39 protein-coding genes are annotated in these 50,464 nt (G+C 53.4%); 11 read left to right on the top strand and 28 right to left on the bottom strand.

Annotated features, from left to right (window positions below):
* Positions 1-134: 134 nt before the first annotated feature.
* From MK110_07780 to MK110_07770, 3 genes are all read right to left on the bottom strand, one after another.
* Positions 135-1,595: a polysaccharide biosynthesis/export family protein gene (locus tag MK110_07780; GenBank protein ID MCH2211187.1), complete on the bottom strand. Its 1,461-nt coding sequence runs from the start codon at positions 1,593-1,595 to the stop codon at positions 135-137.
* Positions 1,596-1,606: 11 nt separating this feature from the next.
* A complete protein-coding gene (locus MK110_07775) occupies positions 1,607-2,239 on the bottom strand; it encodes a hypothetical protein (GenBank protein MCH2211186.1) in 633 nt (210 codons plus the stop codon).
* A gap of 89 nt (positions 2,240-2,328) precedes the next feature.
* Positions 2,329-2,595: a hypothetical protein gene (locus MK110_07770; GenBank protein ID MCH2211185.1), complete on the bottom strand. Its 267-nt coding sequence runs from the start codon at positions 2,593-2,595 to the stop codon at positions 2,329-2,331.
* A 333-nt stretch (positions 2,596-2,928) separates the two neighbouring features.
* Here MK110_07770 and MK110_07765 point away from each other — a divergent pair, with 333 nt between their 5' ends.
* The gene (locus MK110_07765; protein MCH2211184.1) at positions 2,929-3,801 is read left to right on the top strand and encodes a hypothetical protein; all 873 of its coding nucleotides are present in this window, start codon (positions 2,929-2,931) and stop codon (positions 3,799-3,801) included.
* 19 nt (positions 3,802-3,820) lie between these two features.
* On the opposite strand, the gene MK110_07760 is transcribed toward MK110_07765, so the two are convergent.
* The 8 genes from MK110_07760 to MK110_07725 form a co-directional block, all read right to left on the bottom strand.
* The gene (locus MK110_07760; GenBank protein ID MCH2211183.1) at positions 3,821-5,206 is read right to left on the bottom strand and encodes an ABC transporter permease; all 1,386 of its coding nucleotides are present in this window, start codon (positions 5,204-5,206) and stop codon (positions 3,821-3,823) included.
* Positions 5,203-5,892: an ABC transporter ATP-binding protein gene (locus MK110_07755; protein MCH2211182.1), complete on the bottom strand. Its 690-nt coding sequence runs from the start codon at positions 5,890-5,892 to the stop codon at positions 5,203-5,205. The genes MK110_07760 and MK110_07755 overlap by 4 nt, the downstream gene beginning before the upstream one ends.
* Positions 5,893-6,061: 169 nt before the next feature.
* Positions 6,062-7,264, bottom strand: a complete 1,203-nt coding sequence (locus MK110_07750; protein ID MCH2211181.1) for a PQQ-dependent sugar dehydrogenase — start codon at positions 7,262-7,264, stop codon at positions 6,062-6,064.
* Between the two features lie 810 nt (positions 7,265-8,074).
* Positions 8,075-9,151, bottom strand: coding sequence for a PA0069 family radical SAM protein (locus tag MK110_07745; protein MCH2211180.1), 1,077 nt, complete (start codon positions 9,149-9,151; stop codon positions 8,075-8,077).
* Positions 9,152-9,613: 462 nt separating this feature from the next.
* Complete coding sequence (locus MK110_07740; GenBank protein ID MCH2211179.1) at positions 9,614-9,913, bottom strand: hypothetical protein; 300 nt, start codon at positions 9,911-9,913, stop codon at positions 9,614-9,616.
* 197 nt (positions 9,914-10,110) lie between these two features.
* Entirely contained in the window at positions 10,111-10,902 is a 792-nt protein-coding gene (locus tag MK110_07735; GenBank protein MCH2211178.1) for an SDR family oxidoreductase, read from the bottom strand.
* 176 nt (positions 10,903-11,078) lie between these two features.
* Positions 11,079-12,479, bottom strand: a complete 1,401-nt coding sequence (locus MK110_07730) for a hemolysin family protein (protein MCH2211177.1) — start codon at positions 12,477-12,479, stop codon at positions 11,079-11,081.
* A gap of 72 nt (positions 12,480-12,551) precedes the next feature.
* Positions 12,552-12,782 (bottom strand): hypothetical protein, encoded by a 231-nt coding sequence (locus tag MK110_07725; protein MCH2211176.1) that lies wholly within the window; start codon positions 12,780-12,782, stop codon positions 12,552-12,554.
* Positions 12,783-13,098: 316 nt separating this feature from the next.
* Between MK110_07725 and MK110_07720 the strand changes: the two genes are divergently transcribed.
* The gene (locus MK110_07720) at positions 13,099-14,658 is read left to right on the top strand and encodes a hypothetical protein (protein ID MCH2211175.1); all 1,560 of its coding nucleotides are present in this window, start codon (positions 13,099-13,101) and stop codon (positions 14,656-14,658) included.
* On the opposite strand, the gene MK110_07715 is transcribed toward MK110_07720, so the two are convergent.
* Both MK110_07715 and MK110_07710 read right to left on the bottom strand, forming a co-directional pair.
* On the bottom strand, positions 14,585-15,337 hold the full coding sequence (locus MK110_07715) for an aldolase/citrate lyase family protein (protein MCH2211174.1): 753 nt from the start codon (positions 15,335-15,337) through the stop codon (positions 14,585-14,587). The two genes, MK110_07720 and MK110_07715, sit on opposite strands and share 74 nt — an antisense overlap.
* A gap of 514 nt (positions 15,338-15,851) precedes the next feature.
* Entirely contained in the window at positions 15,852-16,019 is a 168-nt protein-coding gene (locus MK110_07710; protein MCH2211173.1) for a hypothetical protein, read from the bottom strand.
* A gap of 435 nt (positions 16,020-16,454) precedes the next feature.
* Here MK110_07710 and MK110_07705 point away from each other — a divergent pair, with 435 nt between their 5' ends.
* Positions 16,455-17,846 (top strand): hypothetical protein, encoded by a 1,392-nt coding sequence (locus MK110_07705; GenBank protein MCH2211172.1) that lies wholly within the window; start codon positions 16,455-16,457, stop codon positions 17,844-17,846.
* Positions 17,847-18,043: 197 nt separating this feature from the next.
* Here the strand turns inward: MK110_07705 and MK110_07700 are convergent, their stop codons facing one another.
* Entirely contained in the window at positions 18,044-19,315 is a 1,272-nt protein-coding gene (locus tag MK110_07700) for a hypothetical protein (protein MCH2211171.1), read from the bottom strand.
* Between the two features lie 464 nt (positions 19,316-19,779).
* Between MK110_07700 and MK110_07695 the strand changes: the two genes are divergently transcribed.
* The 3 genes from MK110_07695 (at position 19,780) to MK110_07685 (ending at position 23,633) form a co-directional block, all read left to right on the top strand.
* Positions 19,780-21,015, top strand: a complete 1,236-nt coding sequence (locus MK110_07695) for a hypothetical protein (GenBank protein MCH2211170.1) — start codon at positions 19,780-19,782, stop codon at positions 21,013-21,015.
* Between the two features lie 319 nt (positions 21,016-21,334).
* Positions 21,335-22,531, top strand: a complete 1,197-nt coding sequence (locus MK110_07690; GenBank protein ID MCH2211169.1) for an acetylxylan esterase — start codon at positions 21,335-21,337, stop codon at positions 22,529-22,531.
* Positions 22,532-22,796: 265 nt separating this feature from the next.
* On the top strand, positions 22,797-23,633 hold the full coding sequence (locus MK110_07685) for an enoyl-CoA hydratase (protein ID MCH2211168.1): 837 nt from the start codon (positions 22,797-22,799) through the stop codon (positions 23,631-23,633).
* 74 nt (positions 23,634-23,707) lie between these two features.
* On the opposite strand, the gene mnmA is transcribed toward MK110_07685, so the two are convergent.
* Together mnmA and MK110_07675 are read right to left on the bottom strand one after the other, a co-directional pair.
* Positions 23,708-24,826 carry a tRNA 2-thiouridine(34) synthase MnmA gene (gene mnmA, locus MK110_07680; protein ID MCH2211167.1) on the bottom strand — a complete coding sequence of 373 codons (1,119 nt, stop codon included), beginning with the start codon at positions 24,824-24,826 and terminating at the stop codon, positions 23,708-23,710.
* Positions 24,823-28,134, bottom strand: coding sequence for an SNF2 family helicase (locus tag MK110_07675; protein ID MCH2211166.1), 3,312 nt, complete (start codon positions 28,132-28,134; stop codon positions 24,823-24,825). Before MK110_07675 ends, mnmA begins: the two co-directional genes overlap by 4 nt.
* A 376-nt stretch (positions 28,135-28,510) precedes the next feature.
* Here MK110_07675 and MK110_07670 point away from each other — a divergent pair, with 376 nt between their 5' ends.
* From MK110_07670 to MK110_07660, 3 genes are read left to right on the top strand one after another with little or no spacing between them, the layout of a single operon-like run.
* The gene (locus MK110_07670; protein ID MCH2211165.1) at positions 28,511-28,687 is read left to right on the top strand and encodes a hypothetical protein; all 177 of its coding nucleotides are present in this window, start codon (positions 28,511-28,513) and stop codon (positions 28,685-28,687) included.
* A gap of 47 nt (positions 28,688-28,734) precedes the next feature.
* A complete protein-coding gene (locus MK110_07665; protein ID MCH2211164.1) occupies positions 28,735-31,026 on the top strand; it encodes an MMPL family transporter in 2,292 nt (763 codons plus the stop codon).
* Positions 31,010-32,887: a sulfurtransferase gene (locus MK110_07660; GenBank protein MCH2211163.1), complete on the top strand. Its 1,878-nt coding sequence runs from the start codon at positions 31,010-31,012 to the stop codon at positions 32,885-32,887. Before MK110_07665 ends, MK110_07660 begins: the two co-directional genes overlap by 17 nt.
* A gap of 234 nt (positions 32,888-33,121) precedes the next feature.
* On the opposite strand, the gene MK110_07655 is transcribed toward MK110_07660, so the two are convergent.
* The 12 genes from MK110_07655 to MK110_07600 form a co-directional block, all read right to left on the bottom strand.
* Positions 33,122-33,301, bottom strand: a complete 180-nt coding sequence (locus MK110_07655; protein ID MCH2211162.1) for a hypothetical protein — start codon at positions 33,299-33,301, stop codon at positions 33,122-33,124.
* Between the two features lie 9 nt (positions 33,302-33,310).
* Positions 33,311-33,526, bottom strand: coding sequence for a hypothetical protein (locus MK110_07650; GenBank protein MCH2211161.1), 216 nt, complete (start codon positions 33,524-33,526; stop codon positions 33,311-33,313).
* Positions 33,507-35,036, bottom strand: coding sequence for a sodium:solute symporter family protein (locus tag MK110_07645; protein ID MCH2211160.1), 1,530 nt, complete (start codon positions 35,034-35,036; stop codon positions 33,507-33,509). The genes MK110_07650 and MK110_07645 overlap by 20 nt, the downstream gene beginning before the upstream one ends.
* A 46-nt stretch (positions 35,037-35,082) precedes the next feature.
* The gene (locus MK110_07640) at positions 35,083-35,238 is read right to left on the bottom strand and encodes a hypothetical protein (protein MCH2211159.1); all 156 of its coding nucleotides are present in this window, start codon (positions 35,236-35,238) and stop codon (positions 35,083-35,085) included.
* A 319-nt stretch (positions 35,239-35,557) separates the two neighbouring features.
* A complete protein-coding gene (locus MK110_07635; protein MCH2211158.1) occupies positions 35,558-37,948 on the bottom strand; it encodes a PPC domain-containing protein in 2,391 nt (796 codons plus the stop codon).
* 12 nt (positions 37,949-37,960) lie between these two features.
* Positions 37,961-39,280, bottom strand: coding sequence for a DUF1501 domain-containing protein (locus MK110_07630; GenBank protein MCH2211157.1), 1,320 nt, complete (start codon positions 39,278-39,280; stop codon positions 37,961-37,963).
* A 49-nt stretch (positions 39,281-39,329) separates the two neighbouring features.
* The gene (locus MK110_07625; protein ID MCH2211156.1) at positions 39,330-41,765 is read right to left on the bottom strand and encodes a DUF1549 domain-containing protein; all 2,436 of its coding nucleotides are present in this window, start codon (positions 41,763-41,765) and stop codon (positions 39,330-39,332) included.
* Between the two features lie 938 nt (positions 41,766-42,703).
* A complete protein-coding gene (locus MK110_07620) occupies positions 42,704-43,522 on the bottom strand; it encodes an aldolase/citrate lyase family protein (protein MCH2211155.1) in 819 nt (272 codons plus the stop codon).
* A 292-nt stretch (positions 43,523-43,814) separates the two neighbouring features.
* Positions 43,815-44,927: a mandelate racemase/muconate lactonizing enzyme family protein gene (locus tag MK110_07615; GenBank protein ID MCH2211154.1), complete on the bottom strand. Its 1,113-nt coding sequence runs from the start codon at positions 44,925-44,927 to the stop codon at positions 43,815-43,817.
* 12 nt (positions 44,928-44,939) lie between these two features.
* A complete protein-coding gene (locus MK110_07610; protein ID MCH2211153.1) occupies positions 44,940-46,406 on the bottom strand; it encodes a M81 family metallopeptidase in 1,467 nt (488 codons plus the stop codon).
* Complete coding sequence (locus tag MK110_07605; protein MCH2211152.1) at positions 46,403-47,191, bottom strand: sulfite exporter TauE/SafE family protein; 789 nt, start codon at positions 47,189-47,191, stop codon at positions 46,403-46,405. The genes MK110_07610 and MK110_07605 overlap by 4 nt, the downstream gene beginning before the upstream one ends.
* Before the next feature lie 77 nt (positions 47,192-47,268).
* Positions 47,269-48,447: an amidohydrolase/deacetylase family metallohydrolase gene (locus tag MK110_07600; protein ID MCH2211151.1), complete on the bottom strand. Its 1,179-nt coding sequence runs from the start codon at positions 48,445-48,447 to the stop codon at positions 47,269-47,271.
* A 206-nt stretch (positions 48,448-48,653) separates the two neighbouring features.
* Between MK110_07600 and MK110_07595 the strand changes: the two genes are divergently transcribed.
* Complete coding sequence (locus tag MK110_07595; protein ID MCH2211150.1) at positions 48,654-49,739, top strand: aminotransferase class V-fold PLP-dependent enzyme; 1,086 nt, start codon at positions 48,654-48,656, stop codon at positions 49,737-49,739.
* On the top strand, positions 49,729-50,464 hold a 736-nt coding region (locus MK110_07590; protein MCH2211149.1), incomplete at its 3' end, for an MFS transporter. The genes MK110_07595 and MK110_07590, both read left to right, overlap by 11 nt.

Raw genomic sequence — 50,464 nt, 5'->3', positions numbered from 1 at the left:
CGGCGTATGCTGGTGTTTTATTTTCGGTAAATTGTTTACCGCTTTTTCTTTATTTCGTTTGTTTTTAATAAAACTGAGATGGCCTACTCCCCCGGTTGGGGGCCTTCTCTGTTGTTTTGCCGGTGCGCCGCAGATCAGAATCCTCCACCACGATTTCCCATAATGTAATTAATCTGAAATACATTCATCAGCATGTTGCCGAATTCCTCAGTGAGCGTGTATCGCAACAGAATAATATCACCAGGCTTGATCATGATCCGTTCTGACCTGTCTGCTATTGCACGATTCAGGTCGACTTTAATTGCCATCTGGTTTCCACACGGCAGGTCTCGAATGACGATGACTTCCGAGGGCTGGCAATAGCCCCCCCCGCCAAGACCTCGTCCCGATCCACCTTGGCCCATCCCAAGTCCCTGGTTCCCTCCAATCCCACCGATTCCCGTACCGAAGTTTCCGATAGGCCCACGTGCAACTGCAATCGCACCAAGCACGTCCAAATCTCTGTCGCGAGGCAGGAGATACTCACCACCGCCCAGCAGACCCGCAGTATAAAAACTCTCCTGATCACGGCTGCGAATAATCAAAATATCACCATCGTCCAGCAGAATATCGTCAGCAGCGAACGTCGGTGGTACGGATGGATGATATCTCAGCGGGATTTTTGTGACATTAGGCGAATCCGGCAGAGGTGACTCGTTGCAAAAGCACGGATGCTCACAGTTTTTAAGACACAGATTTCCGACTATGGTGTCGTAGCTGATCCCGTCCTGCATCATTCCCCGATAAATATAAACCTGATTTTCTGCATCCATTCCCGGCATACCGCCGGTTTCACTGAGTGCGTGCAGAACGTCATTTTCGTATGCCGGCAGATCGACAATATGACCTGTACCACGTTTGGATACTCCGTCAACACCGCCACTTTCTTCACGAATAACAAGTACCCGAACCGTACGACGACGAATCATCGTCAGGATCACCTGAGCATCATCCCGGGCAATCTGTTTTTCAGACTGTGTATACGCATTCTGGACGGCATCGGTAGCTTCGACGAGTGACATGCCTTCGACATACACCGGGTGGATGTAAGGAAGAGTCACCGTTCCATCTTCACGGACAACGACTGGTGACCCTACTGCCGGAGGAAGATCTCCGTCCTCCGGAAAGTGGACCGACGGCAGGACGGCGTCGTTACCGTCGATACTGAAGACATCCGGGATATGCAGACCCAAAACATCACCGGGCCCCAAGGCATAAAATGAAGGAGAATCCTGGCGCAAACGCAGCATATTGATGTCAACAAAGTCATCCTTCAACGGCCCGTCGAGTAACTGCCGAGGCAGACGTGAAACAGGTACTCCGGTCACTGACCGGCATCCTGTGCTGCCAAGCAGCACAATGATACAACAGATAATCAATACGGCATGATGACATCCGGGTAGCCCAAGATTGCGAACCCGACGGAACCGGCCTGTTATTGACATCAGTATGGCCATGTTGACATCCCTTACCATCAATTCCGGCAGTGCCTTCTTCAATGTTTTTCCGGTGTAGTCTACCTGCATCACAGATACCTGGTGATTATGAACCGTCATCACAAAAGAGCCTACTCGTAGGGCTGCACGGACTCGGCAGGACTTTCACTGCGGCTGCCTGGGCTGGTTCTGCTGTTGTTGATGCGAAGCTGGAGTTCCTCGTCTTCAGGACCGACTGACAATCGAGCAGAATCCACCGCACCTGCATCAGCCATCACTTCAGGTGGTACAACCACGGGTGAACGCATCTTGCGATCCGCTGCACCAGATGTGTCGGGTTCCGCCGTCGCAACCTGCAGATTCATCCGTGCAGTGGGTGACAGTGGAATTTCATGCCATGAACCGGCACCATCCTGCTGAGCTGCAAGAGCACCATGCGAATACCCGTCAAACCAGGCGTTGATTTTGCTGCGTCCCTTGGCCGACTGAAATCTCGGCATCCAGTAGCGCCGTGGCGGTAACGTCGGCTGGCAACCGTTTCCACCTTCGATTACGGAACCATAACCCGCCTTAAACCCTCTGGAAAAATGGAACGGATGGTCCAGTTCATCGTAGCACCACGAACATTCATTCCAGGCCTTTTGGGCGTGATACGTGTTGCGCACGCGGGATTCAATGTCAGCAACTTTCATGGTCAGGGAGGCACAACCTGTCAGCGACATCACAGCCGGCATCAGCAAGCTTACATAATTTATGAATTTCATCTGTTCAACCTCCGCTGCTCTGACATTCTCACTGCTTCGCCTGTTCTGGTCTGTGTCCGGACCGTTTGCTCAGCTGTCTGCTGATGTAACTACAGGTTCAATAACGCAATGCGATCGCGAGCTGCCGTACGGGCGGAATCACTCATCAATGCCGTTCGATACATTGAATGGATCTGTTTCAGATGCCCCTGAATCCCGAAAACACGCCCAATGGCGAGCAGTCGCCCGGAAGCAACTTCCTGCGGACTTCGTGAGTTGATATCCCGGACAACCGAATGATTCCCGGCGCAGGCCGAGTTGACGGAAGTGACAAGAACTGCAAACAGGAGTTCAATCATATGATGCCGAAACTGCATCGTATTCCCCCCACGACAGCCCGATTCTCACTTGCAAACATGACCGATGCTCCAATCGCCGATCATGATCTGTCTGACGCCACGGCACTGACGGACGCAGTACCTGAGATCAACCTGAATCACAAAGCCAATAACATGACCATGAGAATCCGGGACGGCTTACCGCCATCTCCGTTACATTGATCGGTATCACTATGCTCCGGGGATACGATGAAATGAAAAAAAATCCCTCCAATCTGCAAAACCGGCATTGATATGATCCAATTTGTTCAAATTCGAATGTTCGGCTAAAGTCTTCATCCTTTTCTGACTCTCTTCTATGCTGTTCTCAGGATGTCTTTTACGAGTCTGTTCATTTTGAGTTGTGTTCTGCGAGTGATCATTCGAATCAGAAGCTCGCTCACAGGACTCACTGCACGCAGCGCGGCCGGATGGGCAGCGGTTGCCTGCGGTCTCGTAATGGTTTCGACAGTGATGAAGCTTCTGCCGGCGGTTCCGCCGGCAGTGACGTCGGCAATCCACTCCCTGGCATCAGCATTTCTGCTGGCTCCTCTGATCGATATTCTCGGTGCTCGTAACCCTGGCCACCGTGCCTGGCCATGGTTCGTCGTAATCCCGATGATCCTCGTGCTGCAGTGGCCTGCTGCATCTCAGTTGTTCTCACAGAGTCCGCGTACTCCGATCGCGGTTCCTCTGCCTACCGCAGGCTGCTTTATCCTGCTGCTAACCATGGGAGCAGGCAACCACTTCGGTACTGCCAACACGACTGCCTGTTTTACTGGTGTGATCGGAATTCTGCTGTTTGGCGTACCGGTCACGGAATGGTCACCCTGGCCAGGAAACGGATATTGTCTTGCTTCCAGCATTTGTCTGGCCGTCACAGCACTTCTCGTCGAGGGACGACTCAGCACCGTGGGTCGAAACACGAGTCACGAACAGTTGTGGATCGATTTCCGTGACATCTACGGTCTCGTCTGGGCGCATCGTGTGATGGATCGAATCAACCAGTTTTCTGGTCGTGAACAATGGAATGTTGTCATGACCCTGGAGGGATTCCAATTACGCAACGGTAACACTAAGGACGGGGATGGCCTCGACAGACCCAACGAAGTACTGCGATGGGTGCTGCGTCGATTCGCAGACACTGAGTTTCTCGACAGGTATCTTCCGGACGAAGATATCACAATCAACCAGGGAGCATCCTAGACCGCACCTGCAACAGCATCTATGAGGACAGGGCATCAGCGACATCGGTGCGGTAGGCCGTCATTGCAGGCAGAAATCCGACCAACGTTGCCAGTGCCAGCAGCATCGGAAACAGGACAGATTCAACGGGCAGTTCAACCTCAAAATTGAATACAGCAAACTTCATCCAGTAAACAACCCACGGGTCCAGCAACAGCCCTGTTTCAGCCGTCACAAACGGACTGGCGACAACCGCGATTCCATGACCTGACAACCAGCCCAAAAGGCCTCCCCCCACGCACAAAACAACCGATTCGGCCAGCACGATCCCAAATACGCTGCCACGTCGAGCGCCCAGAGCGCGCATGATGCCGATCTCGCGACGTCGATCTGTCATACTGGTGTAAATGCTCACAAAGATACTGATCCCGGACACCAGGATGATCATTACGGTCAAAACCAGCAACCCCTGCTGGACATTGCCCAGCACATCGGTCATCAATTTTCGAATGGGAACAATTGGATTCACAGCCATCGCCTGATAACCCTGCTGCAGATCAGAACTAAGATTGATGGCATCAAACGGTGACTTCGGGCGAGTGCGAATCAGTACAGCAGTGACTTCCTTTGCAGCGTCAGGAGTTGCGTGATGGTGGTGACCTCCATGTCCCGAAGCTGACTCAGCTTCTTCCAGCGTTCGAGCCTCAGCGATCTGATCCAGCGCAATCTTCAGACGATCCGGAGAACTGGCATAGAATTTCTTCAACCGCTCCTCGACTTCGTTCAGCGGAGTTTCGTGGCCTTCAATTGCATAAAAGCCCTCGATGTTTACGAACACTGTGCGGTCATTCGGAGTTCCTGTCTGTTGAATTACGGAAACCACAGTGAACTGTTCATCGTGAATATGTGTCCCCTCGGCCCCTCCATGCACAATTTTAAACTGGCTGCCAATGTCCCACCCATTGCTCCGAGCTACTTCTGAACCAATAATCGCGTCGAAGTTGGCGTTAATTCGCTTGCCGCGAATACGGAATGTCCTGCCAGGCGCGTATTCGTTTTCGAAATACTCCGGAGTCGTACCAACCAGAGGAAACGAACCCTGTTCAGTAACATCACCGAAGGCCATTGGGACTGCTGATACGACTCTTCGATCTTCTTTAAGCTCCAGATAGTACAGATATGGCAAATTCTCTATGGCTGGCTGCACTCTGTAGACCGCGCTCAAAACCAATTGCAGTCCGCTGCCTTTGGGACCAACAATCAGGTCGTAGGCGATGGTATTCTGGCTAAAAACAGCCCTGAGCGCACCTGAGATTACCAGCACGACCACCATCAGCATCACTCCAAGTGCGACGCTGAGCGCTGTCAGAGAACTTGCCAGACCTCGCTGGCGAATACTTTTCCAGGCAATCGTAAAAAGGTTCATAAGACGACCTCCCGCGATGCAGACTCTGGGCGATTAAAGTCCTGCAGCCGATCGACCCGATCGAATTTCTCAGCCACTTCCGCGGCGTGTGTCACCATCAGCAGTGTCACTTTATTCTCACTGCAGGTCTCACGAATCAGACTGAGAATCATATCCTGATTGGCAGGGTCTACGTTGGCAGTCGGCTCATCCGCCAACAGAAGCGCTGGCCGGTTGGCCAGAGAACGAGCAACTGACACACGCTGCTGTTCACCGACCGACAATCTTCCCGGCTGGTGATTCTGACGATCTTTCAGTCCGACCCTTTCCAGCAGAGACCTGGCAAAGGATCGATCGCTGCGATTCCGTGAAAATGTCATCCCAAGGAGCACATTCTCCAGCGCGGTAAACCCCGGCAGCAAATTAAAGGTTTGAAATACGAATCCAATCCTTTCGGCTCGAAATCGGTCTCGAACAACCTCCGGCAACTGAGTGATGTCCGTGTCACTCACCACCACTCGTCCGGAGTCCGGAGTCAAAATACCCGAAATCACATTCAGCAGCGTCGTTTTACCGCAGCCACTTGAACCGATCAAAGCAGCCTGTTCGCCTCGAACCAGTTTGTATTCGTCAATAGCCAGCACGGGAAGAGGCGTACCGTCCGGTTCCCGGTAATTCTTCCGAACACTCTCCAGGTGCAGTGACATATAATCTTCTCTTCTTGGATCAGAATCCCGGGACTTTGTCAGTCAGCAGATGAATTTTAACTGAACACGGTCATAACGCGTGAACCGGGTCTGGTGGCTAATACCCCGACCTGATCACATCGGCCTCTGGACTCCATCTACGACAGCTTTGGCGATTGCGACTGACAATTCACAGTCCGGACCTGAATCGAAATAACTGACCAAATGGAGTCGAAAAATACAGATCACCGGCTTCATCTTCACCAAATGACATTACTGGCTGATTCTTTCCGGTCAGTGAATAGTTTCCAGTCACACGTTGCTCGTCCCGGTCGTAGTCCAGAGCCCACAACAATCCGCTCACATAATCGGCATAGACATATTTCCCTTGAAGCTCGGGAACACGACTCCCCCGATAAACGGCTCCGCCGGTGATCGACTTACCGACATCGTGATGATATTCCCAGATCGGATCAATAAGATCGCTCCGGTTGTCATTACCATCAGGACGAAACCAGTGTTTCGATTCGCGCACGTTCCAGCCGTAATTTCCACCGGCCTCCACGATGTTAATTTCTTCCCACAAACTTTGTCCCACATCGGCCGCCCACAGGTCTCCTGTGTTTTTGTCAAACGACAGACGCCACACATTGCGAAATCCGTAAGCATAAATCTCACCGACCGCCGGAGCCTGCTTGTCACCTCGACTGTTCGTAGAAACCATCGTGCCAACAAAAGGATTGTCTGACGGAACAGCATATTTTTTCCCTTCCTCCTGTCGATCAACATCGATCCTGAGAATGGACCCCAGAAGAGTGGTCAGATTCTGACCGTGACTGTGAGGATCTCCCCCCTTCCCGCCATCGCCTAATGCAATATAAAGCAGACCATCCGGGCCAAATGCCAGCGTACCACCATTGTGATTCCAGTACGGCTGGCTTATCCGCATCAGTTCTACTTCGGACTTCGAATCGGCCTTGTGGGGATCGTCCTTGGACACTGTGAACCGCGTCACCACTGAAGTCAGGTCTGCGTCCGTCGTCGTATAATACAGAAAGAAGTGTCCGTTCTTTTTGTAATCCGGATGAAATGCGAATCCCAACAGGCCTTCCTCGTTCTTATTGTCGCGATAGACAACCTGCTTTCGGATGTCGAGGAAAATGGCAGCTTCTTCGATTTCCTGATCATTCGGAAATACCTTAATCACCCCTTCCTGTTCCGCTACGAAAACACGATCGGTTCCGTCGTTTGCATGGGTAATAATCAGTGGTCGATCGAAACTCATTTCCGGAAAAGCACGTTCCACACTGACATTCAGCGCTGTTTCCTGAATATCAGCAGCCATGCCGACGGTAGCAATGAGCAGGAACACGATTGAGGACAACTGTTTCACGGACATCTCCTGTGGGTTGAATCTGAATCGCCCGGATTACCGTATCACTGCGCGGGCAGACTCTGTCGATGATCTGTTTTACGCTGGAAACGGATTCAATCGCAAACGAAGAATTCCGGATTCATGGCAGTTTGGAATAACAAATCAAGCGTAATTGGCAAACTGAATAATTTCAATTGCCGTGAGTTAGCATTCGGCAGATCAAACCTCCTCAATCATTCTAACCTCGGATGAGGTTACCCGGGCCCGATCACACGAGACCTGATGCATTTCGAGATAGAGACTGACTCACACAATCATCCAAATCCCCTGTTCACCAGTCAGATCACCTGTACAGCTACAATCGGAGACCTCCGGACATAGACAGATATTTATCAGGAGATCCACGATACCACCGGTCACACATGCTGCGGGTCAGGACCGAAATTTGACGATTTCTATCCTGAATGCAAAGCTGGAGAGATGCGGGTGACCATCCGCACATATCCGATAAACGTCACTGGCTGAATTCGACAGCGTCCTGCCTGTCACCAACACACCTGAACGTCAGACGGACCACCTATTCCGACTAAGTGGGCAGTGTCCCTGAAAACACGGTCGGGCTCGGTTTGTCACGGCCGAACCCGTGGTACCAGCCAACTTGGACATCTGACCTGTTAACAAGTGACTCGGATCCGGTCATTCAACCGTCAATCGCTCAACCAGGTGATGCTTACTGCAACTCAGAAGCTCTCGTCAGCAGTCGTGTTGGTTGACGAATTTGACCTGTCTCCCGCCGGTTCCACCATCCATTCCGACCACGAACTCGATTCAAAAAAGTCGGCCCTGACCATTCGGAGGACGAAAGTCTGCTGTGCTGAAAGTGGGAAGCTGACAGTCGATCCGAGATCGGCGAGCACACACCCGGAACAGTTCAGCAATCTGATCAGCGATGGATCCCGCCCCTCGCATTCTTCGTCCGAATTCAGTTTCATTGAGCTTGCCATCCCGAACGTTCAACAGTCTCGACAGTACTTTCCCGGCATGATTCGGTCGCTGCTCTTTCAGCCATTCAGTGAAAAGATCTTTCACGGAATGTGGCAGGCGAAGAAGGATATAACTCGACGACCGGACCCCGGCATCAGCAGCCAACTGCAGAATGGCCGGAATTTCGCTGTCGTTCAGACCAGGAATCACGGGCGCAATCATCACATGCACCGGAACCCCGGCTTCGGTCAGTTCCTTTACAGCTCGTAACCGGGCTGCCGGGGCGCTTGTACCCGGTTCCAGCAATTTCGTCAGACTCTGATCCAGACTCGTTATGCTCACACCCACCTGAATTAGATTTTGCGATGCCATTCGAGCCATCATTTCGACATCCCGACAGACCAGTGCGTTCTTCGTAATTACAGACATCGGCTGACAGGATTCGGCGGCGACCTCCAAACACTGTTGAGTAATCTGAAACGCTTTCTCGGCAGGCTGATAACAATCAGTGATACCCGACATCATCACCGGGGCCGGTTCATATCCCCGACGGCAAAGCCACCTGCGGAACAGACTGGCTGCATTTCGCTTCACAAAAATCCGAGTTTCAAAGTCCAGACCGGCACTCAACCCCAGATATTCATGGGATGGCCGGGCATAGCAGTAACTGCACCCGTGCAGACAACCCCGATATGGATTCAGACTAAAGCGAAACGGAATGTCGGGGCTGTCATTCTCAGAAATCACCGAACATGAGACATCTTCAAAATACCGAGTCTTCGGACGTCTGACCTGATCATACCACTCGTCGTCGTGTTCCATCTGAGACCAGTCGGGGTGAATCTCAATGGACTCAAACCTCCCAGTTTGGTTGAGATTCGCGCCACGCCCGACGACTGAATAATTTTTCTGATGATCCATGCTCATCACCTCCGGACCGGGTGACGGGATCATAACCTGATTCTGGAGGTCTGTCGCCGGAATCAGGAAAGTCCTCAGCACACATCCTGTTCTTCAGTCAGCAAATCACGGCGGGTCCGACAGCTGACACTGCAACCGACACCGACCGATAACGATGGATTCACTCACAAACGCAAAACATACGGTTACGTAAAAAATCCGAGCGGTGATTTCGTATTCGATCACGACAACCCGGGATCAGTACGAAATCTTCGCTCGGTTACGTTTACAAGAATGCGGTAACGGATCCGTGCGGCCGGCATGGAAACAATCGTCCAGGCGAGAGACTCCTGTTGCTCAGCAAACAGTCTGTCGATTGACGAGGATGCCCCAAACACTCATCTCTCAATAATTGCGTTCCTGAACCAAAGACACCATCTGCAGCCGAGCAGTGCCAACAGTTAAATCACCAGGTCAATTTATCTAAAGACCGATCAAGCTTAAAAGCCATTTATTTTTGCGACGTTCGATATCCAGGATACGTTCCAACACGCCTGGACTGGAACGTGACCTCGAAACAAACTCGCCACCATGGACATCTCCGCATTTCGAACAGACATTCTGTTTGTGTCCAACGGTATGCAGATCTCCCCTTGCGACATCCATATTCGATGTCAGTGACGCTTCTTTTACAGGAAGTGTCGAAGGAGCAGTTTGCTCTTCACCGGCGACGACGCTGGAAGCAATGAAGACTATAAGTGCAAAACCAGCTGTCAATTTCATTGATCGACCTTTCCAGGAGGGAAGAATGGGGACGGAACTGTGGTGACGCATCACTTTTGTCGGCCGGACTGGCGTCCCCTCATGTGACTTTCGGCAGATTCTGCCGGTGAGTCAGCGACATCGTCGCATGCTGCCGGAGTACATTCCGAATTCTACCCAGCCGTCATCATCCACTCTTTTTCCTGCAAAGAACCGGCTCAGGCAGCGTTACGGCGCCTGATTTGGCGAGTCAGTTTCTGTCTGAGTCGCTGCATACCTCGCAACCAGCGGTCGTAATCGTCAGTCTTCATTGAAAAGAAGTCGGCCACGTCCGGGTGGGGCAGAATGAGAAATTCTTCTGAACGGATTCCGTCCACGATTGAATCCGCCGCCTGTTCAGCGGAGATCGAATGCAGGTGCAAATAGCGATGAATCGGGTCTTCATCGTCGATCATGTCGGTCTGCACTCCCAGTGGACAGACGCACGATACGTGGATCCCCTGCCGCCCGTAACAGACGGACAGCCATTCTGCCATCGCCACATCGGCATGCTTGGTAACCGAATAGGATGCGGAACCGATTTCTGTCAAAAGTCCGGCTGCTGATGCGGTATGGACCAGATATCCGGATCCTCGTTCCAGCATGTGCGGTATTGCGGCCCGCGCCGCATACAGCCTTGACATTACGTTGACATCCCACATCTTCTGCCACTCATCATTAGTCGTCTCCAGACCTCCTTTGAATGTAATTCCGGCATTGGACACAAACACATCGATACGACCATAGAGGTCAAGGGTCGTGTCCACTAATCGCTGAACGTCCTGTTCAGAGCTCACGTCACAGGCAATGCCCGTTCCGCCGACCGCACCGGCAACCGTCTGAGCATCATGCAGATCCAGATCCGACACGACCACGGCTGAGGCGTCCTGTGCCGCAACCTGATGAGCCAGCGCCTCACCAATCCCTCGCGCTGCGCCCGTAATAACGACCACTTTGTCATGCAGTTCCATGGCGACACTTTTTCCGACGGGAGTGAAGGCTTCAGTACACAGATCCGGCAAGTGTATGAAATGCCTGCCTGACGGGAAACAGCGACATCCGGAACGCCAACCTTAACTCGCCACCCTCCGACCGCACCGACATCTGACAGCAGTTGTTGCGGGAATCCTCAGCTAATGATCGGGAATCAGCTGTCGTGACGGGATTTAACGCTTCCAATACTTTCTTCGGGCAGGGTCAGTCGAACGCGAACCGCACGTCCGTTGGAGGCATCGAGCACATCGGCCCGAACGACTCCCATTTGCACACTCTGACCTTCTTCCACGATCTCCTGCGCATAGTGCATAAGTAATCCGGACAGTGTATCAGCCTCCGGGGCTGAAAACGTGACGTTCAATCGTTGCTCCAGGTCTTCGATCGGAGTACTGCCCACAGCCACAAACTGGCCGGGACCATCCGGCACGATCTCCGGATCCTCAATATCAAACTCATCGGCAACGTCACCAACAATTTGCTCCATTACATTTTCCAGGGTCACAATCCCGATCACAGTCCCGTACTCATCGATAACAAATGCCATGAGCTGGTGCGTGCCCTGAAAATGTCGCAGCAGCTTTCCAACCGGCAGACTGTCCGGAACTTTCCGGGGAGGACGAGCGATGGAACGAAAATCGAATTTGTCATCGATCTGTTCCTGCAGCAAGTCCTTGATATGCAGAATTCCGACAACGTCATCGAGCGAACCGTCACAAACGGGGTAACGGGTGTGCCGGGTGCGACGGATCATGGCCATCATTTCGGGAACCGGTTCCGACACATCAACAAATGCAACATCATGTCGAGGCAGCATAATCCGACGGCAGACGAGATCATCAAATTCGAAGATGGCATCGATCAGTGTTCGTTCGTTACGTGTCAGTTCCCCTCGAATGTGCGCCTGGTGAACCAACGCCCTGATTTCGGTTTCGGTAAACGTTTCCCCGTGAGAATCCTCCTGACTGAGTCCCACCATGTTCAGCAACCACGTTGTTGTCGCGTTCAGGGCCGACATCAGCGGATAAGAAATCAGGAAGAAAGCTTTCATCGGAACGGCACACCACAGCAACATTTTTTCCGGTTCACGGATTGCGAAGATTTTTGGCGCCTGTTCACCAATCACCAGGTGCAGCGCCGTGATAACGGTGAACGCCACGATAAACGAAATCACCTCCTGAATTCTCGGATTAGTGATACTGACAAATTCGAGAACGGGTACCACCAGTTTCGCAAAGGCCGGTTCGCCGACCCAGCCCAGCGCCAGTGACGCCATCGTGATACCCAGCTGTCCTGCCGACAGCGACTGTTCCAGCCGACTGGCCAGCCATTTGGCCGCTGGAGCAAACCGCCGCCCCTCATTCACCATGTCGTCGATTCGGCTGGGACGAATCTTCACCAGTGCAAATTCGGCGGCAACGAAAAAACCATTGGCAACGACGAGTGCTGCGGCAACAGCAAGAAGCGTGAACGTCATTGTCCAGCTACCGGAATGCAGGTCGGCTTCAGCAAGTGTGGTCAGACTAACAAGGTTGGAACTGAGCCAGAAAGGCATCACGAAGCCCTTGAGCATTACTGCTGAGCAAATCGACTGGAGAGCCTGAGAATCTTACGAAAATCAAACGAGTTACCTGCGCCGCCGGAATCCGGTCCAGACAACGCCACCCACGAATCCGGCAAGCAGTGTTGCCGCCAGCAGAGCGGCGCGCGGCATCTCAATTTTCCATAATAACAGCTGCGTCTCCACATTCGCTGTATTCTGGAAAATCATGATCACAGCCAACAGACCAATTCCAACAAATGTGTACAGGCGTATTTTGTGATAAAAACTTCTGCCACCGGATTGATGCTCGGTCACAGGGATACCTCTGATGAATGAAATAGAGCTGGCTCGGTGCATTGTTCCCGATATGTTTACCCAGTTCCAGCCAGCGGACCCAGGTAATCCAGGTACCCTGCAGACACAAATCTAAAAGTCGGGCCACATCAACATTTTGACAGACGGCAAAGGATTCGTCGGTACGTGCAGCCAACAACAGTCGTCCCCGGTTCGGTAAAGACACGACCAGTCCTGAATTTCCAGGAAGAGAACCGATAGCAACTCGTTCCGATAGTCTGCCGCTTCTGAATAAGTTGCGGTTAAATGAGATATCCCTCCTGCGGTTCGGTTTCGGATGGCAACAGGTCTCACTGTGATTGAAACACGAAGACAGGTCAAAACTGTGATGGAAAAATCACCACCAGCCCCTGCGTACTGCTTTCGACTCAGTGGAACTGTCGACCGACTGTCGTATATCAAGTGGGGATTTGGTCTGGCAATTCTAAAGTATCTCGTTGAGGCCGGAGTTATCGGTGCTTTGACGACCAAGTTCTATACTCCGGCTGATTTTCTGACACCGCTGCTCAGCCATCGGGCGAAATTCACTGAAGGTGCTCCCACCAGGCTTGGAATCACTCTTGTGCTGTGGACGGTTCCGTTTGTCTGGATTGCCGTCGCCATGAGTATTCGCCGCTGCCGTGATGCCGGATACTCCCCATGGTGCGGAATGGTGATGCTGATTCCACTGTTCAACTATGCCGGCATGCTTTTGCTGAGTCTCGTGTCAGCCAGGAAACCGCAATCGGTCAACGAAATCCGACAGCAGCAGGAACTCGATGAAATCCGGAAGTCTCCTGCCCCTGTGGATGAAGGGGATTCCACTGCAAAGAACAGCGGGGTGATCGCAGCTCTTGTCGGAGCTGCTGCCGGCTTCGTCTATGCAATTGTTTCCACGATTTTCACCGTCTATGTTCTGGACAGCTACGGAGCAGCACTGTTTTTTGGAACTCCACTCATCGCAGGAACGGTAAGTGCCTGGCTGTTCAATACTCCCGCTCGTCGATCAGCGGGAGCGACAATTCTGCAGGCCACACTGATGACGGCATTCTGTTGTTCGGGATTTTTGCTCGTGGGACTGGAGGGAGCCATCTGTATCATCATGGCGATCCCGATTCTGTGGCCGATTGCAGTACTGGGCGCCCTGATCGGCCGCTCCATCGCCATTGAAACCTGCCATCGTCAGCGGGATTCCCAGGGCATGATCTGGTGCCTGACCGGCCTGCCGCTGCTGGCCGTTCTTGAAGGAGCTGTTGTTTCCAGTCCCACACTCGCTGTCAGGACACAAATCGATATTCAGGCGCCGCCGGATGTTGTCTGGCAACAGGTCATCCGTTTCCCGGAAATCACCGAAACACCCGCATGGTTTTTTCGCACTGGTATTGCCTGTCCTCTCCGAGCCCGCATCGACGGGACCGGTGTGGGTGCAACTCGCTACTGCGAATTCACAACCGGGACATTTGTGGAACCGATTACGGCATGGGAACAAAACCGTCTGCTGGCGTTCGATGTCAGGGAACAGCCCGATCCCATGTTCGAACTGACTCCGTACCGTCACATCCACCCACCACATCTCAACAGTGGATTTCGTTCAACGCGGGGCGAATTTCGACTCGAACACCTTTCCGGGGGAGTCACACGGCTCAGTGGCACAACGTGGTATGTCCTGAACATGAATCCACAGGCTTACTGGACGCTCTGGTCCGACGAACTGGTCCATCAGATCCATCTGCGGGTCCTCAACCATATTCGCAATCTGGCCGAGGCAAACGCAGCGGAACGGCTCACTGACGCAGACGCTCCAGGTTCTCGTTCATTGCCTGCAGAACCCCAAGAGAGTCGGCTCCGAGCGCCGTAAAGCGAAACCCAAGTTCCTTGTGTTGCTGTTCGAACCCCGGCTTCGTCAGAATGCCAGGCGTCTTATTATGATCGCTGCACGATTTGACAACTCTGCTGAGCGCTTCCACAAATCGAGGCTCATTGAAATCGCCGGGGCAGCCCAGATTGACTGACAGGTCCAGCGGTCCAACGAACAGAACATCGACACCGTCGATTGCTGCAATGTCGGCCGACGCACTGACCGCCTCAGGTGTTTCGATCTGTACGACCACCAGGCTGTTGTCATTGGCCTGCTCAAAATACGGCTTCCAGTCACGCCCGAATGCGGTTGCCCGGATGGCGCCGGCAACTCCCCGGGACCCCATTGGGGGATACTTGATGCAGTCAACAGCACGTTGTGCTTCTTCAACCGAACTCACGTACGGAAACATGATTCCGGCCGCGCCACTGTCCATCACAAACTTCACAGTGTCCGGATCGACAGAGCGAATCCGAACGATCGGCGCTGCACTGGACCCACGACATGCCAGCAGCATGCTGCGCAAATCGGCAGCGGAACCGGACCCGTGTTCCAGATCGATGAGCAACCAGTCAAATCCGGTATCAGCAGCGATTTCGACGCTTGTTGCCGATCCAAGGTTCAGAAACGTGCCGGCCATCAGTTGCGTACGCAGTTTGTTTCGATCGATCCACAGCATTGAGAGTCTCACCAATGAGTCGTTCAGGAATTGGTGACACTCTAGTCCGTATTCCGATCGCGATCTACTGTCGCAAATGTGGTGTTTGAAGGACCGCATCAACATCGACGCAACAAAGTGTACAAACCGACATCAACCAGGGCTGAGTGCTGGGCAGAGCGATCGCCCGTTCACAGGTTGCAGTTCAACCGCGCCGCGTCAGATTCGGGGATTACGCCGCTAAAACCGATACTTGGGAGAATTAGCATATGCAAAATGGAATATCAAATCAGGTCTCAATCCGGTCCGACGGACTCACGACGCGCTGTGCCCTTCCCGGACAACTGTCATCAACGATGACAGCTCCTCCTGACAGTTGTGATCGCAACCCAACACAGACTCAAATCACCCCATTCAGCCTTGATTTCAGTAACTTCAACGACGTCACCGAACGGCCCGCCACAGTGCTGGGCGACATCGCTGAATGGCAGCATGCCCCTCGCGAAAAAGCTGCCCCGATTTTGACAATAGCGAGTCACTCACGTGGTTTCAGTGGTGAAAAGTAAGTCACTATCCACCACATAACAATAATCCAGAACAGAAACTGCCCCCAGATTGTCAGCGTGGTGACTTCGTCAACCAGATAATCATCCACAAAGTCTCCGAACACAACAAACAGCACAAAGCCACTCAACACAGACACAGTGAGTCGAGCAGCGGTGTTTCGCGAAGAAAGTCCCGGCGTCCTGACGGGTTCTCTGTCTTTGTCCTGGGCAGACGCCCCGTGTTGATGCTCTCCAGTCTCGAAAATATTCGAGCGCTACGGCCACCACCAGACCAACGATTATCTGCTGAAATACGTCGCCAACCATCAGTCTTTCCCAATCATAATGTGATATCGTCAACACACATTATCTGACCATTGACGGAGATTTGTCGATCGTCTGGTCTCACTGCCCGGGAAACCTGCTACTCAACTGAAGTTTTAGTACCGCTGCGAAAATTTCGCATCAACATGGCCTGTGAGCGGATCTCACAACACCCGTCTCTGAATCTGACAGGTACAAACGAGTCCCGGGACCCATGGTGCCTTCAATCTCCTCCGTGCGCCTGACGCCTGAAACCGGTTATGCAAAACATGTTTCCTGAATCAACCGTCAGTGGTGCGCGCACGGTCATCGACATCACTGAACATTTTGAACACCTCAAGCACCACGCTGCTTTACTTTTCGAAAAAGGTTCGGCTGGCAAACGCGGTTATTTCACTCCGTCCGAAGATCAAAACGTCCGGCAACTGCTTGTCTCCTACTGGCACTCACGAAATGCCCTGATTGAACTTGTGGTGACGATGCACCGAACATCCGAACACCAGACATCCGAGTTAACGGAAACTAACGAGACATTAAGCAGGCAGCAGCGAGCGGCAGCGTTTCTGGTTGCCTGGACCGGAGCACTGGTGCTGGTCGACGCGGCCCGATTTCTTAGAGACAACTGCAGGAACCGTCCGGCAGTACTGAAAAAACTGAACGAACCGGAACCTTCCTTCGGAATTGCAGCCGGGACTTACGACCGGATTCAGGATTCACTCACGAGTCCCGTGCATGTGTGGCACCTGTACCACGCACGGGAGTACTGGAAGACAAACAAGTCAGCGCTGGCTGAAATGGCACATGATACGGAACTGGAACCTCTTGTCGAACTTTCCGATCGCATGCAGGCAGTGCTTGACGTCGACATCCAGGAATATGCCGTCAGTCGTTTAAGGACCCGCGCCCGGCAGGCAAAAACAACCGGGCGTGAACTGATCGCACGCGCGTTTTTTGGCCTGCAAAAAGCTGTCTCGAGTTTGGTTTCGGGAAAGTACACACACCTCGGACATCAGCCCCGGCTGCCCCCGGATATCGTCAAACAAATTCGACAATTGATTCAGCCTGGCGACATTTTCGTTAATCGAAAAGAGTACGCTGTCACGAACTATTTCCTGCCAGGCTTCTGGCCGCATGCGGCTTTTTATATTGGACAGACACATCAGCTCGATCAGCTGGGCTTCGCGAGCCATCCTCATGGCGAGCCTCGCTGGCAGCGTATTTTGACATGTGACCAATCCGATTCCGGCAGAGTTGTTGAAGCACTCAAAGACGGCGTCAGAATTCGGTCACTGTCGTCGCCTTTTGCAGCCGACGCCGTGACTGTTATCCGTCCGAGTTTACCAAATGATCTCATCACGGAGGCCATTGCGCGTGCACTGTTTCACGATGGCAAACCGTATGATTTTGATTTTGATTTGACACGTTCTGATCGCTTGGTCTGTACCGAAGTTGTGTATCGTTCATTCGAAGGTCTGGCCGGGATCCGGTTTCCATTAATGCGGCGGGCCGGCCGGCTGACACTGGCAGCCCAGGATCTGCTTCAGATGGCTTTGAACCGTCAGCATTTTGATATCGTTGCCGTTTATGCTCCGAATTACGTTCCCGACGTGACAACAGGCTCTGCCGCAGCTGACGTTTTGCAGGCTACGCTTACAGATTGAGGTCCCAGGCGGTGAGGAACTGAGTGCCAATGTCGGCTGTGTTCCACGTCCACTGCTTCATTCCGACAATGAAACCAAAACGGATCTTTCATCAGATTCCATTGGGAATCATGAGGAAACCCCATTGAGACCGTCGCGCCTCGTGTCCGACGGGAATCCCGCCTCCGGCGGCAGCGACTGAACCTTGCGAACCACGGTCAGGGCAGTGTTTCGGTCCATCCCCCCCCAATCTGTCCTGCGTCAAACACCGGTGCGCGGGGAAATCGGCGAACTGCTTTGGAGAGACGAATTGTTGGCGGATTTCCCCTGTGCCGCAGTCCCGGTAATGATCCAATATTCGCCTCACCAGGTTTGATTCTGATCGGATCAGGCGGCAGATCACTACGGAGTACCAGTGGCAGGTAGTCGGGGCACCTCGGAACCCCCTGTTGCCGTTCTCTCCGGGACTCAACCGAAGGATCCCAGTGACAGTCGATGTTCAGGTTTCGCAGTTCGAATGTGTAATAGCTGTTGATATCCTGATAGATCCCGACCGAATAACACCCGGGAGGTACCCGCACAATCGCATATCGGTCATGTGCCCCGACACGTACTTCGAACCTGTTGTCCTCAGAGATATCAAGATTTGTACTTCTTCCAGGAACCGGCCCCACCAGCAATATTCCATCCGGCAGTCTCAACATGGGCCATGTACCACTGGCAATCACGACCTCCCGTTCAGGCAACGTCAAAGACTCTTCCAGCAATACCGTGAAGCCCTCAATTTCTTCGACCTCCATCTCGAAGAACCAGCCGTCGTGTAACTGTTCCACGGTCTCGCGTCCGTCCATTGCCTGAAACACAGCGGATGTCAGAGTCCACTGTGTGGGATCATCGTTCGCGATTTCGTAGGCACGACGGGGCATGGGGGGAGGCCAGCCCCTGGGTGCATATCGCAGGTAACGCTCGACACTGTCACACGACCAGTTGGTTCCTTTGGCAGATTTTCGAAATGGAATGACAGCTTCAGGCAGTAACTGCCCGGAATGGTCAGCATTGACGCGCAGACACAAATTGGGGTGCCTGACCAAAGCCTGTGCTGCCCCCGTGGAAAGACTTGTCAGTCCGTCCAGAGACAGGGCACCACGATGTTGACTCAGAACATCCGCAGTGCGATTCGATATCTGCGTCAGCTTATTCAGCTGCAACTCACCGGAATAAGTACTCAGAATCTCGGCGACCGGTTCAGAAATGCCGGGCAGGGCATTCAGTGACAGGCCACGGCCTGCAAATGCGATCAGCTGTCCTGCGGTGTCCTCAGTTAACTCAGTCAATCCGTCGAGACACAACCATTCACATGTCGCCTCAGCGATAATTTCCGCGGCTGCTGCATCCAGCTGAAAATAGAGGCTAAGCTGAACGGAACGGGGGTTCGTCACGAATTTGCGTGCTTCCCTCAACGGCAACAGGCTTTCAATGTTTCCGTCCATATGAATTTACTCCCGAGTACTTGATTGATATTTCCTTTTTACATAACAAATCAATTATCTCTGACAGGGAACAGGGGATTTCCCCAAAACGTCGCTTCCGTGTTTCCGGCGGCTTTCAGTTTCGGAACGTTTTTATGTCACAGGACCGGTCAGCGACAGACCATACAGTCCGGAATACATCTCATTCTAAAACTGCCCAGGCCGGAATAAAGGAATCTGCCGTGAACGTGACAACACTCGCTCGTTCAGCGGTATCGTTTGTTGCAGAATTTCACGCTCTCTGTCCTTCCATGACCGGAATCGTGATCCCCTGATTGTCATCGTGCAACCGCATCAACAGTGCTTCTCAACAGCCGGACACAGTGCAGATGCGAAACACCTGCCTGAGCTCTGCGTTTAATGCTCAGAGCCTGTCAACGTGTTCAACCCGAACCCAGGTTCAGAAATCCAAACAGGAGTTCATCATGCACCGTCGTAAGTTCATCAAAAAGCTGGGCATCGTTTTTGGAGGACTTCCGTTCTGGAATGGGCTGCTGGTCAACGAACTTTCGGCAAAACTACCGAAGAATATCAGGATCACCGACGTCAAATGCTGGGGAGTAGGAATCGAAGCGAATCAGGTATTCATGAAAATCTATACAAACGTCGGAGTGACAGGACTTGGGGAAGCTTCTGTCCACCGCAAGACGGGCACAGCACTCGCCGCATGCAGAGAATTGCGTGAAGTTCTGGTCGGACATGACCCGACTCGTATCGAATTTCTCTGGCAGGGCATGTATCGCTGGCCTCGCTGGCGAGGCGGACCGGTGCTTAACACCGCAATCAGCGCCGCTGAGATTGCTCTGTGGGATATCCTTGGAAAACTTCTGGATGTACCGGTCTACAGACTGCTGGGGGGAGCTGCGCGGGAAAAGATCCGGCTCTATGTGCACGGAACCGGCAGAGAAGCCGTCCGCGATGCAAAAGCAAAGGGTTACACTGCGATCAAAACCGGTCCACCTCTACGGATGAAAAACGGCCGGGCACAGTTTCCGTGGAACGTAAAAACAGCAACCGACACCTTTGCTGAAATGCGAGATGAAGCAGGCTCCGACTTCGATATTGCCACCGATGCGCATACGAAGCTGACCCCCGTGCAGGCGCTGGAGTACGCAAACGGCATTGAGGAGTTTCGACCGCTGTGGCTCGAAGAACCGGTCAATATCGAATTCAACGATGCACTGCAGTGGCTGGGTGAGCGAACGACCGTGCCACTGGCCACCGGCGAGCGGCTTTTCACCAAATTCGACTTTGAGGATATTATCAGTCGTCATCTGGTGTCTTTTGTCCAGCCTGACGTTATCCAGGCAGGAGGCATCGCTGAGACCAGAAAAATATGTGCCATGGCGGAAGCTCAGGGCATTGACGTGGCTCTGCATAATCCATCCAGTCTTCCATGTACACTGGCGTCACTGCACATCGATGCCTGCACGACGAACTGCGTCATTCAGGAGTCAAAATACAAATTCGTCGTCCGCCCTTCCAACTGGGAAAACGACTTGTTCAAAGGTGCACATATCCATGTGGAAAACGGATTCGCAATGCTGCCGGATCAACCAGGACTGGGTTGCGAGTTCGATGAGTCGATTGCCGAAGCTCACCCGTTCGAACTCTCAAATCCTCAACCGATTAATGAAGACGGTTCGGTCCGTGACTACTGATGGCCCCGCTAGATATTTTTCAGTGCTGTGTCTCTGACACGAAATTCGCCGAAAATGGTCAGTCTCCGTTTTTCATATTTGCAGATCGGAGCACGTCGGTTTGACGTTCAATTGCATCTTCAGAGGTCTTCGCCGAAAGCCAACAGACTGACGCCGGCAACTGTGTATCGAAGACATTAACTTCATCAGAGACTTCGCTGTTTTGTTGAACGGCAGGCAAATTTGCAGGACAACGCGTGGTGATCGCATGTGGTGAATGCTCTGACTATCATGACGTTTAGTCTGACCTGGAACGAAATCTGTGGTGGAGCACGAACAAATGAGACTGTTTGGACACGTCTGTCTCAGCATAACGATGACAGTGCCGCTTCAACTGTGTTTTGCTGATGATCCGGCTGACGCGAAACCCGTCGAAAAACCGATGCTGTGCCAAGGTCACTACCAATCGGAAGCTGAAGCCGTCCGGCAACTCAAACGAATGGGAGCAACGTTTTCAAATCTGGCAGAATGGAAACTGCGGGCATCACGCGTCCGTAAACAGATTCTGGTCGGTGCAAAACTCGATCCTGAGCCGGAACGTACTCCGCTGAATCCAATCATTCACAGAAAGCGTGTTTACGACGGATACTCTGTGGAATCTGCCGCGTTTGAGGCACGGCCAGGATTCTTTGTTTACGGAAATCTCTATCGTCCGACAGCGACAAACGGTCCCCGACCAGGAATTCTTTGCCCGCACGGTCATGCCACCGGCCCCGAAGGCGGACGATTCCGTGCAAATCAGCAACATCGCTGCGCAACACTGGCCCGGATGGGAGCTGTCGTTTTTTCTTACGATATGATCGGTTTCGGGGACTCACAACACTATGGCTGGGACCATCGGCACCATCAGGCACTGACATTACAAACATGGAGCAGTATTCGGTCACTGGATTTCATTCAGTCGCTTGCCGAGGTGGATGATGATCGAATTGGAGTAACCGGATGTTCGGGAGGAGGCACACAGACCTTTTTGTTGACGGCAGTCGATGAACGGGTCAAAGTCGCCGTTCCCGTGGTGATGGTTTCCGCACATTTCTTTGGCGGTTGTCATTGTGAAAGCGGAATGCCAATTCACCGGACGGCAGACATGGAGACCAACAACGTTGAAATTGCGGCATTGACTGCTCCACGTCCTCTGCTCCTGGTGTCAGTCGGCGGTGACTGGACGAAAAACACCCCTGAAGTTGAGTACCCGTATATTCGTGAAATTTATCGTCTGTTTGGGAATACAGCGGGTGTGGACAACGTTCATTTTGCGGAAGAAGGTCATGGATACCAGCTGTCGAAGCGACAGGCTATGTATCCGTTTATGGTTCAGCACCTGGGTCTGGATGCGTCCGAGGTACTTAATTCCGAAACGGGAATGTTTGACGAAACGGGTACGACACTGGAAAGTCCGGAACAAATGCGAGTCTTCAATGAGAATTTTCCGATCCCGGCACACGCACTCGAACCAGACTCAAAGATTACCTTCTGAATTTCCCGATTTCCGTGAGCGTACGATCAGGCTGTCGCAACAGACAAGCCGCAACACGGGTCGGATGCCTGCCAATCTATCCTGCTACAGGCCTGTCTCCTGAAGGACTCAACGACCTGGCACGAATTGAGACACTGTAACGGTTTACCAAACTTTACCTGAGCACTGTACCGACACTCAATACAGACTGTTGTTGACAAATTGTACTCAGACACTGTTCTGAATATTCATATCTGTTGTTCTGCTAACTTCCTGAGGTCTTCTGATGTCATTCGAAACCATTGATTACAGTGTCGAGCAGAATGTCGCCACAATCGCACTCAACCGCCCCGACCGCCTTAATGCAATTACCAGCCGGCTTGAATCCGAATTGCTTGAAGCAATGCACACAGCGGACATCTCCAATGATGTACGGGTGATCATTCTGACAGGAAATGGACGTGGCTTTTGTTCCGGCGCCGATCTTGAACTTTTGCAGAACGTAACGGAAACGAATTGGGCAACCGCCGATATCGCTGCAAAACGCCGCGAATTTATGCCCGAGCGTCCGCACAACTCCGCAGCCGCTGATTTCCAGAAAACATGGAGTTACTTCCCGGCCATCAGCAAACCGATCATTGGTGCTATCAACGGTGCGGCTGTCGGACTCGGATTCGTACTACAGTTGTACTGTGACATTCGTTTTGCTTCAGACAATGCAAGATTCGGCACGGCGTTTGCGCAGCGAGGACTCATTGCCGAACACGGAATCAGCTGGCTTCTGCCAAGGATGGTCGGAGTCAGTAACGCACTGGATCTGCTGTACTCAGCACGCATCATCGATGCAAACGAAGCCCTGCGCATTGGACTGGTGAGCCGGGTGATCCCTCACGACGACCTGATGGGCACGACGCGGCAATACGCACAAATGCTGGCAACAACAGTGTCTCCCAGATCGCTGCAGGTGATGAAAAAACAAATTTACCAGGCGCTGTTCACCGACCTTGGTGATGCCATTGATGCCGCCAACGACGAAATGATTCTGAGCTTTCAGTGTGACGATTTCCGGGAAGGAGTGGCTCATTTCGTTGAGAAACGGCAGCCACGATTCACCGGGCAATAAGGTCTGCACCGACACAAATAATCAATATTGCTGCGGATGGACTAATCGGTGGCTGGCGAACTGTCAGTTGTGAATCACGACACGGTCGACTGAATCCACCCACCACCCAGTACACGATCTTCATCGTAGAACACCGAGGCCTGCCCCGGTGCCACACCGAACGTCTCTTCATCCAGCCGAATCACAGCACGATCGTTTTCGTCGACCGACACGGAACACGGTGATGTTCGCTGTTGATAACGCAGCGCAACGCGACATCGGAATTCGTCCGCCGGCCGATCCACCAACCAGTTGAGTTGTGTTGCAATTACCTGGGAAACGGCCAGATCCTCACGACGACCAAGTACGACCTGTCGGCTCTCCGGTTTCACTGACACGACAAATCGAGGTTCGCCAAATGCGATCCCCAGCCCTCTTCGCTGTCCCACGGTAAATCGTTCGTAGCCCGCATGCTGTCCCAGCACATGCCCGTCGGTATCAACGAAATCACCGGCTGTGTCCAGCTGTCCGCGGTAGCGATTCAGAAACCCGGCATAGTCGTTGTCCGGAACAAAACAGATCTCATAGCTGTCTTTTTTATTGGCCACCTTTAGCCCGGCTTCGTCAGCAAACGCACGAATCTGCGATTTGTGGAAGTTGCCAACCGGAAGAAGCACTTTACTCAACAACTCGCGTCGAAGACCAAACAACACGTACGACTGATCCTTCTGCGGATCAATGCCGGTGTACAACTGGTGTTGTCCATACAAATCCGTGGTAATCCGGGCATAGTGTCCGGTAGCGATGTGGTCAGCTCCAATCTGCTGTGCAAAGTCCCACAGGCGACCAAACTTCAGCCAGTTGTTGCACTGCACGCAGGGATTCGGAGTCCGACCTGAAATGTATTCATCCGCGAAGTAGTCTTTAATACGTCTAAAGGCTTCACGAAAATTCAGGGAATGAAACGAAATTCCCAGATCATCCGCGACTCTGCGTGCGTCGGCCGCGTCCTCAGAACTGCAACAACCCTGTCGGTGTGCAGGAGTGTCAAGAACCGGCAGCAGGTCGGTTGGCGATACATCACAGGTGTCCTGCGTTTCACCGGAACGCATGAACAGCCCGATAACCTCATACCCCTGGCGATGTAACAGTACGGCCGCTGCCGAACTGTCCACTCCACCGCTCATAGCTAGTACCACACGTTTGGCAGTCATGACAGCAGTAATTCAAGATCATCCAGAGACATCTCGCTGAGAATACTGCCCTTGCTGTCACCAGCAAGAATCGCATCAGCCAGTTCGCGTTTCTGCTTTTGAAGTTGGAGAATCTTTTCTTCGACCGTATCGCGGCAAATCATCCGATAGGCAAAAACCGTCTTTGTCTGTCCAACTCGGTGGGCCCGGTCAATTGCCTGAGCTTCCACAGCCGGATTCCACCAAGGATCCAGTAGAAAAACATATTCTGCTGCGGTGAGGTTGAGCCCCAATCCGCCTGCTTTCAGACTAATCAGAAAGATCCGACAGTCATCATCCTCCTGAAAACGCGTCACGTGAGCTTTGCGGTCCCGTGTCTGGCCGTCCAGATACTCGTACTCTATTCCTGCTTCATCCAGATGATGCCGAACGATCGCCAGCATGCTGGTAAACTGCGAGAACACCAGAGATTTGTGATTCTCTGCCACCAGTTCGCGTAAATGAGGAATCAGAAATTCCAGTTTGGCATATGGATCCGACTGTTCACCACGGTCCAGCAGTGCCGGATGACAGGCGGCCTGACGCAGTCGGAGTAAGGCTTCGAGCACGTGCATCTTACTGCGGGCCAGTCCCTTATCCTCGACAAGACCCAGCAAAGAATCGCGGTAGTGAATTCGTAATTCATCGTACAGCCGGCGCTGTTTGTTATCCATATCACAGAGAATTGTTTCTTCCAGCCGGTCCGGCAGTTCAGCTGCCACCTGCTTCTTGGTCCGTCGGAGAATAAACGGTCTAAGACCACGCGCAACAACATCACGGGTGTCCCGACTGTCCGGATCAGCCACATGGCTGCGGAACACCGTACTGCGTCCCAGCATCCCAGGATTCAGAAATTCAAAAATTGACCACAAGTCCCCGGCATTGTTTTCAATCGGGGTTCCACTCAGTGCCAGTCGATGTCGCGCATTCAACAGTCGAGACGCTCTGGCAATCTGAGACGACGGATTCTTGATCGTTTGTGCTTCGTCCAGCACAACGTACGCAAATTTGATGTCTTTTAGAACGGCGATGTCACGGCGAACAGTTCCATAAGTCGTCAGAATCACGTCGTGTTCCTCAAACTCCGATCGCAGCCCTGTACGCTCCATTCCGGTGTAGTCCAGCACCTTAAGCTCGGGAGCAAATTTCTCACATTCGCTGTGCCAGTTGAACATCAGCGAACGTGGCACCACCACCAGCGATGGCTGTATCTTCGCAGACTTGGTGCGATGCTCGAGCAACATGGCAATAAACTGAACCGTCTTTCCCAGCCCCATGTCGTCCGCCAGACAACCTCCCAGCCCGAAATCCCTCAAAAAACACATCCATGAAAGCCCGTCGCGCTGGTAATCGCGTAACACACCTTTGAAGTTTTTTGGAACATCCACGGCTTCAACCCCGGATATAGACTGAAAACGCGTCCGCAGATCCTGAAAGCGTTCGTCGAACTCCACGTGTTCCTGAGCCGACAGAAGCGCATCAAGCAGAGCAGCCTGGGAATTCGAGAAACGCAGTAACTCCTGATCCGGCGTCCCCAGCCCGGAAATCATACCGATCTGTTCCAGCCAGTGTTCAGGAAGAATCCCAAGCGAGCCGTCATCCAGTCGAACGATGGAGTCACCACGCTCCAGTGCCTGCAGCAGTTCGGGAAACGCGACTCGATGGCCTTCAAAGTCCACATCAGCGTGAACGTCGAACCAGTCGACATCAGACTGGACACGAAACTTCATACTGCCCGGTTGCCGAACCTGGCTGCCATCGGCAAAAACCTCCCAGCCGTGTTCCACCAGATGTCGAACCGCCGAAGCAATGTCCCGTCGAAAAATCTCAACATCAGCATTCGTCTGCGATCCGTTGAGACGCTTACGAAATCCCAGTTCACGAAGCTGCTGCCAGCACTCAGCTTCAAAACCACGGTCACGAATGATGCAGCGATTTTCCTCCCGCTGCACGACGGCCCAACGTGCATTCCGACCAGGTACCGGGGTGCCAAGATACTCGAAAAGCACTTCCGCCGTCAGGGCTTCACTGCGCCAGCGTGATGCCGGGGGTGTGAATATTTTGAGCTGCGGTGCTGGTTTGGTACGAACCTCTTCGAGCTGCAGTTCTTTTGGTAATTCCAGTCTTGGCAACGACGGAATGTCCAGCAGTCGATCAACAAACTGGTCTTCGTCGGCGACAGGAATCGCCAGCCGACCTTCTGCCGCAAGCATGGTCATCCACTGGGGAGCCCCAAAATCACGTAACTGACCAATGCTGTCGGCCGTCACAACAAATCCACCGGCAACCGCCAACGGCACGTCCACCAGCTCCAGGGTTTCCTCTTCCCGAATAAGCTGGGCATGGACACTCCATCCTTCAACATCCGTGTCGCGTCTGATGCGAATTGTAAGCTCCCATGGTTCGGCACTGTCCCACTCCAGCGTCTGACTGCCGGAATTGTCAGCGTCCAGCAGTGTGAGGCGACCGGATCGACACATTTCAGGCAGTATCAGTCGTCCCAGTTCGTACGGTAAGTGAAACCGGTGCGCAGCGGCCTGCAGTTCGGCCTGCTGCGTTGACCAGTTATTACGCTCCGGAATCGCACCCGACAGGTAAGAGAGGAAAATACGATCGTCTTCATGTTCGATCTGGTCCAGCTGTCCCGGCCGTATCTTGAGAGGTTTCAGTTTACCCCACTGGCCACTCGATCGCCGCTGTCGCTGCGATGCCTGGATGACCAGCTTCCCGGCATCCCGGCTGCCTTCGAGATCAATTTGATAGTAGATCTGTCGATCCGACGACTGCGTCTTTCCTCCTTTACCCTCCGCAGAGATTTCATCCTGCAACTCACTGAGACGTGATTCCCAGCGTTTGAGACGTGGTTCAGTTCTTTTTGCGACTGCTTTGGCAGCACGACCGTTGCTCCTGTCAGTCTCGGAATCCGGTTCAAATTCACTGGTCAGATCATCAATCGTCACCGGCAGGCTGGATTCGCGAACAACGAAAGGCACAAGACGCCCCGGACGCAGCGACGGGTGCACATGACCTTCCAAATCAGCCGCCAGTACGGTGGCCCACAAATGCTTACACGCACCGGATTTGGCAAACTGGTCACATGTGCAGAAAAGTGCAATGTCACTTTCCTGATGGCGCAGCTGAGTGTTGTATTCGACCCCGTCCACTACCATGCCAAATACATTTTCTGCAGTGACTCGAACAAGTGATACTCTTTCCGCTTCGATGTAGGCCGCTCCGCGGTGGCGTAAATCGGCACGAAATCGATTCTGTAGCAACTCCGAGAGAGTCATAGATATCCTGATTCATTAAGTTCACCGGGCGTCATGGCTCATGCAGCCTGAAATCCGCTGCTGTCCAGAGGAATTCACAGCCTGAATCGATTGATCAGGGACCGTGTACCGGCCTGAGTTCCCGGAGTAAACCACTGGCACCCGTGGGCATGGTCGAAAAGCGTAACGGATCTGTGGTTTCGGAGGCCAGAAGAGCTGGCCGGAATTTGCAATGACAGCACAATTCACCGGGTTTAAGAGTGTGATCCCTGGATACGATGTACCCTGAACGTGAACTGAATTACAATACGGGGTTTTGGATGCCGCTCCACCCGAGGTTCATTGTGCCCTGTCCGTCTGTTGATTCATCCCCATCAGCCTGCACACTGGATCGTTCATGAGTAACTCACCGTCCAAAATTTTGTTGGGTACGATCGATTTCAGGCTGGAAGCGATCGTCAAGTTTAAATTATTTCAGAATGGTGAAGACCAGGGTTTTCTGGTGGTTCGTAACGTCAGGGAACGGCGGCATCGACTTACCGACGGAATCAGCACGCAGCCAAAGCTCGTCTGAATATCCACAACGCTTCTGTCATAACGCACTGACGGGCATCGTTTTCCATGAACCGGATTATTGGTCTGCGGAATCCACTGCTGGTTCTCGCCGCCCTGGCGGTGGTCACATCCATACCTCTGTCCGGTCGACTGGAGTTTGATCAGCGACTGGAATCCTTCTTTGCCGACGATAATCCGGACATCGTGATTTTGCGTCGCAGTCGCCAAGAATTCGGGGCTGACGAGTTCGTTATTGTCGCGTGGACGGAAAAACAACTGTTACGGCATGACATGCCCGCCAATCCGTCGCTGCAGACCCTGATCGATGATCGTCAGTTCAAGCCGGAACTGACGAAACGGGCCCGTGAACGGATCACAACACTTTCCGAACAGCTCAGCTCAATTCCCGGAGTCAACGGCGAACAGACTCAAAGCCTGGTGAAATTCCTGGATAATGCCCCCAAAATTCGTGCAGTACGAAGAGCGATCCTGAAACTCTTCGCAGGCACACTGATCGGAGACGATGCCCGATCCACGTCAGTCGTTCTGACACTTCAGCCCGAAGCCGCAGCACCGGTTCCCCGGTCGGTCACACTCGGGAAGATCCGACATACCGCCAACGACTTTGAACCGGATTCTGCGGTCGCCGGCGAACCGGTTCAGATTCACGACATGTTTCGACTCGTTGAAGAAGATTCCCGAATCCTGTTTCTGGCATCACTGGGAGTTCTTGCCACGGTACTTCTGATTCTGTTCGGTGGTTTGCGCTGGATGCTGGGAACAATCGGTCTGGTACTTGGCGTCGTCATCTGCACACGTGCAATCCTCGTGCTCTTTGACACTCAACTCAGCATGGTCGGTTCGATGTTGAATTCCCTAGTCACTGTGATCGGAATCGCTACCTGCATGCACGTCATTGTTCACTATCGGGACTTACGGCTCAGCGGTCCTGATAGTGAATCAACGCCAGGAGCCCGTCAGGCGGCAACTAAAACAATGCGGTACATGGTTTTCCCGGTGTTCTGGACCTGCGTCACGACAGCAGTCGGGTTCGGGTCGCTGCTGGTCAGCGAGATCACTCCGATTCGAAGTTTCTCGGTGATGATGTCTTTGGCAACGTTTGTAATTATTGTGGCCTGCGTGATGATTCTGCCTGCAATGATGGCATCCGGATCCCGCCTGAGAACACCGTCAGTTGCCCCGCTGGAACACCGACTTGATCGAGCTCTCGCAATCCTGTGCAACTGGCTGGAACGTCACCCCGGAAAGACCGGTCTTATGTTCCTGCTGATCACGGCGGCATGTGTTCCGGGCATCTTTCGTCTGGAAATCGAAACGGACTTCAGCCGCAACTTCAAAAAATCATCCACGATTGTGAAGTCCCTCAAATTCATTGAATCACGTCTCGGTGGAGCCGGTACGTGGGAAGTTGCCTTCGATACTCCGGATACGCTGACGGACGACTATCTGGACAAAGTGTCGGCCCTCACGTCAGATCTCAAGTCTGCAAACCTCGGCGCAGGCCGAATGCGTGTCCTGTCTCTGGCAGACGTCGCGGACCTGCCACCGCGTTTTCGAGGTCCAACGTGGATGCTGAAACGAATGGAAAATGATTTTCCGCAGTTGATCGCCGGTATGTACAATGAGGACAGGGCGAGAATGAGAATCATACTGCGGTCACTGGAGCAGCAGTCGGCGGAATCAAGGTCCGCTCAGATAGAAAAAGTAAGAACGATTACTCAGGCATTTGCCGAAGGTCAGAATTCTCTGTCTGAAACCAGGTCTGCCCGATCAACCACCGCCTCGGGTATGTTCGTCCTGCTCACAGAAATCATTCGCAGCCTGCTACAGGATCAGCTGCGCAGCTTCCTGTGTGCGACAGCGGGGATCTTTTTATGTATGACGGTGGCATTCCGGAGTCTGCGGATCGGACTGATCTCACTGTTCCCCAACATCTTTCCTGTCGCACTGTTGCTGGGAACCCTGGGATGGGTGGGGGTTCCCGTCAACATTGGAACAGCCATGATCGCCAGCGTCTCAATGGGACTGACTGTTGATTCCACGATTCACTACATTTTTGCATTTGAACGTGCTCGTCGCGTGTGCAGTGTTGCCGAAGCACTGCAACAGGCGCACGCAGGTGCGGGACGAGCCGTCGTTTTCGCTCATCTTGCACTGATCGCAGGATTTACAGTACTGACAGCATCACGATTTATTCCATTGGTCTATTTCGGCGGGTTAATGAGTTTGTCAATGTTCTGCGGTTTGTTTGGCGACCTTGTTCTGCTTCCGCTTTTGCTTCAACGAACATCACCGGTAACCTGTACGGAACCGGCTACCAGTGCAGAAATTCTTTGATTACATGTCCACAGTGAACCGATCTGTTGTCAACATCGCCGGCTACAAATTTGTAGCGATTTCCGCACTGGAAGAACGTCGCGCCTTCCTGCGAACACTGACAGCAGAACTAAAATTACGAGGTACTATTCTGCTGAGTCCGGAAGGCATCAATATGTTTGTAGCCGGATCGCGGGAGGCTGCCCACAGACTGCTGGACGAACTGCATGCTGATCCCGACTTTGCAGACCTTTCGGTCAAAGAAAGCTTCAGTGATTACCAGCCGTTTAACCGCATGCTCGTCAAGATTAAAAAGGAGATCATTTCTTTTGGAATCGACGGACTGGACCCAGGCTGCAGGACATCTCCTAAACTATCGGCCACTGAACTGAAACGCTGGCTCGATGAGGGCAGACCGGTCCGCCTTCTGGACGTCCGAAATGACTATGAAGTCGAAATCGGAACATTCAAAAATGCGATCCCCGCCCGAATTGATCACTTCCGTGAGTTTCCTGAAGCTGTGCAACAGTTGCCGGAAAGCATGAAAACTGAGCCGGTTGTGATGTTCTGCACCGGTGGAATTCGCTGCGAAAAAGCAGGACCCTGTATGGAGCAGGCTGGCTTCAGAAACGTCTTTCAGCTCGATGGAGGTATTCTGAAGTACTTCGAGCTGTGTGGGGGCGAACACTACGACGGGGATTGTTTCGTCTTTGACCAGCGGGTTGCTGTTGATGCAGCGCTCCAGGAAACAGGGTTCACTCAATGCTTCGTGTGTCAGGCTGTTGTGAGTCCCCGGCAACAGGACTCGAAGGAATATGTCGCCGGTAAGTCGTGCCCGAAATGCTGGAAGGCCCCCGCAACACGAATGAACGAAATCCTGCAAAAGCGACACACCCGACTCAGAGAGATCTCAACTCCCTTGCCCGGATCTGTGCCTTATTTCAACCGCCGTCCGCTGAATGTACCGGCCCGCTATGCCGGCTTTCCACTGATTGATTTTCTCTGCAGCTGGCACCCTCAAATCGAACGGGATATCTGGATGCAAAAGATCCTGGACTCGGAAGTGATCCCGTCGCCACGCTATGGCCGACGGCGCCGCCGCATGCCGTCTCCCGAAGAACCGCTGCCGCTCAATCCTCAACGAATCGTCAGGCCTGGCGAACGTCTGGAACATTTGCTTCCCAAGACTGTGGAACCGGATGTGAACGTCGAGGTCCGGTTTCTTTATGAGGATGCGCACCTGATCGTTGTGAATAAACCGGCGCCGCTGCCGTTGCATCCATCCGGGCGGTTCAATCGTAATACTCTTCAGGCTCTGCTCAACGAAGTCTACGCTCCCCGGCGGCCCCTGCCTGTTCATCGTCTGGATGCCAACACAACCGGCGTACTGGTACTTTGCCGCAAACGTTCAACGGCCAGAACAATTCAAAAACAATTCGAGAACGGTTCCGTCAGTAAGACCTATCTGGCGCGAGTACACGGACACCCGGTTGAAGATGAATTTAACTGTGTCGCTTCCATTTCTGCGTTGCCAGGTCCGTCCGGTCTCAGAGAGATCACAAACAGCGACGGACGCCCGGCCCGAACTGATTTTCGCGTCGTTGCTCGACTGGACGACGGGACCTGTCTTCTGAAGGCTACGCCGGTCACCGGACGTACCAACCAGATCCGCCTTCATTTGTGGTCCCTGGGATGGCCCGTTGTCAACGATCCCGCGTGGCTTTCGGACGGTTCCACGGGTCAAAATCGGACATTATCAATCGATGAACCACCAATGTGTCTTCACGCCTGGTCACTGACGATCGAAGGACTGAACGGAGAATCGCAGACTTTTACGGCATCACTGCCGTCGTGGTGGGATCACGAGATTTCGGTAACATAACTGACACGAATCGGGTTCTGGCGAATACAGCCAACGTCAGTCACAAGACCTGTCGATTCAAGTCGCGTGTGAAACACACAACCTCGGTCTCCCGCTGCTGCCGCAAAGGCCACGGCCACCGATCTGGGCTCAACATACCCGTCACGCGGAATTGAAAGGATGTGACAGTCCTCGGAAGGAGTGAACGCGGGGACCAGCTCGCATGCTCGATCAGCTGAAATGAACTCAACGTCTTCAAGTCCACCGGCGGCTGCGAGCCTGACGAAAATCGACGGGATACCCGGTGTGCTGCTCAAACTTCTCAACACAGTATCTGCCGTATTCAAGAGCGAACCGGTCCGAGCTAAGATAGCTGGTTTGTCCGGCTGCCTGTGGAGTCGTCCCGCCGGCAACGGGGCCTTGGTCGAGAAGCACGAGATCTTTCTAACCGGCGTCTGTCAGATGAAATGCTGCGCTGGTTCCCAGCGCACCGCCTCCAATAATCACAACCTTCGCGGACTTTGGCAGCACGTTTACTTTCCCTGGAGTGATCGCACCGCTTCCCGCCCCAGGAGTACCAGCACACAGGCACCGGTCGTCAGTGACACGTAGTGCAAAATCGTTAACAGCCAGACGGGAATCACGCGATTGGTTCCTCATGCTCCAGGGAATCAGGCCGGAACAACACAGACAGGGGCAATTTTTCGCTGAGCGGCAGCACGATAAAGAACGTAAGAACGGCCACACCAAAACCAAACATCGCCGGCCCAACCCCGCCCGGGCTGTCCAGGACGAATCTCCAGATCGCGGCAGCAAACGCCCCGCTAATCATTGAAGCGACAACCGCATAGATCCGTGATTCACGATACCAGAACAGAGCGACCAAACACGGCAGTACCATGGTAGGTGCCCAAAAATCATAGACGAAAACAAGGATATCCGCCACATTGCTGAAGAACCAGGCACACACGGCACCGGCAATGCCAAGCATCAGCGTGCTGGTTTGAGCGACCAGCAACAACTGACGATCTGTCGCTCCTGGTGAAACGTGCCGGCGAAACACGTCCTCCATCATGACCGTGGCCAGGCACGACAGACAGCTGTCAGCAGACGACATCACCGCAGCGATAATCGCCGCAATCATGATCCCACCAAACACAGGATGAAACATCACACGTACAAGTGTCGGAAAAGTGACCTGCGAGGCCTGTTTCATCGCATCCTCCTCTGTCAGGCTCTGACCGGCGGCCGATGCTGACGACAGAATCACCTGCGTTTCATTCTCAATTGCTGCCTGCACCTCCGGATTCGTCTGGGCTGCAGTACCCAGCACGACGGTGGCAATCGGCAGGAACAGCAGTAAAAACAGACCACCACCGGCAACCCCCCATCTTGCATGTTGTTGATTTTTGGCAATCAAACAGCGGACAAAGTAAGGCGGGACGAACGCTTCACCCAGTAAAAATGCAACAAACATGCTGATCAGTTCGATTTTGGTCAGATGTCCCGTGAGGTGGAACTGGCCTTCCTTCGCGGCAGACTCCATTGCCGCAAATCCACCCTGCTGCGACACCAGCATTGCCGACGCTGTTCCGAAACCGACAACCAGAATGACAAACTGGATGACGTCCGTACTCACGACTGCCCGAATCCCTCCAATTGTCGAATAGAAGATAGTGACAGTTGCACCGATCAGCAGCGCCACATCATAGGGAACTCCCAGAATCGTATTGGTCACCAGGCCAATGGCTGCCATCTGAGCTGCCAGAGCACCCACCAGGAATACGACGCTGTTGACGACGGCCAGTTCACGAGCAAGCGGTCCGAATCGGAGGTTAAAATAGTCGCCAACCGTAATGATGTTCAGTCCGCGCAGTTTCGGAGCCACGAACAATCCCGTCAGGATCAGCTGCAAATGCCAGCCGCACGTAAAGACTGCTGCGGCGATGCCAATTTGTCCGACCTTCGATACCATGCCAACGGACGCTCCTCCACCCAGCATCGTGGCCGCAGTCGTTGCCAGTACAAAGATCCACGGGACGTCTCGACCAGCCAGCGTGTAGTCTGTGGATGAACGCACGCGTTTCGCGGAGCGGACGCCGATCCAAAGCATCACAGCCAGATAACCAGCCAGCGTCGTGTACTCGATCACTCGATCGTCGACATCCATGCGTCACTCCGGTATCTCATTTGTAACAGGTGGTTTGCAACAAACCTTAATATTCAAAGGGAACGCCATCGATCTCATACGGAATCCCTCTTGCATTGCGTTCAAACGCATCTGCACGATGGGCGCAGACTCGCTTCCCAAACCCGAAAAAGACAACAGAAATCAGGTATTTCTGCGTGGGTCCACCATGTATCAAAACCAATCCTGAGGATCTCCTGGAGACCATTTTCTGTATCAAACCGGACTAACGACTCTCTATCATTTCCGCGGACCGGCTGTCCGACACATCCTAATCGATAATGAATACGATCGGCGCGGTAACGAAGGCGACATTCGGCCCCGTCAAAATACACGTTGTGTAAATCCGGACGATCTCAAACTGCCAATAACGAACACAGTCGTGCTTTCACCAGACCGTATCTCTCCGGAAAGAGAAAACCACGACGCTATGATTTACACACTGATGACAATCGTCACAAACCAAGGCAGAAGATCAAGCCGCTTGATCAGGTGCCCGAGATTCAAAGGGGATTCACTAACTGAGGCACAACCACCTCGACGCGTGTATCCGCAATGATGGGATCACCCTGCCGCAGCGGCCGGCCTCGTACCAGCATGTCCTCCGGGGGTCGGGCGGTGGCACGAATCACCAGTGGCATATTGAATGGTCCTGCATCCGCAGCAAACCGAATCCGCAGAGTGCCCTGATCTTGATTGACGGGAATTTCGACGGGTGCAGCTTCGATTCCCTGCACGTGTGTGCTCGTCAAAAGAGTCAACGTCACCGGCAATGGCAATTCAGTATCACGACGGATCTGTACCTTCACCTCAGCGGGTTCATCGGACGAAGCCAGTACAGATGAATTCACCGTCGCAATAGCAAGCGGTCCTGCGTTGGGTTGGATCATAATCTGGTCCGGCTGCAGGCTGGAGGACCAGGCCACTGTATGTTTTGTCCCATCAATGTCTTCGACTTCACCAACGATCATAATGACGGAACGGCCGGTCTGGCCAACTTTCGTCCATGTGGACACCTGTAACGGATACTCGAACTCGGCAACATCCGACGGAATACTGATTGTGGGACCGGAAGATCCCCACTGATACCGAGGCTGCACATCTGCAGGTTTGGCAAAGAGCTGACCGTTAAATCCACCTCGGTGCAGACGATAGCGTCGATAATGAGTCGTACCCCGCAGGGCAAACGGAAGTTTATACTGGCCACTGAATTTGAACGGAGCCGGCAGAGCGGTGACAAGCATTACCGTGTCAATCTTCGGTTCGTCCGGGCTCAGCTGAAAACTCGCAGTCCGTGTCACCAACTGTCCTTCGACTTCCGCAGTGCCGCGAATCCTGATCCGGTTGGCTGCAACCAGGGTCTTATCTCCTGCTGAGAGCTTGACCTTAATGGATTTCTTACCGTCCGGGATAACTGCATCTGCGGCCGTTACCTCGGGAGGAAGGCCATCCACCACCAATTTGATTTCACCACTGAGTCCTGCCAATCGTTCCACATTGACGTCGAACTCAACTGACGCCCCGCGTACAAGAGTCAACGCCTGAGTACCTGCAGTCAGCTGAAAATCAGGTGTAGAAGTCGGCGGCGGTCCAACCTGCAGTCGATAAACAAACCCTGGTCCGCCGCGCGGCCTGAACCGCTCTTTGATCGTCAGAAAATAGGTACCGTCTTCGGGAAAAGTGAATTCACTGCGGTCTTCGGTCTGATGCAGGTTAGCTCCCAAACTGTCAGAAACGATCAGAAACGGATTGAGTGGCGCACGGGACCGACGAGCTCGAAACTCAAATTGTACCGTTTCACCTTTGTTTGCTTTAAGACGCCAGCAGTCCTCGTCTTCCGCCTCACTGATGCGCCCGTTAAGAACGACCGGCGCATCTAACCCGTTTGCATCAGACGGCCCCCCGTTGGGTTCTGTTTCCAGCACATTTGGAAATTCACTGAGATCCAGACGAATCACCTGTCTGGCACCGGCCACATTCAGTTCGTGGGTGTAATCGGCTGGCCCATCCAGGGGGAGCCTGACTTCTAATCGTTCCGCAGACACAGCCTGGCCTGACAGTTCCAGCGATACCGTTTCGCCTCGCTGCCCTCCTGTTGGAAACGTAGTATCAATGTAAGGTCCGTCGGTCATCGTCAACCGATACACAGAGCTTTGGAGTCCCCCCATACGGATATCACGAATGCGCACAGAGTAGATCCCGTCGGCTGCTGCAGTAAAACGCAGGAATGAGTCAGAACTGAACCGCTCCGCATTTTCGGCAATCCGACGTCCTCTGCTATCACGAACTTCAAGAAACGAATCCAGGGTTGAACCCAAACGGGCGGCGTGAACTTCACAGGTAATTTCCTGTCCGGCACGAGCCTCAAACGACCAGACATCAACATCCTCACGTGGGTAGATCCGTCCATTTGCAGTAACCGGCAACCGGACCACCTGCGGTATCGCATCTCCATCGATTTCGGACTCTACAACTTCCGGCAGGTTGCCAATCATGAATCGCTGCGGTGGTGTTCCCCCCTGAGATGTCCACAAATCCCAATACCGAATTCCCAGTGGCGAATCTGCATCGATCCTGATCGAACCGTGATAGTCCCGTGGATATGAATTTTCCTCAGGAAAGTATTTCTGTTCAGTGAACTGCCGAGCAAACCGCACTGTGTCTGTGGCAACGATACGGTCCGAGGCCTCGACACCGGCCCCCTCCATTTGGAATTTGCAACCGTCGTGCAGGTACAGACCTCCAACACGAACCTGAATGGTCGTTCCGCGCTGGGCACCAGCCGGAAAAATATAAGACGCTGCGGGCTCGATTGCATACAGAGCTGAAGTCTCAACAATCGTCAGCAAACAAAAGCTGACGAACCTGAGTCGTCTGGCGCGGTCGTGTGGCATGGGATTACCGTCTCAGAGCAATTCGTGGATCCTGCGTCCTTCGTCAAGCAGCTTGACCGGCCGATTCTCCATGGTGTACACCAGTTTTTCTGAATCGACACCGAGCACATGGTACATCGTAGCGGCAAAATCTTTGGGGCCGATTGGGTTCTGGTCCGGTTTGGCCGCCCATTTGTCCGACGTGCCCACAACTCGTCCGCCCTGAATTCCACCACCCGCCAGGGCCAGTGTAAAACAGTTGCCCCAATGGTCACGACCGGCGTTCTGGTTCACTTTTGGAGTACGTCCAAATTCGCCCGAGACAACCACCAGTGTCTTCTGCAGCATTCCGCGATCCGTAAGGTCGCGCAACAGTTCGGCTAGAGCCATGTCCAGTTGTGGGAGAAGATTGTCTTTCAGGTCACCAAAATTGTTCGCATGCGTATCCCAGTTGTTGTGATTGATCATCACATATCGAACACCGGACTGAACAAGTCGGCGAGCCAGCAGACAGGACTGACCCATCGTATTAATTCCGTACGCCTGTCGCACGCTCTCTGATTCACTTTGAATATCAAAGGCTCTTTTCGCCTCTGCAGATGTCATCAGCGCAAAAGCCCGCTCTCGGAATTTGTTGTAGGCACCTGCCTCACCTCGAGATTCAACATGACGGCGGAATCGATCGACTGTACCGAGCACCGATCGCCGATCAGCGAGACGGCTGGCATCAATGTCCAGTGGCGGTACCAGATCCGGTACGGAAAATCCAGGAGCACTGGGATCCGCGTCAATCAAAAACGGTGCAGCAGCTGACCCAAGAAACGACGGACCGGCACTGGGATGCATCGCCGGCATGACGACGTACGGCGGAATCCCCCCCCGGCTGCCAAACTCCTGCGCCGCAACGGATCCGAATGAAGGGCGATCCTGCTGCAGGTAGCCGGTTAACATATACTTGTCACCAGATCCGTGCCCCGAGTCACCATGGGCGAAGGACCGGACAAGCGAAAATTTATCGGCATGTTGTGCCGTGTGCGGCAAATGTTCACAGACTTCGATTCCGGAAACATTCGTCTGTATCTGCGAAAACTCACCGCGCACCTCTGCTGGCGCGTTGGGTTTCATATCGAGTGTGTCGATCGTACTCAGGCCACCCAGCAAAAATATATAAATAACGGACACGTCACCAGGGTCTGCCCCTCCGGGGAGAGCAGTTGCCTGTGTTCCGGTGGCCAGTGCCCGCTGCTCAAACATACCTGGCAGAGTCGCACCAAAACCGAAAGCGCCTGCGGCCCCAACACGCAGAAAGTCCCGACGAACGATACCGTCACAGAATGGGCGTTTACGTGTCATGATCAGATCCCTTCTCCGGGCTTACCTGCCAGCAGTCGATTCCAGACCATCAGTGTCGGAATATGAATTCTATCGAGCACATCATACTCCAGGCAAGATCCTCGGCGGCTCGCCTGCGATCCGACCTGCTGCTTAGATATGCAACACCGTTTTCACGTTCATGATCGAACGGACTTCGGCTAAAAAAGGCTAAGTACAGCTCTTCAACCAGTTCAGAATCCTCGGGAAACATGGCATTCAGCCGCGCCACAGTTCCACCTTCGTGTTTCAGCTTCTGATGAATTGCAGGAGAATTCATCACATGCAGCGCCTGGGCCACATTGGGCTCTGAAACTCGTTCACAAACACAGGCCGATTTACGTACAGGGCGTCCGAATAACTTTAAAAAGTAGTGAGACACTCCGCTGTCCCACAACTGAATCGCCCGGGCCCCTGGCGGAGCCCCTTGAAATCTTTCGTCAACACCGGTGGCCTTGCAGACGGCATCCAGCAGAACTTCCGCTTCGAGCGGCCGAAGATTTGCGTGTGAGTAGTTTTGTTCGTCGAGCCGATTTGTCTCATTAGGCTCAGCGGTCAGCTGGTACACTCGTGAAGCAGTGATGGTTCGAATCAGCTCTCGCAAATCGTAATTATTTACTACCAGGTGCTCTGACAAAGCATCGAGCAGTTCGGGATTGGATGCCGGATTGGTTGCTCGCAGGTCGTCAACCGGCTCAATCAACCCGCGCCCCATGAAATGAGCCCACATCCGATTTGCAATGTTTCTGGCAAACCACGCGTTATCGGGACTCGTCATCCAGTGAACCAGCACCTGACGGCGGTCGGTGTCGGGTGCCGATGCCGGCATCTCCGTTCCAAGTGGATAGGGATGAACAACATCACCGGTACGAGGATGTTTCGTTTCAGGATTTCCCTCAGCAAAAATAACGGTTCCTCGCGGAGTATCCCTGGTTTTCACCTGAGTAAAAAACGACTGCATTCCCCAGTAATCGGTTTGGCTCCAGATGTCAGCCGGATGATGATGGCACTGAGCACAGGCAATGCGTAACCCGAGAAACGTCTGTGACACTCGGCTGGCGATTTTTCCGGGTTCGCCTTCCACTCCGTAAAAATGGCCCTGCGGAACGTCGGTGAGCACCCCTTCGACGGTGATCAATTCCCTCACAAATTCGTCATAGGGCTTGTTAACGGCAAAGGAGTCGCGAATCCACTTGTAGTAAGCGTAAGCTCGTTGATGACCCAGTGCTTCTCTTTCCACACGAAGCACATCTGACCATTTCAGGGCCCAGTAGTCAGCGTATTCCGAACGTTCCAGCAATTCATCGACAATTCGGCTCCGACGATCCTGACGAGGGTCATTCAGAAAACGACGTATCTCATCTGCATCGGGCAGCGTACCAATCACGTCCAGATAAACTCGCCGAAGATATTCGGCGTCATCTGCAAAACCGGATGGCAGAATGTTCAGGGCACGCAGTTTCTCATAGACGTGACCGTCAATAAAATTGTGCCGAGCCAGTTCCGGCCAGTTGCTGATCGTGTCGGAACGTGGAATCAGCGCCTGAAACATATCAAAATGATTCATGAATCCGGCCCGCAATGCCACCTGTCCGGGTCGATCTTTGGTAGTCACCAGTCCGGTTGCGGACACGGACGCCAGACCCGGATTGTTGGATTCGTACTGAGCCAGACGGGTAACATCCCGTGTACGACCGTCAGTGTAATAGGCCATCACACGTAACTGCTGTCGCGCATTCCCGGACAGGATTCGTGTTCCTGGCGTAACAGTAATCCGTTCCACACGCGACCTGGCATCACTCCCGTAAGGCACGCCGGCCGCAATCCAGTCCCTCAACGTTTTGTATTCCGGAGACAATGGTTCCATTCGGAGTCCACCACCATGTGGCTGTCCTCCGGAAACCTTCAGCAACAGTAAACTTCGCTCAACAGACCCGGTAAAAATCCGCCGGCCGCGCCCCTCCTTCACAATAGCGTCGTAATCAGCCTGTGGATCCGAATTAAACACGGACAGTTTAAAACCGGCCTGTCCTTCAGCTTTGCCATGACATCCGGCACCGTTGCAGCCTTTCTTGTCCAGAAGCGGCATGATGTCATTGACGAAACTGAATTCCCGAGGTGAATGTGAGTCCTGAACAATAACCGGTACGGACAACGTCCGTCCGGCAACTTCCACCACAACCGTTCCGCCACCGTCAGCAACCGGACGCACAACTCCGTGCTGGTCGATTGAAACAATTTCGGGGGATTCGCTTCGAAACACGGCCTCGCCACTTAGGTCCAGAAGACTTCCGGATTCTGATTTGCCGGTAACCAGAAGTGTATATCTCGCAACCGGTCCGCGCAGCGACACTGATGACGGATCAACATCGACTCCAATCAGCGTCGTGTCTGCCGAAACCGGAACAGCCAGAAGAGCGATCTGTCCCAGGACGATCAGCATAAGATGACTTGGCTGTTTTCCCATTCGATCCTCTGTCGACCCGCAGACAGACCACAGCAGTTGTCCACGTCCACAACATCTGGCTATACGTTCCGATGTACTAACCAGAGAGGTTTTAACAACTTGCCGTTGAGACCGGGGCAATACACAGTGTGGAGAGTTCCCCGGTCAGTGTCAACGGAGGCCTGTTGAGGAATACTGTCTGTAAACAATGTGTTGTTAGGAGGTTAGACGTATTTCCTGTCATCAAAATTAAGCCAGTCAGCATCAAGGTGCGACAGTAGTCTCGCGAATCCAGTTTCACCGGACAAAAGAAAAACGGCCAGGGCGATCGCATGTCCAAGCCGGTATTTTTAGCCCCGCACAAGGTGAGTTGCTGTCAAAACTCGACTCAGAAATGCTTTCTGTTTATCAGAACCGGCTCACCACCGTTGCTTTGGTCTTCGATGTTCACATAAATGCGGATAAACAGATTTTGCAGTGATTGATCTCTGACTGTCTGTCATCCTCCCCGTTTCTGTGTCGGTCCCGTTTCCTGCCCGGGATCAGGAACATTCCACACCGCGTCACGCCTGGGCATTACTCGTCCTCATAATCATTGTCATCCGCACCAGCGACCTTCCTGCAGCCGACTGGACGAAGTTTCGTATGCTTGTGAACCTCGTCAGACATCAGACAGGACTCAAACTCAGTAGGTCATCAACGAAAAATTTTCGGCGAAGCCAAGATCCCGGGCCTCCGAGCACTTAAATCCGATGACACAGTATGAAACGTGTTTTGATAACGGATTACACAGTCCGGATTGTGGAGACGAATCAGCAACCGGCGAAACAGTCCGATTCCGGGGCAGGTCCGTACATTGGATATTTTGAGTGTCAACAACCTTCCCGGTTTTCGGGTCGTGGTCACCCGGCCGGAAAGATGATGACAGCAGCTGTAAAACAGCTCTGTCGATTCCGGCCTCAGATAATTTCCCCAGCCTCGTCCCCGCCGTCATCAACAGCATCGCCCAATTCGCTGCGCAATTGCGCCAGGTCACTCCTGAGGTTTTGCCCGACGATTGCAAGATCAGAACTGTGCATGATCAGGTTCGCGCCGGCCCGAGCCCACTCAATCTCCATTTCAATATCCAGCCAGTAGTGGATGCCTGCACCTACGTTGTGCTCGCGTGCGACCTTGAAGATCTCCCGGACGGCTTCGTCAAATCGCGGATGATCGTACTGCTCGGGAATTCCCAGGCTGCATGAAAGGTCGTGCGGTCCGATCAGCACGCTGTCCAGATCACCTGCCGTCAGAATCTCTTTCAGATTGTTGATTGCTGGAACACTTTCAATATTTGCAATCAGGATCGTGTCAGCGTTTCGTGCTTTCAGATACTCACGAAGCTCGGGCTCCAGAGACGTTTCATCCAGCGCGGCGCGTTCCACACGATCGCCCTTGAGCGGACGATAACGAGCAACCTCAGTGATGCGTCGTGCCTGTTCGGCTGTCTCCACGTAGGGCGCAATGAATCCGCAGGCACCACCGTCCAGAACCTTGGCGGCTTCATAAGGATCAGGACTGGGCACACGCACCACTGGCGGGACCCCGGCAGCCGTATAACCCCGACACGTCCAGGCGAGGGTTTCCCGATCTACCGGCGTATGCTCCGAATCAATAAAGACAAAATCGGTACCTGCCGCCGCCAGTGTCTTCGGCCAAAACGGCGATGCCGCCACAACGCACGTGGAGTAAACACGTTCTCCTGCGCGGAGCTTTGAACGAACCTCGTTTCCAGTCATATTTCTACCTGTTTGTTTTAGATCGTGCCGTTAATTGTCTCTCCGCGGAGTGCCGGTATCACCAACAGGGCACTTGTCCCAAATCTACCACGTGCCATCGAAGATGTACCCATCGCGGGCCGAGCGTTTCTTTATAGCCGGCCGGCCGGCGCAGAACTCTGCTGTCGATCAAACTCGTGGAATTCGCTCCCGGATTCTCATGGATGGAGAAACCCACAAGCCGCCACTGCGGTTCGTGAACCAGCTACGTTAGCTCCCGGTTACTTACTCAGGAAACCGTTCCTGACAGCGTTTATGCAACCCGAAATTCCCTGATCACAGCATCATCAAGTTCGATCCCCAGTCCTGGCCCGTTCGGTACCGGGACTCGGCCATCGACCAGTGGTGGCAGGTTTTTCACCAGTTTTCGCATGAGTGGTGACGGACGCAGGCAATATTCGACAAGGTCGCCGTTCGGAACAGATGCCATCCAGTGCAGTGACGCGGTCAGATTGATTCCTGTGCTGAAGCAGTGCGGTACGGCTCTGCGGTCGTATTGGGCACACAAATCGGAAACCCGACGACAAACAGTCAACCCACCACAAAAGGCAACATCCGGCTGGACAACGTGCACTCCACGTTGGATCAGATCTTCAAAGTCCCAGTGAGTGACATCGCCTTCCCCGGCGGCAATGGGGACCGGAGACTGAGGACACAGTTTCCCATAGCCGCGACGGTCATCCTGCGACAATGGTTCTTCCAGCCAGCCGATGTTGAACGGGGCCAGCAGTTCTGCTCGTTGTCGGGCGGTGTCAGCGTCCCAGGCGTGTCCTGCATCAACCATCAGATCACGTTCATCACCCAAAACATCTCGTGCAGCCTGTACATGGGCGACATCTGTTTCGGCATCTTTTCCAAATGGTCCCCAGCCGAATTTGGCTGCGGTCAGCCCCATATCAACAAATTCCTGTGCCAACCTGGCAGTGTCGTCCGGTGTATCACCGAACAGCACACTGGCGTAGGCACGCACGGATGACCGGTGTGACCCACCCAATAATTCATGAACAGGTCTGCCCTCAGACCGCCCTCGGATATCCCACAGTGCAATGTCCGCACCACTGATCGCGTGAATGGCTGCACCTCGGCGCCCGTAGCGATTTGTTTCGTAGTACATTTTCTCCCACAGACGTTCTACATCCAGTGGATCTTCACCGACCAGAATGGATGTCAAACCGTGTCGACGCGCCGCAGATCGCGGAGCCTCGAAGCAGGCTTTGCAAACATAAGACTGACTCGTGACTTCACCGATGCCGGTGATACCGGCGTCCGTGTGAATCAGTACCACGAGAACATCCAGGGTTCCGTCGGGAATCTCTTCGACAACGGGGACCCGCAGATGAATGGGTTCAACGTCAGTAATCTTCATTGGTACTCCGAATCACTGGAATGGCGAAGGAACGTCTTCATCGAGTGGAAAGATTGGTCGAACACAGTTTTCGAAGGGCAGGGACTTCAGATTTGCACTTGTCGACCCGGGAACGTCCACCGGAACAATCAAACTTGAAATCGATTCGTACCACGTCCGGAATCCGTTTGGTGACTTCACAGCAACGAGGTCGAATTCCTGAGGATGAAGGTCATGAGAGGTGAATACAGTCAGTCCGAAAAGAAAAACGGGACGTTCAGTAACCAAAATACTGATTGTCCCGACAGTCAACACACACACTCTGCCCGCGTGAGCCTCCGTCCCGTCTTCGTAAGTGAATTCACCATTGTACAGATTCACAACCCGTGCAGTAATCTGAACAGGATCAAACCGTTCCGGATCACGGGTTCCACCAAGAGAAACGTCAATCACTGCTCCGGGCCCCGCATCAAACGCTACCGCTACGGCCGGTACGTCCACGATCGCCAGTAGCGCCTGTTTCGTGAATCCGGTTTTCAACAATCCACAAAGAATGGCGTTGCTGTCACCGGAGGCTCCGCTGGACGTTGCATCAGCCGCATCAGAAAACACCACCAGGCCATCCGTTTGCTCCGCCAGACGAATGGATTCCTCGAGGGGCACCAGGTTTGCCTGGAACAGTTCACGACTGTCCCACATCAATCGCCCGATTCGTTCCGCTTCATGCCGGGCAAGATCCGGATCATCGTTTGTGGTCACGATCACGTTCGACTGCAGCGCAGGAACATCGGTGAAAGCATTGCCAATAATCACGCCGGCAGCCAGCCCCCGTTCAGACGACTCAACGGACTGACACATACGAATGGCTTCACCGAATCGCCCGGTTGCAGTCAGAAGTTCGTCACCGCGAACCAGCATGGGAAGCCGGACACGGGCAACGGACGGTTTGGCGGTTCCGTTCAAAAGTCCAAGCAGAATTCGAGCTGCACGCCGGCCGGTTTCGTAGTGATCGGTGTGCGGGTATGTGTGGTACGGAATCAGAACATCGGCATAGTCGATGAGTCGATCGGTAAGTACGGCGTGCAGGTCCAGTGAAATGACGAGCGGGATGTTGCCGACAATTTCTCGAATCTCAGTGAGTGCCCGGCCTTCCGGATCCCCCTCCGTGTCACCGGCCATCGCGCCGTGAAAGCAGAGGCACACCGCATCGACGGAACCGGCCCGGCGGACCGATTCAGACAATTCATCGATCAGCCTGTCGAGGTCCGCTGCAGGGATCGGTCCGCCGGAGACCGCTAAAGCCGCCATCCCCGGAACGATACGGATATCCCCTTCCTCGGTAAAAACGTCCATCGCTCCGGCAACTTCGGTCTGTGTCCCGTGATAGTCCGACAGCATGGCATCGCCGACGACGATTCGAAAATCATCATAGAGCGTCGGAACCGGATTAAACGTGGCCGTTTCCTGTTTGAGTTCCGCAATCAAAATCCGCTGTATCATTGGACTCCAATACCCTTCACGTTCATGACCGCAGGCGGTTTTTGCACCAACTCCCTGTCGTTCCAGCACGACAATCCCAGCGAGAAACCGACGACAATCAAGGTACAAAGCACGATGCGAATAAAACGTTCCGCTGGTATACGGCTGGTCACCCGCAATCCAACAAGCGTCGACACAACAATCAGAGGAATACTGATCAAAAACTGGTTGACGATCCCATCTGTTAATAAACCCGACATCCTGTGGCAAACGATCACCCACAAACCGGCAATCAGACAATACGACTGCAGTGTCGCGCGAAACTGCTGCGGAGACCAGTGACGCAGCATTCCGAAGATCACCAGTGGCGGCCCGGCGGTATTGTAGGCTCCCCCAAGGAATCCGGCACAGAAACCGAATATCGGAGCAAAAAGATCACTGCGTAACTTAAATCGTTGAGGATTCCACAACGACCAAACAGAAAAAACCGTAACGACCAGCGCAAGTACCCCCTTGACAAGTCGTTCATCTCCCGCCTTCAGCAGTGCGACACCAAACGGGACGGCCAGCAGTCCGAACACCGTCAGGAGTGTTGCCGGACGCAACGCAACGTGCCGCCAGTCGTAACAAAGAATAATAATTGCAGTCAGTGTCCCGCACAGCGCGACAAGCGGTGCGGCGGTGGTGGTGGGGATCAAAAATGCCAGGAGTGGCATCGCCACCAGAGCTTCGCCAAAACCAAGCGCGCCGCGAACGAAACAGGCACACATGAGGATCGATGTCACAAGGACGAATTCGGTCGTCAAGGGATTCTCCCCAGTGTCCGACTGAGCGGTATGTTCATTCCTGAAAGTGCCCTCAAAGCTACTTTGAGCTGTCGTGTTCAATTTCCGCTATCTGCAAAATGCCGCATCCTTGTTCCTCCTCCGCCCGGTACAATCTCGCCACGTCGAATCGTCGCAGCCGCCGTCAGAAGGTCGTGACCGATTCGTTCCCGGCGATAACTATCGATAAATCGATATCGGCCTTCGTGTTTTTCCAGCACCGCAACATCGGCGATGCTGCCAACTCGCAAAGTACCGATCTCGTCATCTCGTTTCAAAATTGCAGCCGGTCGGGTTGTGGACATTTCGATCACCGTTTCCAGTGGTACGCCCAGCATCAGAAATTTACTCATTGTGGTCGGCATATCGTACACCGGACCGTGAATATTCATCGTGTGCAGATCGGTACTGATTGTTGTCGGCAGAAATCCCTGTTCGATTGCTGCCTCAACAACCTCCCAGTTAAAGCTGCCCGCACCATGCCCCACATCAAAGATCACTCCACGTTCAGCCGCAGACCGCACGTCGTCCCAAATTCGACCGTCGTCATCAGTCACCCGCGTACTGCCGGCTTTGAAGCAGTGAGTAATACAATCGCCAGGAGCAAGAGCATTCGAAAGTTCCGGCAGCGACATGGGACATTCTCCGATATGTACCATCAGCCAGACTCCGGCTTCGCGTGCTGCTCCGATGGCATCGTTCAGATTGTCCCACCCCTGTTGCCCGGTCCCAATGATGTGACTGCTGGCACGAATCTTGACACCGACTGCGACATCGGAATGTTCACGAATTGTCTCCACAACCCCATGCAGATCGGCGTATCGCCGGTCACGCAGCTCACCCAGATTGGGTGCCGCCAGTCCGATACACGACAGATTGACGAGACTCAGAATCTGTGTTTGTGCGCGATCGATGATATCACGTCGAAACGGACCGAAGTTGTAAGAACCTGCCGATCCGGCATCCAGCATGGTTGTGACGCCGCCGGACGGACAAAGTGAATCCGGATCCAAACCAATCGGCGAATGAGTGTACACGTGCACATGCAGATCGATCAGCCCCGGAGTAACGATCAATCCCCGAGCGTCGATCACGGTGTGCCCTTTTTCCACATCAATTTGCTGATCGATCGCGGCAATCCGGCGGTTGGCAATCGCAACCGTACAAATGCGGTCCAGATCCTGCGACGGATCGATAACACGTCCGTCTCTGATCAGGATGTCGTATTGATGTTCCAATTAAATGCCCTCATACCCATCACTTCAATTTCTCGACGTGAAATCGAGTAAAACAAACGAAATGATGGAAAACTAAGCCGTTCCGGTTTCGCCCGGTTGCCATTTGCACCAGTTTCACCGGGAATAGTGTTCAGGTTGACTGACTTTTATCGATACGTCAAAGGACTTCGAACGTGGATCTCTTCAGGAATTACGGACTGCGCCGAGTGATCAACTCGTGCGGAAAGGTGACGCACCTCGCCGGAGCAAAGGTTCATCCCGATGTGATTGAAGCGGCAGCCGAATCTATGAAGCATTTTTTCATCCTGGATGAGCTGCAGGGTGCCGCAGGACAGGTCATCTCGCGGGCGACCGGAGCCGAATGGGGATGTGTCACGGCCTGTACGTCCGCAGGCATCACACTTGGCGTTGCCGCATCCATGACAGGTATCAGTCTGCCCAGAGTCCTTCAGCTTCCCGATACTTCCGGAATGTCCCGCAGGGTCCTCATTCAAAAGGGACACTGTGTCAACTACGGTCATCCGATTACTCAGTCAATCCGACTGTCTGGCGCCGTTCCGATTGAACTGGGATCCATCGGCAGCTGCACGCCGGACGAGATTCGATATGAACTGGAGCGAGGAGACGTCGCTGCAATTGTTCATGTCGAATCGCACCACACCGTGCAGTACGGCTGGGTGAAACTTCCACAGGTTGTGTCGCTTGCGCATGAATTCAATGTCCCTGTGATTGTTGACGCTGCCGCACAGGATTTGCGGCTGCAACAGCTGGTCGGCTGTGGTTCTGATTTGGTACTGACCAGTGCCCACAAGTTCCTGTCATCGACAACCGGCGGTATTGTGGCCGGTCGACGAGGACTGGTTAACGCTGTTTATCTGCAAAATAAGGGAATCGGGCGGCCGATGAAGGCCGGAAAAGAGGCAATCATCGGTGCAATGGCGGCACTCGAACATCGCATACAGGAGGACATTCCGGCGTGGTCTGCAGATCAGGACCGAAAAGTCCAAATGATTCTCGATCGGCTGGCCGATATTCCTGGACTGACGCTGAATGTCGACCCGGATCCCGGTGGTTCGCCATTCTCACGGGTGCGACTCACTCCCGATCCGAACATTACCGGCTGCAGCGCGGCCGCGTTTCGAGATGTGCTGGCTGCAGGAGATCCAGCCATCGTTTTGCGTGCTCATCATGTTGACGAAGGCTATGTTAACATCGACGCCATTGAAATGACGCACGAAGAAATCGAATACGTGTGTGCCGAAATCAGGCGGACGCTGTCGAATGACAAATGAACACGCGCATTTTGAAAAGCCGACACATGTTCGCTGGATCGTCTTCACGCTGTGCTGCGGCACATCGTGGTTGCTTTATCTACATCGTTATGTTTTCAGTTTAATTAAAGTCGAACTCCACACGGAGTTTGGACTCGGCGAAGCACAACTTGGCATTCTCGACAGCGGATTTTCACTGTTTTACTTCGTCTGCCAGGTCCCCATGGGCATCGCCGTCGACGTATGGGGTGCCTGGGCAGCACTGACGATGATGATTGTGGTCTGGAGTGTCGGCCTGGGCCTCCATACGTGGGCTCCGACTGTAAATCATCTTTGGTACGGTCGTGCAACTCTGGGAATCGGACAGTCCGGAGTCTTTGCCGCACTGAGTCGTATTTCGAAAAGCTGGTTCCCGTCATCAGCGCGAACGACGATGCAGGGATGGGTAGGCGTGTTTTTCGGTCGTATGGGAGGTCTGTGCGCCAATCTGCTAATTGGTTCACTTGTGCTCGGTGTGTTTGGAGTTCCCTGGCGAACGGCGGTGTTTGGTCTGACGATAGTGGGACTTGTCCACGCCGTCGTTTTTGCGATGCTCTTCCGCAATACACCGAACCAACATCGTCGCGTGAACAAATCAGAACGTGAACTGATTCGTCAGGGGGATCCCACGGAGAAAACACAAGAACGCCTGGGAATGCGAAAGTTGTTCAGCCGGATGACACCGCGCTCAATTGGCAACCTGTTGA

Origin of the sequence: Fuerstiella sp., from assembly GCA_022447225.1 — a bacterium.
GTDB lineage: Bacteria > Planctomycetota > Planctomycetia > Planctomycetales > Planctomycetaceae > S139-18.
The sequence above is the reverse complement of the archived record's forward strand: the minus strand, read 5'-3'. Positions and strand labels throughout refer to the sequence as shown.

Excerpts from the sequence above, each read along its gene's own strand:
- MK110_07780 (MCH2211187.1), bottom strand. The coding sequence starts at position 1,595 with ATGACGGTTCATAATCACCAGGTATCTGTGATGCAGGTAGACTACACC.
- MK110_07775 (MCH2211186.1), bottom strand. The coding sequence starts at position 2,239 with ATGAAATTCATAAATTATGTAAGCTTGCTGATGCCGGCTGTGATGTCG.
- MK110_07770 (MCH2211185.1), bottom strand. The coding sequence starts at position 2,595 with ATGCAGTTTCGGCATCATATGATTGAACTCCTGTTTGCAGTTCTTGTC.
- MK110_07765 (MCH2211184.1), top strand. The coding sequence starts at position 2,929 with ATGTCTTTTACGAGTCTGTTCATTTTGAGTTGTGTTCTGCGAGTGATC.
- MK110_07760 (MCH2211183.1), bottom strand. The coding sequence starts at position 5,206 with ATGAACCTTTTTACGATTGCCTGGAAAAGTATTCGCCAGCGAGGTCTG.
- MK110_07755 (MCH2211182.1), bottom strand. The coding sequence starts at position 5,892 with ATGTCACTGCACCTGGAGAGTGTTCGGAAGAATTACCGGGAACCGGAC.
- MK110_07745 (MCH2211180.1), bottom strand. The coding sequence starts at position 9,151 with ATGGATCATCAGAAAAATTATTCAGTCGTCGGGCGTGGCGCGAATCTC.
- MK110_07740 (MCH2211179.1), bottom strand. The coding sequence starts at position 9,913 with ATGAAATTGACAGCTGGTTTTGCACTTATAGTCTTCATTGCTTCCAGC.
- MK110_07735 (MCH2211178.1), bottom strand. The coding sequence starts at position 10,902 with ATGGAACTGCATGACAAAGTGGTCGTTATTACGGGCGCAGCGCGAGGG.
- MK110_07730 (MCH2211177.1), bottom strand. The coding sequence starts at position 12,479 with ATGCCTTTCTGGCTCAGTTCCAACCTTGTTAGTCTGACCACACTTGCT.
- MK110_07720 (MCH2211175.1), top strand. The coding sequence starts at position 13,099 with ATGGCAACAGGTCTCACTGTGATTGAAACACGAAGACAGGTCAAAACT.
- MK110_07715 (MCH2211174.1), bottom strand. The coding sequence starts at position 15,337 with ATGCTGTGGATCGATCGAAACAAACTGCGTACGCAACTGATGGCCGGC.
- MK110_07705 (MCH2211172.1), top strand. The coding sequence starts at position 16,455 with ATGTTTCCTGAATCAACCGTCAGTGGTGCGCGCACGGTCATCGACATC.
- MK110_07700 (MCH2211171.1), bottom strand. The coding sequence starts at position 19,315 with ATGGACGGAAACATTGAAAGCCTGTTGCCGTTGAGGGAAGCACGCAAA.
- MK110_07695 (MCH2211170.1), top strand. The coding sequence starts at position 19,780 with ATGCACCGTCGTAAGTTCATCAAAAAGCTGGGCATCGTTTTTGGAGGA.
- MK110_07690 (MCH2211169.1), top strand. The coding sequence starts at position 21,335 with ATGAGACTGTTTGGACACGTCTGTCTCAGCATAACGATGACAGTGCCG.
- MK110_07685 (MCH2211168.1), top strand. The coding sequence starts at position 22,797 with ATGTCATTCGAAACCATTGATTACAGTGTCGAGCAGAATGTCGCCACA.
- mnmA (MCH2211167.1), bottom strand. The coding sequence starts at position 24,826 with ATGACTGCCAAACGTGTGGTACTAGCTATGAGCGGTGGAGTGGACAGT.
- MK110_07675 (MCH2211166.1), bottom strand. The coding sequence starts at position 28,134 with ATGACTCTCTCGGAGTTGCTACAGAATCGATTTCGTGCCGATTTACGC.
- MK110_07670 (MCH2211165.1), top strand. The coding sequence starts at position 28,511 with ATGAGTAACTCACCGTCCAAAATTTTGTTGGGTACGATCGATTTCAGG.
- MK110_07665 (MCH2211164.1), top strand. The coding sequence starts at position 28,735 with ATGAACCGGATTATTGGTCTGCGGAATCCACTGCTGGTTCTCGCCGCC.
- MK110_07650 (MCH2211161.1), bottom strand. The coding sequence starts at position 33,526 with ATGAGGAACCAATCGCGTGATTCCCGTCTGGCTGTTAACGATTTTGCA.
- MK110_07645 (MCH2211160.1), bottom strand. The coding sequence starts at position 35,036 with ATGGATGTCGACGATCGAGTGATCGAGTACACGACGCTGGCTGGTTAT.
- MK110_07635 (MCH2211158.1), bottom strand. The coding sequence starts at position 37,948 with ATGCCACACGACCGCGCCAGACGACTCAGGTTCGTCAGCTTTTGTTTG.
- MK110_07630 (MCH2211157.1), bottom strand. The coding sequence starts at position 39,280 with ATGACACGTAAACGCCCATTCTGTGACGGTATCGTTCGTCGGGACTTT.
- MK110_07625 (MCH2211156.1), bottom strand. The coding sequence starts at position 41,765 with ATGGGAAAACAGCCAAGTCATCTTATGCTGATCGTCCTGGGACAGATC.
- MK110_07620 (MCH2211155.1), bottom strand. The coding sequence starts at position 43,522 with ATGACTGGAAACGAGGTTCGTTCAAAGCTCCGCGCAGGAGAACGTGTT.
- MK110_07615 (MCH2211154.1), bottom strand. The coding sequence starts at position 44,927 with ATGAAGATTACTGACGTTGAACCCATTCATCTGCGGGTCCCCGTTGTC.
- MK110_07610 (MCH2211153.1), bottom strand. The coding sequence starts at position 46,406 with ATGATACAGCGGATTTTGATTGCGGAACTCAAACAGGAAACGGCCACG.